The 57,671-nt window shown below is 64.1% G+C and carries 48 protein-coding genes and 1 riboswitch (2 of these 49 running past the window's edge); of the genes, 25 read left to right on the plus strand and 23 right to left on the minus strand.

The window, feature by feature from the left end; translation table 11 throughout:
• A protein-coding gene (gene tssH, locus AC1D0N_RS09785) for a type VI secretion system ATPase TssH (protein WP_477243254.1) crosses the window boundary here: on the plus strand, positions 1 to 1,316 show its 3' portion. It extends 1,489 nt beyond the left edge of the window; the window shows 1,316 of its 2,805 coding nt (coding positions 1,490–2,805); the start codon falls outside the window, past its left edge; the stop codon is at positions 1,314 to 1,316.
• A gap of 18 nt (positions 1,317 to 1,334) precedes the next feature.
• On the opposite strand, the gene AC1D0N_RS09790 is transcribed toward tssH, so the two are convergent.
• A complete protein-coding gene (locus AC1D0N_RS09790) occupies positions 1,335 to 1,874 on the minus strand; it encodes an Lrp/AsnC family transcriptional regulator (RefSeq protein WP_477243255.1) in 540 nt (179 codons plus the stop codon).
• A 48-nt stretch (positions 1,875 to 1,922) separates the two neighbouring features.
• Here AC1D0N_RS09790 and AC1D0N_RS09795 point away from each other — a divergent pair, with 48 nt between their 5' ends.
• Positions 1,923 to 3,128, plus strand: a complete 1,206-nt coding sequence (locus tag AC1D0N_RS09795; protein WP_477243256.1) for an MFS transporter — start codon at positions 1,923 to 1,925, stop codon at positions 3,126 to 3,128.
• On the opposite strand, the gene AC1D0N_RS09800 is transcribed toward AC1D0N_RS09795, so the two are convergent.
• Genes AC1D0N_RS09800 through AC1D0N_RS09820 form a run of 5 tightly spaced genes read right to left on the minus strand, consistent with a single transcriptional unit; the run spans position 3,125 to position 7,842 of the window.
• The gene (locus tag AC1D0N_RS09800) at positions 3,125 to 4,414 is read right to left on the minus strand and encodes an NAD(P)/FAD-dependent oxidoreductase (protein WP_477244001.1); all 1,290 of its coding nucleotides are present in this window, start codon (positions 4,412 to 4,414) and stop codon (positions 3,125 to 3,127) included. The genes AC1D0N_RS09795 and AC1D0N_RS09800 overlap by 4 nt on opposite strands.
• An 8-nt stretch (positions 4,415 to 4,422) precedes the next feature.
• Positions 4,423 to 5,397, minus strand: a complete 975-nt coding sequence (locus AC1D0N_RS09805) for a branched-chain amino acid ABC transporter permease (RefSeq protein WP_477244003.1) — start codon at positions 5,395 to 5,397, stop codon at positions 4,423 to 4,425.
• Positions 5,394 to 6,302, minus strand: coding sequence for a branched-chain amino acid ABC transporter permease (locus AC1D0N_RS09810; protein WP_477243257.1), 909 nt, complete (start codon positions 6,300 to 6,302; stop codon positions 5,394 to 5,396). The genes AC1D0N_RS09805 and AC1D0N_RS09810 overlap by 4 nt, the downstream gene beginning before the upstream one ends.
• Complete coding sequence (locus AC1D0N_RS09815; protein WP_477243258.1) at positions 6,299 to 7,048, minus strand: ABC transporter ATP-binding protein; 750 nt, start codon at positions 7,046 to 7,048, stop codon at positions 6,299 to 6,301. Before AC1D0N_RS09815 ends, AC1D0N_RS09810 begins: the two co-directional genes overlap by 4 nt.
• Positions 7,045 to 7,842: an ABC transporter ATP-binding protein gene (locus AC1D0N_RS09820; RefSeq protein ID WP_477243259.1), complete on the minus strand. Its 798-nt coding sequence runs from the start codon at positions 7,840 to 7,842 to the stop codon at positions 7,045 to 7,047. The genes AC1D0N_RS09815 and AC1D0N_RS09820 overlap by 4 nt, the downstream gene beginning before the upstream one ends.
• 128 nt (positions 7,843 to 7,970) lie before the next feature.
• On the opposite strand from AC1D0N_RS09820, the gene AC1D0N_RS09825 reads away from it, so the two are divergent.
• From AC1D0N_RS09825 to AC1D0N_RS09855, 7 genes are all read left to right on the plus strand, one after another.
• Positions 7,971 to 8,693: a GntR family transcriptional regulator gene (locus AC1D0N_RS09825; RefSeq protein WP_477243260.1), complete on the plus strand. Its 723-nt coding sequence runs from the start codon at positions 7,971 to 7,973 to the stop codon at positions 8,691 to 8,693.
• Between the two features lies 1 nt (position 8,694).
• On the plus strand, positions 8,695 to 9,183 hold the full coding sequence (locus AC1D0N_RS09830; protein ID WP_477243261.1) for a DUF3830 family protein: 489 nt from the start codon (positions 8,695 to 8,697) through the stop codon (positions 9,181 to 9,183).
• Entirely contained in the window at positions 9,184 to 9,528 is a 345-nt protein-coding gene (locus AC1D0N_RS09835) for a TIGR04076 family protein (protein ID WP_477243262.1), read from the plus strand.
• Positions 9,529 to 9,534: 6 nt separating this feature from the next.
• Complete coding sequence (locus AC1D0N_RS09840) at positions 9,535 to 10,590, plus strand: aldo/keto reductase (RefSeq protein WP_477243263.1); 1,056 nt, start codon at positions 9,535 to 9,537, stop codon at positions 10,588 to 10,590.
• A complete protein-coding gene (locus tag AC1D0N_RS09845) occupies positions 10,587 to 11,009 on the plus strand; it encodes a DUF4440 domain-containing protein (RefSeq protein ID WP_477243264.1) in 423 nt (140 codons plus the stop codon). Before AC1D0N_RS09840 ends, AC1D0N_RS09845 begins: the two co-directional genes overlap by 4 nt.
• Before the next feature lie 49 nt (positions 11,010 to 11,058).
• Positions 11,059 to 12,318: an ABC transporter substrate-binding protein gene (locus AC1D0N_RS09850; protein ID WP_477243265.1), complete on the plus strand. Its 1,260-nt coding sequence runs from the start codon at positions 11,059 to 11,061 to the stop codon at positions 12,316 to 12,318.
• Between the two features lie 141 nt (positions 12,319 to 12,459).
• A complete protein-coding gene (locus AC1D0N_RS09855) occupies positions 12,460 to 12,885 on the plus strand; it encodes a GNAT family N-acetyltransferase (RefSeq protein ID WP_477243266.1) in 426 nt (141 codons plus the stop codon).
• Here the strand turns inward: AC1D0N_RS09855 and AC1D0N_RS09860 are convergent.
• Positions 12,882 to 13,997, minus strand: a complete 1,116-nt coding sequence (locus AC1D0N_RS09860; RefSeq protein WP_477243267.1) for an anhydro-N-acetylmuramic acid kinase — start codon at positions 13,995 to 13,997, stop codon at positions 12,882 to 12,884. The genes AC1D0N_RS09855 and AC1D0N_RS09860 overlap by 4 nt on opposite strands.
• Between AC1D0N_RS09860 and AC1D0N_RS09865 the strand changes: the two genes are divergently transcribed.
• From AC1D0N_RS09865 to AC1D0N_RS09890, 6 genes are all read left to right on the plus strand, one after another.
• Positions 13,996 to 14,259: a hypothetical protein gene (locus AC1D0N_RS09865; RefSeq protein WP_477243268.1), complete on the plus strand. Its 264-nt coding sequence runs from the start codon at positions 13,996 to 13,998 to the stop codon at positions 14,257 to 14,259. The two genes, AC1D0N_RS09860 and AC1D0N_RS09865, sit on opposite strands and share 2 nt — an antisense overlap.
• Positions 14,238 to 14,921, plus strand: coding sequence for an SDR family NAD(P)-dependent oxidoreductase (locus AC1D0N_RS09870; RefSeq protein ID WP_477243269.1), 684 nt, complete (start codon positions 14,238 to 14,240; stop codon positions 14,919 to 14,921). Before AC1D0N_RS09865 ends, AC1D0N_RS09870 begins: the two co-directional genes overlap by 22 nt.
• A 171-nt stretch (positions 14,922 to 15,092) precedes the next feature.
• Positions 15,093 to 15,947, plus strand: coding sequence for a MetQ/NlpA family lipoprotein (locus AC1D0N_RS09875; RefSeq protein WP_477243270.1), 855 nt, complete (start codon positions 15,093 to 15,095; stop codon positions 15,945 to 15,947).
• A gap of 83 nt (positions 15,948 to 16,030) precedes the next feature.
• A complete protein-coding gene (locus AC1D0N_RS09880; protein WP_477243271.1) occupies positions 16,031 to 17,122 on the plus strand; it encodes a methionine ABC transporter ATP-binding protein in 1,092 nt (363 codons plus the stop codon).
• Positions 17,103 to 17,759 carry a methionine ABC transporter permease gene (locus tag AC1D0N_RS09885; protein WP_477243273.1) on the plus strand — a complete coding sequence of 219 codons (657 nt, stop codon included), beginning with the start codon at positions 17,103 to 17,105 and terminating at the stop codon, positions 17,757 to 17,759. Before AC1D0N_RS09880 ends, AC1D0N_RS09885 begins: the two co-directional genes overlap by 20 nt.
• Before the next feature lie 149 nt (positions 17,760 to 17,908).
• Positions 17,909 to 18,928, plus strand: coding sequence for an isopenicillin N synthase family dioxygenase (locus tag AC1D0N_RS09890; RefSeq protein ID WP_477243275.1), 1,020 nt, complete (start codon positions 17,909 to 17,911; stop codon positions 18,926 to 18,928).
• A 336-nt stretch (positions 18,929 to 19,264) separates the two neighbouring features.
• Here the strand turns inward: AC1D0N_RS09890 and fba are convergent, their stop codons facing one another.
• The 4 genes from fba to mtnK form a co-directional block, all read right to left on the minus strand.
• Positions 19,265 to 20,329, minus strand: a complete 1,065-nt coding sequence (fba, locus tag AC1D0N_RS09895) for a class II fructose-bisphosphate aldolase (protein ID WP_010914722.1) — start codon at positions 20,327 to 20,329, stop codon at positions 19,265 to 19,267.
• 164 nt (positions 20,330 to 20,493) lie between these two features.
• A complete protein-coding gene (locus AC1D0N_RS09900; protein ID WP_477243277.1) occupies positions 20,494 to 20,967 on the minus strand; it encodes a 6,7-dimethyl-8-ribityllumazine synthase in 474 nt (157 codons plus the stop codon).
• 77 nt (positions 20,968 to 21,044) lie between these two features.
• Positions 21,045 to 21,189: riboswitch (FMN riboswitch) on the minus strand.
• Positions 21,190 to 21,397: 208 nt separating this feature from the next.
• Complete coding sequence (gene mtnA / locus AC1D0N_RS09905) at positions 21,398 to 22,492, minus strand: S-methyl-5-thioribose-1-phosphate isomerase (protein WP_477243278.1); 1,095 nt, start codon at positions 22,490 to 22,492, stop codon at positions 21,398 to 21,400.
• A complete protein-coding gene (mtnK, locus tag AC1D0N_RS09910; protein WP_477243280.1) occupies positions 22,489 to 23,760 on the minus strand; it encodes an S-methyl-5-thioribose kinase in 1,272 nt (423 codons plus the stop codon). Before mtnK ends, mtnA begins: the two co-directional genes overlap by 4 nt.
• 137 nt (positions 23,761 to 23,897) lie before the next feature.
• Between mtnK and AC1D0N_RS09915 the strand changes: the two genes are divergently transcribed.
• The 3 genes from AC1D0N_RS09915 (at position 23,898) to AC1D0N_RS09925 (ending at position 27,577) form a co-directional block, all read left to right on the plus strand.
• Complete coding sequence (locus tag AC1D0N_RS09915; protein WP_477243282.1) at positions 23,898 to 25,409, plus strand: sugar ABC transporter ATP-binding protein; 1,512 nt, start codon at positions 23,898 to 23,900, stop codon at positions 25,407 to 25,409.
• A gap of 76 nt (positions 25,410 to 25,485) precedes the next feature.
• Positions 25,486 to 26,481 carry an ABC transporter permease gene (locus tag AC1D0N_RS09920; protein WP_477243284.1) on the plus strand — a complete coding sequence of 332 codons (996 nt, stop codon included), beginning with the start codon at positions 25,486 to 25,488 and terminating at the stop codon, positions 26,479 to 26,481.
• A gap of 43 nt (positions 26,482 to 26,524) precedes the next feature.
• Positions 26,525 to 27,577: a substrate-binding domain-containing protein gene (locus AC1D0N_RS09925; protein WP_477243286.1), complete on the plus strand. Its 1,053-nt coding sequence runs from the start codon at positions 26,525 to 26,527 to the stop codon at positions 27,575 to 27,577.
• A 72-nt stretch (positions 27,578 to 27,649) separates the two neighbouring features.
• Here AC1D0N_RS09925 and AC1D0N_RS09930 read toward each other — a convergent pair whose 3' ends face one another.
• From AC1D0N_RS09930 to AC1D0N_RS09940, 3 genes are all read right to left on the minus strand, one after another.
• The gene (locus tag AC1D0N_RS09930) at positions 27,650 to 28,720 is read right to left on the minus strand and encodes a D-alanine--D-alanine ligase family protein (protein WP_477243288.1); all 1,071 of its coding nucleotides are present in this window, start codon (positions 28,718 to 28,720) and stop codon (positions 27,650 to 27,652) included.
• A 162-nt stretch (positions 28,721 to 28,882) separates the two neighbouring features.
• Positions 28,883 to 30,937 carry a bifunctional aldolase/short-chain dehydrogenase gene (locus tag AC1D0N_RS09935; RefSeq protein WP_477243290.1) on the minus strand — a complete coding sequence of 685 codons (2,055 nt, stop codon included), beginning with the start codon at positions 30,935 to 30,937 and terminating at the stop codon, positions 28,883 to 28,885.
• A 93-nt stretch (positions 30,938 to 31,030) separates the two neighbouring features.
• The gene (locus AC1D0N_RS09940) at positions 31,031 to 31,984 is read right to left on the minus strand and encodes a sugar-binding transcriptional regulator (RefSeq protein WP_477243292.1); all 954 of its coding nucleotides are present in this window, start codon (positions 31,982 to 31,984) and stop codon (positions 31,031 to 31,033) included.
• Positions 31,985 to 32,173: 189 nt separating this feature from the next.
• On the opposite strand from AC1D0N_RS09940, the gene AC1D0N_RS09945 reads away from it, so the two are divergent.
• From AC1D0N_RS09945 to AC1D0N_RS09975, 7 genes are all read left to right on the plus strand, one after another.
• Positions 32,174 to 33,814, plus strand: coding sequence for an acyl-CoA synthetase (locus AC1D0N_RS09945; RefSeq protein ID WP_477243294.1), 1,641 nt, complete (start codon positions 32,174 to 32,176; stop codon positions 33,812 to 33,814).
• 421 nt (positions 33,815 to 34,235) lie between these two features.
• Positions 34,236 to 34,841 carry a TetR/AcrR family transcriptional regulator gene (locus tag AC1D0N_RS09950; protein WP_477243296.1) on the plus strand — a complete coding sequence of 202 codons (606 nt, stop codon included), beginning with the start codon at positions 34,236 to 34,238 and terminating at the stop codon, positions 34,839 to 34,841.
• 56 nt (positions 34,842 to 34,897) lie between these two features.
• Complete coding sequence (locus AC1D0N_RS09955) at positions 34,898 to 36,037, plus strand: efflux RND transporter periplasmic adaptor subunit (RefSeq protein WP_477243298.1); 1,140 nt, start codon at positions 34,898 to 34,900, stop codon at positions 36,035 to 36,037.
• A 243-nt stretch (positions 36,038 to 36,280) separates the two neighbouring features.
• Complete coding sequence (locus AC1D0N_RS09960) at positions 36,281 to 39,415, plus strand: efflux RND transporter permease subunit (protein ID WP_477243300.1); 3,135 nt, start codon at positions 36,281 to 36,283, stop codon at positions 39,413 to 39,415.
• A 122-nt stretch (positions 39,416 to 39,537) separates the two neighbouring features.
• Positions 39,538 to 41,031, plus strand: coding sequence for an aldehyde dehydrogenase family protein (locus AC1D0N_RS09965; RefSeq protein ID WP_477243302.1), 1,494 nt, complete (start codon positions 39,538 to 39,540; stop codon positions 41,029 to 41,031).
• Between the two features lie 130 nt (positions 41,032 to 41,161).
• On the plus strand, positions 41,162 to 42,517 hold the full coding sequence (locus AC1D0N_RS09970; protein WP_477243304.1) for an LLM class flavin-dependent oxidoreductase: 1,356 nt from the start codon (positions 41,162 to 41,164) through the stop codon (positions 42,515 to 42,517).
• An 81-nt stretch (positions 42,518 to 42,598) separates the two neighbouring features.
• Positions 42,599 to 43,273, plus strand: coding sequence for a TetR/AcrR family transcriptional regulator (locus AC1D0N_RS09975; protein ID WP_477243306.1), 675 nt, complete (start codon positions 42,599 to 42,601; stop codon positions 43,271 to 43,273).
• Here the strand turns inward: AC1D0N_RS09975 and AC1D0N_RS09980 are convergent.
• The 9 genes from AC1D0N_RS09980 to glnT form a co-directional block, all read right to left on the minus strand.
• Positions 43,270 to 44,808 carry a trimethylamine methyltransferase family protein gene (locus AC1D0N_RS09980; protein WP_477243308.1) on the minus strand — a complete coding sequence of 513 codons (1,539 nt, stop codon included), beginning with the start codon at positions 44,806 to 44,808 and terminating at the stop codon, positions 43,270 to 43,272. The genes AC1D0N_RS09975 and AC1D0N_RS09980 overlap by 4 nt on opposite strands.
• A 9-nt stretch (positions 44,809 to 44,817) precedes the next feature.
• The gene (locus AC1D0N_RS09985) at positions 44,818 to 46,920 is read right to left on the minus strand and encodes an oxidoreductase (protein ID WP_477243310.1); all 2,103 of its coding nucleotides are present in this window, start codon (positions 46,918 to 46,920) and stop codon (positions 44,818 to 44,820) included.
• Positions 46,921 to 47,099: 179 nt separating this feature from the next.
• Entirely contained in the window at positions 47,100 to 48,812 is a 1,713-nt protein-coding gene (locus tag AC1D0N_RS09990) for an APC family permease (protein ID WP_477243312.1), read from the minus strand.
• A 255-nt stretch (positions 48,813 to 49,067) separates the two neighbouring features.
• The gene (locus AC1D0N_RS09995) at positions 49,068 to 51,437 is read right to left on the minus strand and encodes a DUF1989 domain-containing protein (protein WP_477243314.1); all 2,370 of its coding nucleotides are present in this window, start codon (positions 51,435 to 51,437) and stop codon (positions 49,068 to 49,070) included.
• Between the two features lie 308 nt (positions 51,438 to 51,745).
• On the minus strand, positions 51,746 to 52,375 hold the full coding sequence (locus AC1D0N_RS10000) for a sarcosine oxidase subunit gamma (RefSeq protein WP_477243316.1): 630 nt from the start codon (positions 52,373 to 52,375) through the stop codon (positions 51,746 to 51,748).
• Positions 52,368 to 55,349, minus strand: coding sequence for a sarcosine oxidase subunit alpha (locus AC1D0N_RS10005; RefSeq protein WP_477243318.1), 2,982 nt, complete (start codon positions 55,347 to 55,349; stop codon positions 52,368 to 52,370). The genes AC1D0N_RS10000 and AC1D0N_RS10005 overlap by 8 nt, the downstream gene beginning before the upstream one ends.
• Positions 55,349 to 55,624 (minus strand): sarcosine oxidase subunit delta, encoded by a 276-nt coding sequence (locus AC1D0N_RS10010; protein WP_477243320.1) that lies wholly within the window; start codon positions 55,622 to 55,624, stop codon positions 55,349 to 55,351. The genes AC1D0N_RS10005 and AC1D0N_RS10010 overlap by 1 nt, the downstream gene beginning before the upstream one ends.
• Before the next feature lie 17 nt (positions 55,625 to 55,641).
• Entirely contained in the window at positions 55,642 to 56,895 is a 1,254-nt protein-coding gene (locus tag AC1D0N_RS10015) for a sarcosine oxidase subunit beta family protein (RefSeq protein WP_477243322.1), read from the minus strand.
• A gap of 36 nt (positions 56,896 to 56,931) precedes the next feature.
• Positions 56,932 to 57,671: the 3' portion of a type III glutamate--ammonia ligase gene (gene glnT / locus AC1D0N_RS10020; RefSeq protein WP_477243324.1), read on the minus strand. The gene runs 568 nt beyond the window's last position; 740 of the gene's 1,308 nt are visible here — the last part of the coding sequence; the start codon falls outside the window, past its right edge; it ends in the stop codon at positions 56,932 to 56,934.

The following is a 57,671-nucleotide window of genomic DNA, read 5'->3' on the forward strand; positions in this document are numbered from 1 at the left end:
CGCTGGTCGCCGAAATCCTCGAATTGCGCGCCAGGCTGCGCGGCGAGGGCGTGCCGCTCGATGCCGTGGCGACACCGGAGGCCGATGCCGAAACGGCAGCGGCGGACGAAGAAAAAACCAAGGTGCCCAAGACAGAGCCGCCCAAGGCTGAAACGGCCAAGACCAAGGCGGCCAAAGCCAAGGCCGACGCGGAGGCGCCGGCGGCCGCTGAACCTCCTCCAGCCGATCCGGCGGCCGATCTCGCGCGGCTGCGCGAACTCATGGCCGAGCTTGCCACGGCGCAAGGCGAAACGCCGCTGATCCTGCCCTCCGTCGACCGCAACGCAGTCGCGGCCGTGGTCCAGGACTGGACCGGCATCCCGACCGGACGGATGCTGTCCAGCCAGACCGAAAAGGCGCTCAAGCTCGCCGCCACCCTGTCCGAACGCGTCGTCGGTCAGGATCACGCCATGGAGATGATCGCCAAGCGCGTGCAGACCAGCCGCGCCGGGCTCGGCGCGCCGGAAAAACCGGTCGGCGTGTTCCTGCTCTGCGGCCCGTCCGGCGTAGGCAAGACCGAGACCGCACTGGCACTGGCCGAAACGCTCTATGGCGGTGAGCAGAACCTGATCTCGATCAACATGTCCGAATTCCAGGAAGCCCATACCGTCTCGACCCTGAAGGGTGCGCCGCCCGGCTATGTCGGCTACGGCAAGGGCGGCATCCTTACCGAAGCGGTGCGCCGCAAACCCTATTCCGTGATCCTGCTCGACGAGGTCGAGAAGGCACACCCGGACGTGCACGAGATCTTCTTCCAGGTCTTCGACAAGGGGATGATGGACGACAGCGAGGGCAGGCGGATCGACTTCAAGAACACGCTGATCCTGCTGACGTCGAATGTCGGCTCCGAAGTGATCATGGACCGGACCAAGAACGGGACCGTGCGCGCCGAGCTCGACGACCTCGACACGGCGCTGCGCGGTCCGCTGCTGAAAGTCTTTCCTGCGGCCTTCCTCGGCCGCGTGGTGACCATTCCCTACTACCCGCTTTCGGATTCGATGATCGAGGCCATTACCCGTCACCAGTTCGCCAAGATCGCGCGGCGCCTGCGCGCCAGCCACGACGCCGAACTGGTCATCGGCGACGGTGTCATGGACCTGGTCAAGGCGCGCTGCACCGAGATCGAGTCTGGCGGCCGCATGATCGACGCCATCCTGACCAACACGCTGCTGCCGGAACTGAGCCGCGGCGTGCTGAACCGCTCGCTCGACGGCGAAAAGATGACAAAAGTGACCGTCAGTGCTTCCGCCGACGGCTTTGCCTATTCGTTTGAGTAGCTTGCGTTCATCGCGCCGCTAGTACAGCGGCGTGGCCATGTGCCGGGGCATCGGCCATTGCGTCGTGATCCCCGGCTGCACCGGCCGCTCGAGATAGGTCGACAGCACGACATAGCTTCGCGTAGAGGTGACGCCGGGCGTTTCGTAGAGGCGCTGCAGCAGGCCTTCGAGCGCCCTTGTGTCCTCGGTGCGGACCTTGATCAGCATGCATGTATCGCCGGCCACCGAATGGATCTCTTCGACCTCCGGGTGCTCGGAAATCGCCATCAGTTCCGGGGTCTTGCCCCAGCCGCTGGTGTCGACGTGCACGAAGGCAAGCAGCGGCTTCTTCACCGCCTTGGGATCGATGATGGCGGCGGTGTTGCGGATGGCGCCGCTGCGCCGAAGCCGCTTGACCCGTTCATGGGCCGCCGGCGGCGAAAGGCCGACACGATCGCCGAGTTCGGCATAGCTGATGGTGGCGTCGTCGACCAGGACGCCTAATATTTTTCGGTCGATTGCGTCGAGATCCCGGGCGGCAGGCCTGTTCTGCGGAATGCCATCTGTTTCTTCATCCATATCGAAATTCCCTATTGTCGCGGAATTCAGTTCGGTCACTATGCTCCGATGACGAACGCGCATCAAGCCGCAACGACATCCCAGCCGATCCCGGCGCTGGCCTATCTGCTGACCGGCTGCATCGCCGTCATAGGCTCCAACTCACTGGTTCTGGGTCCGATTGCCCCGGCGGTGGCGGCATCCTTCGGCACCAGCGTGCCGGCGGTGATGGCCGCGTCGGCCGCCTTCGGTCTCGGCACCTCGGCAAGCGCCCTGTTCCTCGCCCGCTACATCGACGGCGTCGGCGCCCGCCGCATGCTGCAGGGCGCGCTGCTGTTGCTGGCGGTTGCACTTCTCGCCAGCGCGCTGGCGCCGACGGTATTCGCGCTGGTCGCGGCACAGGCGGTCGCCGGCCTTGCCGCCGGCGTCGCCATGCCGGCCATTTATGCCAGTGCGGCAGCGATCGCGCCGCCCGGCCGCGAAAGCGGCACGATCGGCGTCGTGCTGACCGGCTGGACGGTCTCCATGGTGGCCGGCGTGTCACTGTCGGCCGTGCTCGCCGACCTCGTGCACTGGCGCGCCGTCTTCGCGGCGGTAGCACTTCTTGCGGTTCTTGCCTTGGCCGGCCTCACCATGACCTCACTAAGCGACGTCAGGAAAAGCGGGCCGGCGCCGACGCCGCTGGCTGCATTGCGCATTCCCGGCATCGTGCCGCTTCTGATCGCCTGCGGCGCCTTCATGACCGCCTTCTACGGGGTCTATGGCTATCTCGGCGATCACCTTCACAGCGGCCTGGGGCAGCCGGTCAGCGCCAATGGCTGGGCAGCACTTGCCTATGGCGCCGGCTTCGGCACGGCAGCACTTCTTGACGGCACAATCGATCGCCTGGGCGCACGACGCGTCATGCCATTCGCCTACCTGCTCGTCGCCATCGTCTATGTCGGGCTTGCTGCGGCGAGCGGCAGCTTCGGCCTGATGCTGGCGATGGTGGCCATCTGGGGCCTCGCCAATCACTTCGGACTGAACGTGCTGGTGATGCGTCTCACCGCGCTCGATCCTTCGCGGCGCGGCACCATCATGGGGTTGAACAGCGCGGTAACCTACTTCGCGGTCTTTGTCGGCACCACCAGCTTTGGACCGCTCTATGCCGGGTTTGGATATGCCACGTGTGCGATGGTCGCGGCGCTGCTTATGCTGGTCGCTGCTGCTGCGGCGGTATGGCCTGCCGCTGCTCGCCGGCATGAGGGCCACGAATCGATCGAGCAGCAGGGCTAGGCTGCCGCGTCCAGCCGGTCGCGCAGCATGCTCCACGGCAGCAGCATGTTCGGCGCATGCCGCATCAGGCCATGCAACGGGATCGGCGACGGCGGCGCAAAAGGCAGCGGCAGGTCGCGCGCATCGGTTCCACGCGCCCAGTCGGCCAGCACCTTTCCCATCGCCGTGGTCATGGCGATGCCGCGCCCGTTGCAGGCAAAGCCGGCGATCAGGCCCGGCCCGAGATCGACAAGGCGGGGCAGGAAATCAGGCTCGACGGCGGCCATCCCCGACCAACTGTATTCAAGCGGCGGCAGGTCGGGAAGCTCGAGATGCTTCGCCAGCCGCCGCCAGATTTTCTGCGGCACCCGCGCATCGGCACCGGGTCCAAAAATATGCATGCCGCCGCTGATCAGCCGGTTTTCACTGTCGAAGCGGAAGGTGAACAGATTGCGCCTGGTGTCGCCGACGCCTTGCCCGCCCGGCAGCAGGCGGCTGCGTATCTCGCGCGGCAGCGGCGCCGTGGCGACCTGGAAAACCCTGAGGGGAAAGTAGGTTCGCTGCAGCGTCGGACTGAGCGCCCCGCCATACGCATTGGTGGCGATCAGCACCCTTCCGGCACGCACTGACCCGGCCGCCGTCTTGACAGTCCAGCCGTCCGCCATCCGATCGATGGATGTAACGCGCGTGTGCTCGAAGATGCGTGCGCCGGCCTTTTCCGCCGCATCGGCCAGCCCACGCGCATAGTCGACCGGATTGAGCACGCCGCCCGAACGGTCCATCCAGCCGCCGACATAGCCGCGAGCCCCGGTCAGGTCCTCGGTCGCCTGCCTGTCCAGCGTGACGACAGGCCTGCCGCGCCCTGTCCACTGGCTGGCACGCGATTTGACCTTTTCGAAAGCGGCCAGCGAATGTGCCGGCTGGATCCATCCGCTCTGCATGGCGTCGCAGTCGATACAGTGCCGCCGGATCAGGCGGAAAACCAGGTCGGCGCTGCCGGCGGCGAAATCGATCAGCCTTTTGCCGCGCTCTGGCCCGAGGTGAGCAAGGATGTCGACCGGGTCCATCTTGGCGAAGTTCGGCACGACGAAGCCGGCATTCCTGCCGGTCGCGCCCCAGGCGATGATTTCGGCTTCGAGAACGGCAACGGAGAGGCCTTTCCCGGCGGCGTGCAGCGCGGTGGAAAGACCGGTAAAGCCGCCGCCGACGATCGCCAGATCGACATCGAGTGCGCCATTGAGGGCCGGCCGCTCACGGCAATTGCGGCCGATGGCGTGCCACAGCGAAAGGCCACGCGAGCCGGTCATGTCTTTCGTCACTTGCTCTCGCCCGCCGTCGCTTTCGCAGTCTTGCCGAACCGCGCCCGCAACGGCCTGTCGCCGAACAGACCGTTCGGCCGGACCAGAAGGATGACGCACAGCATCACGCCGATGGCGACGATCTGCAGCGCTGCGGCGCGCGCCTGCTGTTCCGGCGGGAACAGCACACTGGTCAATGTGCCTGACCCCGCCCAAATCGCCCAGACCAGGATGCTGCCGATGACGGCACCGAGATTGCTGCCGGAACCGCCGACAATCAGCATCACCCAGACCTGGAAGGTGAGGATCGGCAGATAATTGTCCGGCGCGATGAAGCCGGTGAAATGCGCTTGCAGCGCGCCAGCCAGCGCCATGATGGCACCACCGACGGCAAAGGCCTGCACGCGGTAGAAACGCGCGCTCTTGCCCAGCGATATCGCCGCCCGCTCATCCTCGCGCAGCGCCTTCAGCACCCGTCCCCAGGGGCTGCGCGACAGATGCTCGAGCGCGAAATAGACGACCAGCGTCACTGCCGAGACGACAGCTAGGTTCGACAGATTGAACAGCAGCGGCGTTTCGGCGAGGCTGCCGAAAGGGCGGGGGATGAAGCCGATGCCGAAAGGGCCACCAGTCAAACACTGCGCATTGAGCGCCACCAGTTGCACGACGACGGCGACACCAAAAGTGGTGATCGCCAGATAATCCGATCTCAGGCGCAGCGTGGCCATGCCGGTGATGGCGGCGGCGACGCCACCAACCAGCATGGCGCCGAGCCAGCCGACGAGGATCGGCAGGCCGAAGCCGCCCAGCCGCGCGGCATCATCGGGCGTGGTCAGCAGCGCCGAAGTGTAGGCGCCGATGGCGACGAAGCCTGCAAGGCCGACGTTGAACAGCCCGGTCAGCCCCCACTGCAGGTTGAGCCCCAGAGTGACCAGCGAGAAGATCAGCGCCGTGGTCAGGAAGAAGGCGCCGTAGCCGAGCAGATCCATCAGCGTTCCCTCACTCCAAAGATGCCGACGGGCCGCACGAACAGCACCGCCATCAGGATGATGAAGGAGACCGCCGCTCGCCATTCGGCGCCGATCAACTGCACCGCGCCGGCTTCGGCGAGGCCGATGATCAGGCCGCCGAGAACGGCGCCCGGCACGCTGCCGATGCCGCCGAGGATGGCGGCGGCAAACATCGGCAGCAGCATGTCGAAACCCATGAACGGGCGGATCTGGATGAGAATGCCGATCATCACACCGGCGACGCAGGCAAGCGCGCCGCCGATGAGCCAGGTGACGCGCACGACCTTGGCGACGTCGATGCCGACAATGCGGGCCAGCGCCGCATTCTGGCTCAGGGCCTGCATCGAGCGGCCGGTTTGCGTGCGCGTCATCAACAGGTGCACGCCAAGCACCAGCACGGCGGTCAGCAGCAAAAGCGCGATCTGGTCCGGGGTGATGCGGATGCCGAAACCGACCGGCATGGCGATCTGGATGGCGCGGCTGAAATAGGTGGGCCGCGAGGTGAAGGTGAATTCGAGCAGGCTTCTGAGCGCCATCGAGGCGCCGAAGCTCGCCATCACCACGATGATCGCCTGGCCCTTGGCGCGCAGCCGCGCGAACAGCACAAGGTCGAGCAGCAGCGCCAGCAGGCCGGTCAGCGCCATGCCGATGATGAGTGCTGCGATCAGCGGCCAGCCGAAGGAGAGCGGCGCAATCGGCGCCACCTTGCCGACCACAGCACCTATGGCGCTGACGACGGCCAGCGTCGCATAGGTGCCCCAGGCCATGAAGTCGCCATGGGCGAAGTTGGAAAAGCGCAGGATCGAATAGGTCAGCGTCACGCCGATGGCGCCGAGGCCGATCATCGAACCCGTCAAAAGTCCGTCGACGACAAATTGCAGATTCATGCCGCGCTCCCTTTCTCGGAGGCCTTTCGGCGCTGGCCGAGATAGAGTTCGGCGACGACCGGATCGTTCCACAGTTCCGAGGCAACGCCCTCGTGCCGGTCCTTGCCTTCGACCAGCACATAGGCGCGGTCGCCGATGGCGAGTGCTGCCTTGGCGTTCTGTTCGACCAGCAGGATTGTGACGCCGGATTTGCGGATGCCGGCCAGCATCTCGAACACCATCGCCACGAATTTCGGCGACAGGCCAGCCGAAGGCTCGTCGAGCACCAGCACCTTGGGATGCACGATCAGCGCGCGGGCGACCGCCAGCATCTGCCGCTGTCCGCCCGACAAATTGCCGGCAACGGTCCTGCGCTGACGCACAAGGTCGGGAAACGCCGCGTACATTTCCTCGATGCGGGCAGGCGTCTCGCGCGGCCTCAGGATGCCACAGGCGACCTTCAGATTGTCCTCCACCGACATCAGTGGAAAAATGTTTTCGGTCTGCGGCACGAAGGCGAGGCCGAGGCGGACCATGGTGTGGGCGGGTGCGGACGTGATGTCCTTGCCGTCCAGCGTCACCGTGCCTGATGTGATCGGGACGAGACCGGCGATGGCCTTGATCAGGCTCGACTTGCCGGCGCCGTTGGGGCCGAGCACGACGACGATCTCGCCCTTGCTGACGGTGATCGAGGCGCCGCGCACGATCGGCACGCCGGGCTCGTAGCCGGCTTCGAGGTCGCGGACATCGAGGACGATCTGGCTCATGCCGCGCCTCCGAGATAGGCCTCGATGACGCGCGGATCGCGCGCCACCTCGTCCGCCGTGCCTTCGCACAGCAGCTGGCCGCTCGCCATGACCAGCACGCGGTGGCAGAGCCGGCTCACCATGTCGATATTGTGCTCGATCAAAAGAAAGGTGATGCCGCGCGCGTTGATGTCGCGAATGCGGTCGATGATGACTTCGAGCAGCGTTGCATTGACGCCGGCCGCCGGCTCGTCGAGCAGGATGATCGCGGGGTCAGCCATCATCACGCGGGCCAGTTCGAGCAGCTTGCGCTGGCCGCCGGACAGCACCCGCGCCGGCTCATGCGCCAGATGGGTCAGTGCGACCAGCTCAAGCAGCTCCAGGGCCTTTTTCTCGCCGGCCCTTTCCTCCGTGGCGACCTGCCGCGGTGTCAGGAAATTGGCGAGCAGACTTTCGCCAGCCTGGCCTTGCGCGGCCAGCATGACGTTTTCGATCAGCGTCAGGTTGGGCAGCGGCCGGGGGATCTGGAAGGTGCGGCCAAGGCCACGGCCGATGCGGCGGTGCGCCGCTTCCCCCGAGACCAGCGTGCCGTTGAGAAAGATCTCGCCGCTGGAAGGCAGGATGCTGCCGGCGAGGAGATCGAACATCGTCGTCTTGCCGGCGCCGTTCGGGCCGATGAGGCCGAGGATTTCGCCCGGCCGGACCTCGAACGAGACGTCATTGACCGCGAGGAGGCCGCCAAAGCGCCTGACGACGTGCTTCGCCGCCAGAACCGGCGCGCGGGTCTCCTCCTGCCGTGTGGTTGCCTCGCTCATACACCCTCTGGCCGAGCGGTCGGTGCCGCTTTGCGATTTTTTTGATTTGTGATCACACTTGCTTTGATCACGCTAATCGGCTTTAATTTTCTCCGCAAGCCGAAAACGGGGCAAGAACCGGGAGACCCATGCAAAAGGCTGCCATTGAGCGAAACAACGAGGTGATCGCGGCCCAGCTGACGCCGGTTGGTCGCGAGACCGTACAGGATCGCGTCTATTCGGAATTGCGCCGCGCCTTGATCGGCGGCCTGTTCGAGCCGAGCCAGGTGCTGACCATCCGCGGCCTGGCTGACGCCTTGGTCACCAGCACCATGCCGGTGCGCGAGGCGCTTGGACGGTTGATCACGGAACAGGCGCTGGAGGCGCTGCCCAATCGCTCCGTGCGCGTGCCGCCGATCACACTGGAGCGCATCGACGATCTCTTGCGTGCCCGCTCGCTTATCGAGGGCGAGGCGATTGCGCTTGCCGCCACGCGCATGGGGCCGCGCCAGATCGCCACCATCGAAACCATGCTCGGTGAGTGGGACGAGATGCGGGCGCTGAAGCACAAGAAGGATATCGACCGCGAAGCGACGCTCAACCAGAGTTTTCATTTCGAGATCTACCGCTGCTGCGGCTCGGCCGTCTTGATCCCGATGATCGAGAGCCTGTGGCTGCAATCCGGCCCCTGCATCCGTGTCGCCATATACGCCTTCTCCGAGGCCGGCGAGGTCGATACCGCCCACTATCATCGTCGCATCGTAGCGGCACTTGCGAAGCAGGATGCGCAGGCGGCGCGCGAGGCGCTGGTGGCCGACATCAGCCGACCCTTCGCCTTCCTGCGCGACAAGCTTCAATCGGCGAAAGACTGACATGAGCAAGCCCGCCATCCGGATCACAGAACCACGCTCGAAGCTTTCCGTGACGGCGCTGCTGTTGCCGGAGAAGGCGCCTGAAAACGTCGCTTTCCTGCTGGCGTATCTGGCGCAGCCACGCGTCGTCCCGGGCATCCATGCGATGTGGACCGGCCCCGAAATCTCCTGTCCGGTTCCATCGGCTCAGCTGGATGGCCACGCCTATGCCAGGCCCTTGCCGGCGGAGAATGCGACGCTGACGCCGCAGCCGGGCGATATCGTGCTCGCCTATGTGCCGCCGCGCATGTGGGGCGGCAATCCGAACGCCATCTTCGACATCGGCCTGTATTACGGGCAGGGCGCGCGCCTGCTGTTCCCCATCGGCTGGCTGGCCGGAAGCGTCGTGGCGCAGGTGCGACCCGAAGAGCGCGACCAGTTCGCTGCTGCTTGCGGCGTCATCCGCCGCAACGGCGCGTGCGACGTCACCTTCAGCCTGGTGGAGGTCTGAATGACTGATGACAGTTTCGAACTCTTCGACCTTCGCGTCGAGGCAGTCATCCCCGAGGGCAAGCCGATCTATTGCGGCGCCAAGGCTGGCGATTATTTCGAGCTCAAGGGCGAGATGCTGTCGATGCCGGCGGGGCAGGGCTTTTCGATCTATTCGATATCGGCGGTGCTGCCGCTGCTGGCGGCCAAGCAGCGCCCGACCCACAAGAACGACTGGATGACGTCGGACGCCGAGATCGCCTGTCCCGATCCCAATTGCGGCAGCCGCCTTCGGATCGTCAGGACCGGCAAACGCCAGTTCAGCCATGCCGAGACCACGGCGGTGCCGTTGCCGAAGGAAGAGTGACCAGACATGACCGCCAAGACCTTCGAACTCAGCCCCGGCTACACCATCTCGCGCGTCATTCGCGGCGGCTGGCAGCTGGCCGGCGGGCATGGCGCCATCGACCGCGAACAGGCGGTGACCGATCTGATCGCCACTTTTGACGCCGGCATCTGGACCTATGATTGCGCCGACATCTACACCGGCGTCGAGGAGTTGATCGGGGCGGCGCGCCTGCGGCTCGCCAGCGAGCGCGGTCTCGACGCCGCTGCCCGGATGAAGGTGCACACCAAGCTGGTGCCTGACCTCGAACGGCTCGCCGGCATCAGCCGCGACTACATCAGAGGCATCGTCGACCAGTCGCTGCGGCGGCTGAAAACCGAGCGCCTCGATCTCGTCCAGTTCCACTGGTGGGACTATGAGCAGCCTCGCTATGTCGATGCGATGGGCTGGCTGAATGAGCTTCGCCTCGAAGGCAAGCTGCGCAATGTCGGCACCACCAATTTCGACACCCCGCGCCTGGCCGAGATCCTCGCGGCCGGTGTGCCACTGGTCAGCCAGCAATTGCAATATTCCGTGCTCGACCAGCGGCCGGCCAACAGCCTTGCCGCGCTTGCCGGCCAGAACGGCATCAGCTTCCTCTGCTATGGCTCCGTGGCGGGTGGCTTCCTGAGCGACAGATGGCTTGATGTCGCCGAGCCGGCGACGCCGCTCGAAAACCGCTCGCTGGTCAAATACAAGCTGATCATCGACGACTTCGGCGGCTGGGATCTCTTCCAGCAGCTGCTTCTGGCGCTGAAGACCGTGGGCGACCGCCACGGCGTCGACATCGCCACCATCGCCAGCGCCTGGGTGCTCGAGCAGTCGCACGTCGCGGCCGTCATCGTCGGCGCCCGCAACCAGGCGCATGCGCTCGCCAATGCGAAAATCATGGACGTCGTGCTCGACGCCGACGACCGAGCGCGGATTGCTGCCGTCATCGCGCAAAGCGGTGGCCCCCTGGGCGACGTCTACACGCTGGAGCGCGACCGCCACGGCCGCCACGGTTCGATCATGCACTACAATCTGAATGCAGGCCGGATATGAGCGCCTCCCTGTTCTCACGTGCCAGTGCCGAGGTCGTCGATCTGCACCGCTTCTTCGTCGACTGGTTCGTCGCGGCGCGCGCCGACAAAGTGGACTTCAGCCGCTTCGAACGTGTCATGGGCGAAGGCTTCAGCATGATCGCGCCAAGCGGCCATATCCTCGATCGCGACGCGGTCGTCGATCATGTCAGGGAAAGCCGCGCTTCTTGCGACGATGGCTTTGTACTCTCGATCGAGGACATCCGGCCCGGCTGGCAGAGCGCGGACACCATCGTCGTCCATTACGTCGAGGCGCAGCTGCGTGGCGGCAAGCACAGCCGCCGCCAGTCGAGTGCCGTCTTCACCACCAGTTCATCGGCGCCCAACGGCGTCGAATGGCGACATCTGCATGAAACCTGGCTGCAGGTGCCGGAAAGCTGAACAGGCTCCAGAGATCAAATTAGAGTCGAGTAACGAAAGGGGAACAACAATGACAAAGACGATACTCCACATCACCACCGCGCTGGCCCTCCTGACCGCAGCCGGTGCGGCAAACGCCGCCGACTGCAAGATCACCGTCGGCCTGGTCATGGAACTGACCGGTCCGGCTGGCGAATACGGCCAGGCCGGCGCCAAGTCGGTCGAAATGGCGTTCCGCGACATCAATGCCGCCGGCGGCGTGCGCGGCTGCGATCTCGCGACCGACACCCGCGACAGCCAGAGCCAGGGCAACATCGCCGTCGACGCCGCGACCCAGCTGGTACAGGTCAAGAAGGTGCCGGTGATCATCGGCGGCATCATCTCCTCGGTGTCGATCCCGATCCTGACCTCGGTTACCGCGCCGGCCAAGATCGTCCAGGTCTCGCCGGCTTCATCCTCGCCGACGCTGACCGCGCTCGGCCGCGACGGCAAGACCAACGGCATCTTCTTCCGCACCATCACCTCCGATGCGCTGCAGGGCGTGGCCGCCGCCAAATATGCCATCGACAAGGGCTTCAAGAAGCTGTCGATCATCCATGTCAACAACGACTTCGGCGTCAACATGGTGGCCGAATTCTCGCGCGCCTACAAAGCACTCGGCGGCAACATCGTCTCCGACACGCCTTACAACGAAAAGCAGTCGAGCTACGCCTCCGAAGTCACGGCGGCGATGGCCGGCGAGCCGGACGGGCTCTATCTCGTCAGCACGCCGGTCGATGGGGCGACCATCGCCCGCGCCTGGATTTCGCAAGGCGGCGTGCAGAAATTCCTGCTCAATGACGGCATGAACAGCCCCGACTTCATCGAATCCGTCGGCGCCGATTATCTGAAGGATGCCTATGGCACCTCGTCGGGTACCAGCCCGACGGCTTCCACCGACTATTTCATGAAGAACTACAAGGAGTTCTCCGGCATCGAACCGTCGAACCCGGCGGCCGATCGCTCCTATGACGCCGGCGCCATTGTCGGCCTGGCTATCGCCATTGCCGGCTCCGAGGATCCGGCCAAGATCAAGGATGCCATGTACAAGGCGGTCGATCCGGCTGGCACGCCGATCTTTGCCGGCAAGGAAGAGTTCGCCAAGGCGCTCGGCCTGATCAAGGACGGCAAGCCGATCCGTTATGAAGGTGTCATCGGTCCGGTCGCCTTCGACAAATACGGCGACATCACGGGCCCATTCCGGCTCTGGAAGATCGTCGACGGCAAGGTGACGACCGACGGCGAAATGACGACGGATGACGTCAACGCGCTGCAGGCGAAGCTGCAGTAAGTAGGCGCTATCTGTCCGGCGTCGGTCTCAGTTCCATCGAGACCGACGCCGGAGATTCAAAAACCACCTGCGTGGTTCAGGGACAGAACTTGCTTCTTCGCAGCGTCCTTCGGTAAACCAAGCTCCGAGCCGGACGAAGCCATGAACACCACCCTTGAGACCACCGCCGATCCCTTGCCGGAAGACCTCGGTTTTCTCGGCGAGCGGCTCACGGCCTTCAACGACAGCGATGTTGGTCATTCCAGGCGCAAGGCGCTTGCCGTGTTCGTGCGCGACGAAGACGGCAAGGTCGTCGCCGGCATTTCCGGCTACACCGCCTGGGGCTGGCTTTATGTGCAATGGCTCTGGGTCGATGAACGGCTTCAAGGCCAGCAGATGGCTGGCCGGATGCTGCAGGCGGCCGAACAGGAAGCTCTGGCGCGCGGATGCCAAAACGCCTGGATCGACACTTTCAATCCGAAGGCAGTCAAGGCCTATGAACGCCAGGGCTATCGCCCCTTCGGCGCGCTTGGCGATTTCCCTGTTGGCCGCACTCGCATCTTCCTGCAGAAAAAGCTGGCCGGTTAGCCTGCCAGCCGTCCGCCGCGCATCGGCTGCGGCGCGCCGGTCGTGGAGGGGAAACTGATCGGCAGGCCGCGCAGCACGCGCACCGCCAGGAAAGCAAAACACTCGGCCTCGACCGCGTCGCCCTTCCAGCCGAGCGCCTCGGCTTGCACGACTTCGACACAGGCACGGCTGGAGAGCATGGCCATCATCGTCGGGTTGTGGCGGCCGCCGCCGCTGACCACCAGTCTCCTCGGCCGATGCGGCAACAGGTCGAGCGCCTTGCCGACGGCGGAGACCGTGAAGGCCGTCAGCGTTGCTGCGCCGTCTTCGGCGTTCAGACCATCCGCCATCGCGGCGCCGAAATCGAAACGGTCGAGCGATTTCGGGTAGGGCTTGGTCAGATAGGGGTGCTGCAGCAGCCGGGACAGCCGGGCTTCGTCCACGGTGCCTGCGCGTCCAAGCGCGCCGTCGCGATCCATGTCGCCAAGCCCCTTCGACTTGATGAAATCGTTGAGCGGCGCGTTGGCCGGGCCGGTGTCAAAAGCAACGATAGCGTCCTTGCCGTCCCACCAGGTGATGTTGCCGACACCGCCGAGATTGAGCACCGCCGTGTCGCCGCTGGCATCGGCCTCGCGCAACAGCGCGGTGTGGTAGGCGGCGGCGAGCGGCGCGCCTTGCCCGCCGGCCCGCACATCGGCTGAGCGGAAGTCATAGGCGACCTTGGTGCCCAAAATGGCATGCATCAGTTCGCCGTCGCCGAGCTGGCGGGTGTCGCCGCGCCGGCCGGGTTGCGGGGCACGATGCAGCACCGTCTGGCCGTGGAAGCCGACCACGCCGATATCGGCCATGGTCAGGCCATGACTCTCGACCAGGTCCTTCACCGCCGCCGACTGCGCCCGCGTCAGCGCTTCTTCCGCTTCGCCGAAGATCGCCGGCTCCGGCCCGTCGAAATTCCACACCCTGGCCTGGCGCAGCGTTTCTTCCAGCAAGGTGCGAATCGTTGCGGGATAAGGCGCCAGCGTGTCGGTGCCGAAATCGGCGATCCGCTCGCCGTCGGTCTTGATCAGCGCGACATCGATATTGCCGTCGAGAACAGTCCCGGTCATCAGCCCGACGGCCCAGATTGGTTCCATGATCGATCCCTTTGGACACCGCTGCCGCGGTGTTTGCGATTCCAGCTGGAATCACGTGTCGGACGGATTGGCTCGTCAGGCAAGACCTTCGTCGGCATCGATCGCGCCGAACAGCCGGCAGCGTTTTTCGTCGAACGCCAAAAATGGAGCAACGTCGTTCTTGCCTCTTGTCGCCGAAGGCGCGAGCCTGTGTGACGAGGACATCGGCATCGGCCGAAATCCGTACAAGGGAGAACCGACATGGCATCCGAAGTCGCAGTGATCGCTGGTGCAGGCGCCGGCCTGAGCGCCTCGCTGGCGCGCCTTCTCACCAGGGAAGGCTTTCGTGTGGTGCTCGCCGCCCGCAACACCGGCAAGCTCGCACCGCTGGTCGAGGAGACCGGCGCCCTGGCCGTCGAAACCGACGTCGCCGATCCGGCCTCCGTCGCAAGCCTGTTCGAGGCCGCCGACAGGCAAGGCCCACTGGCGCTTGCAGTGTTCAACGCCAGCGGCCGCACGCGCGGCCCGATCGCCGAGGTCGATCCCGATGCGGTCAAGCAGGCCTTGCTGGTCGGCGCCTATGGCGGTTTCCTGGTCGGCCAGCAGGCGGCGCGGCGGCTGCTGGCGCGCGGCTCCGGCTCGATCCTGTTCACCGGCGCCTCCGCCAGCATCAAGGGCTTTCCGGGCTCCGCCGGCTTTGCCATGCCGAAATTCGGCCTGCGCGGCCTGGCGCAATCCATGGCGCGCGAACTCTTCCCTAGGAATATCCATGTCGCGCATTTCATCATCGACGGCCAGATTGAGCCGGTTGGTAAAAAACCCGAGCGCCCGGACAGCCAGCTGTCGCCCGATGCCATCGCCGAGACCTATCTCGCGACCCATCGCCAGCATCGCAGCGCCTGGAGTTTCGAGGTCGAGCTTCGGCCCTGGGTCGAGACTTTCTGATCGATGCGGCGTGGCGTTCTCGCAAGTGCGCAATCTTTGAGAGAATATTCCCGGCCCGGTGTTTGAGAAGAAATCCGGTTCTTTGATCTGGAGCAGAGCATTGTTGATGATGTCATCAAGGCTTGGCATTCCGCCTCGCCGATATGACTTCAGCATTACGAGGGATCGACAATGTCCGAACGCGGAAACGCTTCCAAAGCCCTTCTTTTATCAGCAATCAGCCGGCGTGCTGCCCTTGCGGCACTTTTCGCGTCGGCGGTGACACTTGTTGGCCTGGCACAGCCGACGCCGTCCTTCGCCGAGGACAAGAAGGCGATCAAGGTCGGCATCATCAGCGGCGAGGATGAGGACGTCTGGCGCGTCGTCGTCGCTCAAGCCGCCGAAAAAGGCCTGACGATCGAGACCGTGGTGTTCAACGATTACACCCAGCCCAACGAGGCGCTCGAGCGTGGCGAGATCGACGCCAACGCCTTCCAGCACAAGCCCTATCTCGACAACCAGATCAAGACGCAAGGCTACCACATCGTCCCGGTCGGCTACACCGGCGTCTGGCCGATCGGCCTTTATTCCAAGAAGTACACCAAAGTCGCCGATCTGCCCGAGGGCGCCGTCATCGGCTTGCCGAACGATCCCTCCAACGAAGGCCGCGCGCTGCGCGTGCTGCAGAATGAGGGCGTCCTCAAGCTGAAGGATGGCACCGGCATTCTGGCGACGACCGCCGACATCGCCGAAAATTCGAAGAAGGTCGTCATCAAGGAGCTCGACGCCGGCATCGTCGGACGCTCGGTGGAGGATCTCGACGCCGCCGTGGTCAACACCGACTGGGCGCTGAAGAGCGGCCTTGGCCCGGAAAACCGCATCGCTCAGGAGCCGGTGGCCGACAATCCCTACCGCAACTTCATCGCGGTCAAGGCCGGCAATGAGAACGAGGCCTGGGTCAAGACGCTGGTCGCGTCCTACCAGAACGAAGCGGTGAAGGCTGAGTTCGACAAGGTCTACAAGGGCACGGGGATCAGCGCCTATTGATCGGCGCCTGGTTGGCAGGGACTGGCGGTCCGCTGTTGAGCGGACCGCCGTCGCATTTGCGGAAGGCCGCAACAGGAACCTCGATGAACCAGCATATCAAAGCCTCGCCTGAACTGGCGGCGAAGAACCATCCCCCGGCGCTGGAAGAGGTCGTGCGCCTCACCGAGCTGAAGCGTCGCTTCGGCGCCACGCCGGCGCTCGACGGCGTTTCGCTCACCGTGCGCAAGGGCGAGATTCTCGGCATCATCGGCCGCAGCGGCGCCGGCAAATCGACGCTGATCCGCTGCCTGAATGGCCTTGAACGGCCGGATTCCGGGCAGGTGTTCATCGAAGGCCGCGAGATCAGCCGGCTTGGCGAACGCGAACTGCAGCCGCTGCGGCGGCGTATCGGCATGATCTTCCAGCACTTCAACCTGCTGTCGGCCAAGACCGTCGAGGAGAACGTCGCGCTGCCGCTGAAAATCGAAGGCCGACCCCGGGCAGAGCGCCTGCAACGTGCGGCCGAACTGCTCGACCTCGTCGGTCTCTCGGAGAAAGCAAAGGCCTATCCGTCCTCGCTGTCGGGTGGCCAGAAGCAGCGTGTCGGCATTGCCCGGGCGCTGGCGGCGCGGCCGGCGCTGCTGTTGTCGGACGAAGCCACCTCGGCGCTCGACCCGGAGACGACGCGCTCCATCCTTGCCTTGCTCAAAGACATCAATCGGCAGCTCGGCCTGACCATTTTGCTGATCACCCACGAGATGGAGGTGATCCGCTCGATCGCCGACCGCGTCGCGGTCATCGACGCCGGGCGGATCGTCGAGGAGGGACCGGTCTGGTCGGTCTTTGCCGACCCCCGCTCCGACATCACGAGCAGCCTGCTCGGCGCCATCCGGCCGCAACTGCCGGCCGAACTGGTAGCCCGCCTGGAGCCGACGGCCGGCGCGGAGACTGTCCTGCGCATCGACGTCGCGGGCGAAGCGGCAAGACGCCCGCTGCTGTCCGACCTTGCCATTGCGGTTCCTGGCTCCTTCCGCCTCATCCATGGCGGCATCGACCATATCCAGCAGCAACCCGTGGGCACGCTGTTCCTTTCCGTTCCGGGCAGCGATGCAAATCATCTGGGTAATGTGATCGCGTTCTTGAAAGCCCGTGATGCGCGGGTGGAGGTGCTTGGCCATGTCACCAATTCTGTTTGAGCTTCTGCTGCGGTCGATCTGGGAAACGGTCCTGATGACGGCCGCCTCCGGCCTCATCTCGCTGGTGTTCGGTCTGCCGCTCGGATTGGCGCTGGTCGCCACGGACCGCGGCGGCATCGCCGAAAGCCTGTGGGTGAACCGCGCGCTGGGCGCGGTCATCAACGGCTTCCGCTCGGTGCCTTTCATCATCCTTTTGGTGGCGCTCATCCCGGTGACGCGGCTGATCGTCGGCACCTCGATCGGCACCTGGGCAGCGATCGTGCCGCTGTCGATCGCCGCCACGCCCTATTACGCGCGCATCGCCGAAGTGTCGCTGCGCGAGGTCGACCACGGGCTGATCGAGGCGGCGCGCGCCATGGGCGGCAACCGCTGGACGATCATCCGCGAGGTGCTGGTTCCCGAAGCGCTGCCGGGCATCGTCGCCGGCTTCACGGTGACGCTGGTGACGCTGATCGGCGCCTCGGCCATGGCCGGCGCCATCGGCGCCGGCGGGCTCGGCGACCTTGCCATCCGCTATGGCTACCAGCGGTTTGAGACCAGCGTCATGGTCGCCGTGGTCATCGTCCTGATCATTCTGGTCTGCGGCATCCAATGGGCCGGCGACCGGCTGGTCGCCAGGCTGGACCATCGGGCATGAACGATGACCGTTCGAACGCTATTTGCCTGCAGGCGGCAAAACGCGATGCCGACGTTCTGCCATTCGCCTGGAGATTGGATTGCGCGTTGCTTTGATCGCAATGGCCTGCGTGCCACCGTAGGGACCGAACGACAGGAAGGAGCTTGTCCATGCCCAGGATCGTCCCCGTGCTCGATCTCAGCCGTCTCGAACAGGGCGCGTCCGAGCGGCGAACCTTTCTGTTCGACCTGCGCACCGCGGCCCGCGATGTCGGTTTCTTCTATCTCAGCGGCCATGGGATATCGGCTGCGGAAATCGCCGAGGTGCTCGATGCCTCGCGCCGGTTCTTTGCCCTGCCGGAGGCCGACAAGCTGGCCATCGAAATGGTCAAATCCTCGCAATTCCGTGGTTATACGCGCGCCGGCGGCGAGCTGACCAAAGGCAAGGCCGACTGGCGCGAACAGCTCGACATCGGCGTCGAGCGCCAGGCCATCGTGCAAGGGCCTGACGTGCCCGCCTGGACGCGGCTGCAAGGGCCGAACCAATGGCCTGCGGCCCTGCCGGAGCTGAAACCGGCGCTGCTGGCCTGGCAGGCCAAAGCGACCGCGGTGGCGATCCGCCTGCTGAAGGCTTTCGCTCTGTCGCTCGACCAGGCCGAGGACGCCTTCGATCCGATCTATGAAGATGAGCCCAACCATCGCATGAAGATCGTGCGCTATCCCGGCCGCGATGCCACCGGCGACGACCAGGGCGTCGGCGCGCACAAGGATGGCGGCTTCCTGACGCTGTTGCTGCAGGACGAGAACAAGGGCCTGCAGGTCGAGTATGACGGCAGCTGGGTCAATGTCGACCCGCTTCCCGAGACGCTGGTGGTCAACATCGGCGAACTGCTCGAACTGGCATCGAACGGCTATCTCAAGGCGACCGTCCACCGTGTGGTGACGCCGCCGGCCGGTGTCGAGCGGATTTCCGTTCCGTTCTTCTTCAGCGCCCGGCTCGATGCGACGATCCCGTTACTCAGCCTGCCCGAGGAACTCGCGGCCGAGGCACGCGGGCCGGCGAGCGATCCCGACAATCCGCTGTTTCGCAATGTCGGAACCAATGTGCTGAAAAGCCGCCTTCGTTCCCATCCCGACGTGGCCCGCCAGCACTACGCCGATCTGCTCGAGACGGGAATTTCGGCCGCCTGAAGGCGTCAGTGGAAATAGAAAAGGAATTTTCGTTTTTCCAATGTCTTTTGGAATTCCATTCGTCGCCAAAGCCCGCAAATCAGCGCAAAAAGGTAAAATCGTTCGGCGGTTTCCTCCCATTCCGCTGAACGGTGTTCCCCTCTGAAGGTTGTAAACCTTCTTTTTGGCCGGGCCGTATTCGCGCCCGGCCTTTTTCTTGACCTGCGATGTGGCAAATCACCTTTGGGCGAGTAGTCCGTTCGGGGACAGGCTGTACCTGCGCGCCATCATGGAAAAGGGCAGGGGCCGATCGGCTCCTGCCCTCGTCTTTTGCTATCTCGCGACGTCGGCTGAAACTCAGCCGAATTTCGGATCGAGGCTGCCCGACTTGTAGCGCTTGGCCATTTCCGAGACCGGCAGCGGCTTGATCTTCGGCGCGTTGCCGGCGGTGCCGAACTGCTCGAACCGCTCCTTGCACAGCTTGCGCATCGCGGCCATCGCCGGTGTGAGGTACTTGCGCGGATCGAACTCCGAAGGGTTCTCGGTCAGCACCTTGCGGATGGCGCCGGTCAGCGCCATGCGGTTGTCGGTGTCGATGTTGATCTTGCGCACGCCATGCTTGATGCCGCGCTGGATCTCTTCCACCGGCACGCCCCAGGTCGGCTTCATCTGGCCGCCATATTTGTTGATGATCTCCTGCAGATCCTCCGGCACCGAGGACGAGCCGTGCATCACCAGATGCATGTTGGGCAGGCGACGGTGGATTTCCTCGATCACGTTCATCGCCAGCACCGCGCCGTCCGGCTTGCGCGAGAATTTGTAGGCGCCGTGGCTGGTGCCCATGGCGACTGCCAGCGCGTCGACATGCGTGTCCTTGACGAACTCCACCGCCTGCTCCGGATCGGTCAAAAGCTGGTCGTGGCTGATCGCGCCTTCGACGCCGTGGCCGTCTTCCTGCTCGCCGCCACCGCTCTCCAGCGATCCGAGCACGCCGATCTCGCCTTCCACCGACACGCCGCCCCAATGCGCCATGTCGACGACGCGCTTGGTGATGCCGGAATTGTAGGCGTAGTCGGCGGGCGACTTGCCGTCTTCCTTCAGCGATCCGTCCATCATCACCGAGGTGAAGCCGTACTGGATCGCGGTGACGCAGGTGGCTTCGTTGTTGCCATGGTCGAGATGCATGCAGACCGGAATATCGGGATGGATTTCGACCAGCGCGTCGATCAGCTTGGCCAGCACCACGTCATTGGCGTAGGCGCGGGCGCCGCGGCTCGCCTGCAGGATGACCGGCGACTTGGTCTCCTCGGCGGCCTCCATGATGGCGAGGCCCTGTTCCATATTGTTCATGTTGAAGGCAGGCACGCCATAGCCGTATTCGGCGGCATGGTCGAGCAATTGTCTCAATGTGATGCGAGCCACCCAATAGTCTCCCGTATTTGGTTTCAGGCCAATGGTTGCGGGCTGTCCGCTTGCCGTTCAGCCCGCCGATGCTTCTGGCCGGATTTCACCGCAATCGCAACCGTTAGACGCTTTTGCGGCTGCAATTCTTGTTGCAGCGCTGAAATCCGGCCTTTTTGACGGGTTTAGGCCGCGATCAGCTCGCGCGCGGCCAGGATCTGCACGCAGGCATTGGCCGCCTCTTTGCCCTTGACCGTGAAGTGCTCGAAGAAGAAGCGGTGGTGGTCGGCGCTGTCATGGTAGTTGAGCGGCGTCAGCACCGCCGAAAGCACCGGCACGCCGGTCGACAGCTGCACATTCATCATGCCGTCGATGACGGCACTGGCGACGAATTCGTGCCGGTAGATGCCGCCATTGACGACGAAAGCCACTCCCAGGATCGCGCCATAGCGGCCGGTCTGGGCCAAGGTCTTGGCGTGCAGCGGAATCTCGTATGCGCCCGGCACGTCGAAGACATCGACGGCAAAGCGGTTTTCCCCGAGCACGGCCAGTTCCGCCTCGAAGGATTCTACGCATTGGTCGACGATATCGGCGTGCCAGCGCGCGCGAATGACGGCAATGCGGACAGTTTCGTAGTCTTTCTGGGTATGCTGATTCATGGGTCCATCCTTCCGTTTCGAACCAGAATCAGGACGCACGATACGGATTAAGCCCGCGAAAAGCGGGCCGTCGTCCGTTTCGTTCTCTTCCATCCGGACTTTAACCGTCGGCTCCGGGATCACACCGGATCTGCTGACCCTCCTTTTGCCGGGAGGCGCTCGCGGGCTCGAGCCGAGGCCCTTACCGCCGGTGGGGACTTTCACCCCGCCCTGAGAACATTGACGGTGGTGATATGGAAGGGCGGGGCGGTGTTGTCAATTGTCGACGAGCGCTAATCTCCCCCCTTGAGGGGGAGATGTCGCCGAAGGCGACAGAGGGGGTCGCCGCGCGTGAAGCGCCGACGCCTTCGTGACGAAAGACAACGTCGGCGATCTACGTGAGAGGACCCCCTCTGGCCGCTTTGCGGCCATCTCCCCCTCGAGGGGGAGATTACCGGCGCTCGGGGAACATCGCCTTCAACCCCTCGCGCGAAGCCTTGGCGACGCCGCGTTCGGTGATCAGGCCGGTGACCAGCCGCGCTGGGGTCACGTCGAAGGCCGGGTTTGCCGCCGGCGTCGTTTCCGGCGACACGCGGACCTGGGCGATCTCGCCGGAGGCGGTCTTGCCCCAGACCAGCGAGACCTCGTCGGGCGAGCGCTGCTCGATCGGGATTTCGGCCAGTCCGTCATGAACGGTCCAGTCGATGGTCGGCGATGGCAGCGCGACATAGAACGGCACGTCATTGTCGGCGGCGGCGAGCGCCTTGAGATAGGTACCGATCTTGTTGCAGACATCGCCGTCGGCCGTAGTGCGGTCGGTGCCGACGATGACCATGTCAATCTCGCCGCGCTGCATCAGATGGCCGCCGGCATTGTCGACGATCAGCGTGTGCGGCACGCCGTGGCCGGCCATCTCCCATGCGGTCAGCTGGGCGCCCTGATTGCGCGGCCGCGTTTCATCGACATAGACATGCACGGGAATGCCGGCCTCGACAGCCAGATAGATCGGCGCGGTGGCGGTGCCATAGTCGACGGTGGCCAGCCAGCCGGCATTGCAATGGGTGAGGATGTTGACCGGTCCGCCCTTCTGCTTGCGGGCCGCGATCGCCTTGATGATTTCAAGCCCATTGGCGCCGATGGAGCGGTTCAGCCCGACATCCTCGTCGGCGATTTCCGCGGCGCGCTTGTAGGCGGCCTCGGTGCGCTCTGCGGCTGGCAGCGGCCGCAGGACGCGCCGCATCTCGTCGAGCGCCCAGCGCAGATTGATCGCCGTCGGGCGGGTCTCGTGCAAGGTCTCCCAGACCGCGTCGAGTGCTGCATCCGACGGGTCGTCTTGCATCTGCATGGCAACGCCGTAGGCGGCGGTGACGCCGATCAGCGGCGCGCCGCGCACCCACATGTCGCGGATGGCGGTGGCGATGCCGGCGACAGTGCCGATCGTCTCGATGCGAAAATCATGCGGCAGCCAGCGCTGGTCGATGATGTCAACCGAACGCCCGTCGTTGCTCAGCCAGATGGTGCGATAGTGGCGTTCGCCGACGTTCAAATGCGGCTCTCCCGTTCGATCAGCGCGGCCAACTGGTTGACTTCGTCGATGCTGTGTATCTGGCGCCGGTTGACGGCGATGTGACGGCCGAATTTCAGCGCCTTCGCCTCGCAACTGGCGCGCAGATCCTCGTCTTCAATGGTCTCGAAATCGGCGTTGTGGGCGAGGCCGAGGATGCGCCGGTGAACCTCGATGCCGGCAAAGCCGAGCAGATCGGTCCAGATTTGATGCAGCACGTAATCGAGCGCCTGCTCGGCGCCGAGCCTGTCGCCCTGATCCTCGAACAGGCTCTTCTGGTAGAGCATGCCGGTACGCTCGGTGCGCCACAGATGCGAGAACTCCGCGCGGAACACCGACCATGTCTGGGCGGTGACCTCGAGCAGATAGGCGCGCATGGCGTCGCGCTTGCCCTTCTGGTCGTGGCCGCGTTGCGAGAAGAACGACATCCAGAAATTGGCGAGCAGCATGCCGACGTCGAACGCCATCGGCCCATAGAAGGCGAACTCCGGATCGATCATCCGGGTTTCGGTGTCGGTGACCATGATCGAGCCGGAATGCAGGTCGCCATGCAGCAGCGTTTCGGCATTGGCGGCGAACAGATGCTTCAGCCGCTGCGCCTCGACCTTGAGGTCACGGTCGGCGCGCAGTTCGGCGACCAAACCGTCGAGTTGCGGCGAGGTATGCCGGTTCATCTTGGCGTCGAAATAGGGGTCCGAAAAAACCAGGTTCTCGGTGATGTCGCAAAGTTCGACATTGTCGGCGAACAGCGCCAGATCGGCCTTGCGGTCCTTGGCCGCCATCGAGAGGTCGGAGCCGCGAAACAGGGTGCGAGCCATGAACAGGCCGATATCCCTGGCGATGTTAGGCAGCTGGCGGCCTTCGATCAGCGCGCGGCGCAGGATGATGTGCGGCGCCAGATACTCCATGATGATCAAGGCCTGGCCTTCGTCGAAATGATAGATGGCCGGTACCGAACCCGGCGCGCGTGCCTCTTGCCGGGTCAGCGCATGGTATTCGAAGAAGGAGCGCTTCAGCGGCAACGGCCAGCTGTCGCCGACCAGGCGCACATAGGGCAGCGCCTGCTTGACCACGGCTGCACCACTAGCCCCTTCGACAATGAAGACCAGGTTGAGATTGCCGTCGCCGACCTCGCGGACCTTCCAGCTTCTCGTGTCCTTGCCGATCCGTGCGCACAGCGCTTCGTTGGCGCCAAGGCGCGTCGAAAGCGTCTCCACCGACAATGCTTCGAACGGCAATTTCCCAGTCATTCCTCACCCTCGCGCTGATGTGCTCCAATCATAGCGGAGCCATGGCGGCCGGGCCAAGCTAGGAAGCCACCTGGCAATTGTCAATCGTGTTGACAATTGCCGATTGAGCCCATAGCGTCGAGGTCAGGGAGGAACGAATGGGCAATGATGCCGTGTTCCGCGTGAACGGCCTGAGGAAATCCTTTGGCCATATCGAGGTGCTTGGCGGCGTCTCGCTCGAATTGCATGCCGGCGAAGTCACCGTGCTGATGGGCGCCAACGGCGCCGGCAAATCCACCCTCGTCAAGATCATCAGCGGCGTCTATGAGCGCGGCGGCGGCACGATGGCGCTCGCCGGCACCGACTTTGCGCCGAAGACCCCGGCGGAAGCGATCCGCGCCGGTGTCGTCACCGTGCACCAGAACATCAATGACGGCGTCGTCGCCGATCTCGACGTCGCCACCAATCTGACGCTCGATAGGCTGACCGGCAGCGGCGTGCCGACGCTGTTCAATCCAGGCCGGGTGCGCCGCGAGGCCAAGGCCGTCGCCGACCGCATGGGGTTGGTCATCGACCTTAGGGCACGTATCAGCGATCTGTCGTTGGCTGACCGCCAGATGGTGGCGATCGCCCGCGCCATGGCGCACCAGCCGAAAGTGCTGATCCTCGACGAGCCGACCTCCTCGCTCTCCAGCGCCGAGGCCGACCGGTTGTTCGCACTGCTCGATCGGCTGCGCGAGCAAGGCGTGGCGATCCTCTACATTTCGCACCGCATGTCGGACATCAGGCGGCTTGCCGACCGCATCGTCTCTATGCGCGACGGGTTGATCAGCGGCACCTTCGACAGGAAGCCGCTCGACTATGAAGGCGCCATCAACGCCATGCTCGGCCGCAAGATCCATCTCGACCAGATCGTTGCCAGGCACTCGGCCAACGCGGTCCTGACCATCGACGGGTTGTGCCTTGTCCAGGGCGCCCGGCCATTCTCGCTGACGCTCGGCGATGGCGAGGTGGTCGCCATCACCGGCCTCGTCGGCGTCGGCAAGACGGCACTGGCCGAGACGTTGTTTGGCGTGCGCAAGCCGCTGTCCGGCACCATGACGTTGAACGGCAGGCCCTATGCGCCTGGCACGGCGGGCGAGGCGATCAATGCCGGTGTGTTTCTCGTTGCCAAGGACCGCGGCGAGAACGGCATTGTCGGTGGCTTCAACATCCAGGAAAACATCAGCCTGCCATTCTACAAGCGGTTGTCGCATTTCGGTGTGCTCAGGCGCCGCCTCGAACGCGCCATTGCCCGCCGGCAGATCCAGGAACTCGGCATCGTCTGCCGCTCGGAGAAGGACGAAATGGCGTCACTCTCGGGCGGCAACCAGCAAAAGGTGATGGTCGCCCGCTGGATGGCGCAGAATGCCAGACTGTTCATTCTCGATGAGCCGTTCCAGGGCGTCGACATCTCCGCCAGGCGCGATATCGCCGCCAAGCTCAGGGCCAGCGCCAATGGCCGCGCGACGCTGCTGTTCGTCACCGAACTCGATGAAGCGCTGGAGACGGCCGACCGCATCCTGGTGATGTCGGAGCAGACGATCGTCGGCGAACACCGCAACGCCGACATCGATCTCGATCGCCTGCTGGCCGAGGTCGCCGGCGGGCCGCTGCACAGCGCGGCATGAGCAAAGAACCGACGATGAGAACTGGAATGGAGCGTATGGGTTTGAGTTCTGTGAAGACGGTGCGCGGGAGCGCTGAATGACGCTGCGCGACCACGCTATTCGCTATGGCTTCATCGTGCTTTTGTTCGGGCTGGTCGCCTATTTCGCGATCGCCGCCGACGGTTTCGTCTCGCCGCAAAGTGCCGTCTTCATCTTCCAGTCGGTGGCCATCACCGGCGTGCTGGCGCTCGGCGTCACCGCCACGCTGGTTGTCGGCGGCTTCGACCTGTCGATCGGCTCGGTCGCCACCAGCGCCATGATGGCTGCCGCCTATGTCATGGTGGTGCTTGAACAGAACGCCGTCGTTGCGGTCATCGTCTGCCTGCTGATCGGCGTCGTCGTCGGTCTCATCAACGGCTGGCTGATCGTCTACATGCGCGTGCCCGACCTTTTGGCGACGCTCGGCATGATGTTCCTGCTTGTCGGCCTGCAGCGCATCCCGACCGAGGGACGCTCGATCGCCACCGGCATGACCATGCCCGACGGCTCGGTCGCCAACGGCAAATTCTCCGACGCCTTCCTGGCGCTTGGCCGCCACCGCTTCGATTTCTTCATCCCCAACCTCATTCCGGTGTCGGTCGTGGTCCTGATCGTGCTGGCCGTGCTGATCTGGTTCTTTCTCGAATACACCCGCTTCGGCCGCATGATGTATGCGGTCGGCTCCAATGAGCGCGCCGCCGAACTCGCCGGCGCGCCTGTCAAGGCATACAAAATCTGGGCCTACGTCATTTCAGGAGTTTTTGCCTCGATCGGCGGCATTTTGCTCGCTGCCCGGCTTGGACGCGGCGACATCGCCTCGGGTAATAATCTGCTGCTCGATGCTGTTGCCGCGGCGCTCATCGGCTACGCGGTCCTTGGGGCCGCCAAGCCGAACGCCTTCGGCACCGCCGTCGGCGCGCTGTTCGTCGGTATCTTGCTGCAAGGCCTGACCATGATGAACGCGCCCTATTACACGCAGGATTTCGTCAAGGGCGTGGTTCTCGTGGTCGCCCTTGTCTTCACCTTCGCCCTTTCCGGCAGGGGCAGGCGATAGGATTCGACCGGGACTTTTGAGTTCAACAAGTGGAGGAAACAAAATGAAGATCACAAGAAGACTTCTAGGAATGGCAGCGCTCGGGCTTGCCGGCGCAACCATGCTGATGCAGGTCCCTGCGCTGGCCGCCGACAAGCCGGCGCCGTTCGACAAGCCGGGCGTCAAGATCGCGCTGGTCCGCTATCTCTCGACCGGCGATTTCTTCCAAGCCTATCTCTCGGGCGTCGAGGCGCAGTCCAAGGCGCTCGGCGTCGACCTGCGCGTGCTCGACAGCCGCCAGGATGCGGCGCTCCAGGCCGACATGGTCGACCAGGCCATCGCGCTCGGCGTTCAGGGCATCATCATCCAGCACGGCCTGACCGAATCGATGAAGGACGCCGCCCAGCGCGCGGTCGACGCCGGCATCAAGGTCGTTGCCTTCGACGTCAATGTCGAAAACCCGAAGATCCCGCAGGTCGAACAGTCCGACCGCGACCTTGCGCGCCTCGCCCTCGAACAGGCGGTCAAGGACAATGGCGACAGCTGGAAAGCCGGCTATGTCTATGTCGCCGGCATCGCCCCGCTCGATCGCCGCAACGAGACCTGGGTCGACGTCAAGAAGAAGTATGCCGGCATCAACGAAGTCGCGATGTTCGGCACGCTCGACAACCCGATCGCCAATTCGGTCGCCAACCAGGCGCGCTCGGTGCTGTCGGCCCACCCCGATATCAAGGTGATGTTCGCCCCCTATGATGAATTCGCCAAGGGCGTGAAGATCGCCGTCGACGAGGCCGGGTTGAACAAGGACATCAAGATCTATTCGGCCGACATCTCGACTTCGGATATATCAGCGATGCGCGAGACCGACAGCGCCTGGGCGGCAACCGCCGCCACCAATCCGGCCGTCGTCGGCCAGGTTTCGGTGCGCGCGCTGGCGCAGCTGCTCGCCGGTGAAGACCCCGGCCACAATGTCATCGTGCCGCCGACGCTGATCACCCAGAAGGACCTGATCGACAAGGACATCAAGAACATGGAAGACCTGTCGGCCAAGCTGCCGCAGTTCGCCCATGCCGATGTCGCCATGCCGGCCTGGATGCCGAACCCGAACGCCAAATAGTTCCTGGCTCACCAGCAAAAGAAAGAGCGGCTCTCGGGCCGCTCTTTTGTTTGTGCGTTGCGGATTTCGCTCTCAGCCCGATCGCCCGGCGCGCGCCAACCCGTGCTCCACCAGGCGGTCGATGATCGCGGCATAGCTGACACCGCTTGCCGCCATCGCCTTGGAATACATGCTGATGTCGGTGAAGCCCGGGATGGTGTTGATCTCGTTGACCAGGAATTGCATGTCCGGCATCAGGAAGAAATCGACGCGCGCCATGCCGTCGCAACCGACGGCTCTGAAAGCCTTGGCGGCCATGTCGCGCATGCCTGCCTCGACTTCAGGCGGCAGTTCTGCCGGCACGATCAGTGCGGCGCCATTCTCGTCGATGTATTTGGCATTGTAGTTATAGAAGCCGTGGCTTTGAGCCGGCACGATCTCGCCCGGCCGCGAGACGAATAGATTGCCTGCGACGTCTTCCAGCACGCTGTATTCAATCTCGCGGCCACGAACGAATTCCTCTGCCAGCAACTTGCGATCGTGCCGGAAAGCCTCAGCCAGCGCTCGATCGAATTCCTGGCTGGCATTGACCTTTCCGACGCCGACGGACGATCCCTGCCGCGCCGGTTTGATGAACAGCGGCAGGCCGAGTTCGTCCTCGAGTTCGGTGAGGGAAGGGGTGTCGCCGTCGTGGATCGTCACCGAGCGTGCGACCGGCACCCCAGCTGCCTTCAGCAGCCGCTTGGCGATGTCCTTGTCCAACGCGACCGCCGAACCGAGGATGCCGCATCCGACAAGCGGCACGCGGGCGACTTCGGCAAGCCCCTGCACCGAGCCGTCCTCGCCATACAGTCCATGCAGGACTGGAAACAGGATATCGATCTTCGGCAGGTCATAGGCTGAGCCGCCGGCAGGAAGTGCGATTATCCGCCCATGTCCACCTGGCACGAGGCAAACTTCCGTCCCGCTTTCCGGCTTCGACAGTGTGCCGTCGTCGAATGAACTCAGCAGCCAAATTCCGTCGCGAGTGATGAAGATCGGCACCGCGTCATACCGGGCAGGGTCGAGCGCGCGCATCGCATTCGTCGCCGAAAGCACCGACACGTCATGCTCGGCCGAGCGCCCGCCAAACAACACGGCGATACGCAGTCTTTTCGCAACCATCAATGTCTCCAAAAAGGTCTAGAGTTAAAGACCAAACAAATCGGTCCGAAGCGGGGTTTTTGATGGCTCCACAGCGACCATTCCAAGACAGCCCTGGTTCGAGCGCAAAAGAAAAGAGCGGCCCCTGGGGGCGCTCTTCGTCGTTGCGGTATTTTCTTGCTTTTAGCGCATCGCCGCCGCGATGTTGCCGCCGTCCACCGTCGTCACATCGGCGGTGGTCCGGTCGGCCAGCGCCTGATGCAGGAACGCCTGGGCGACGTCCTCGGCCGTCACTTCCTGCCCGAGCAGATTGCCGGACATGTATTCCTTCTCGGAAACGCCGCGTGCGCCCGAGCGGCTGGCGATCATGGCATCGGTCAACAGCCCCGAGCGGATGCGATCGGCGTTGACGGCATTCGAACGGATACCGTGGGCGCCGTAGTCGAGTGCGTACTGCCTCGACAGGAACAGCGTCGCCGCCTTCGGGATGCCATAGGCGCCGAACTTCGGACCGGGATTGACCGCTTGTTTGGAGGTGTTGAACAAAAGCACGCCGCCTGTGCCCTGTTCGAGCATGACGCGCACCGCGTTCTGCGCCGCCGACTGATGGGCGAAGAAATTGAGCTCGAAACTCTTGCGTAAGGTGACGTCGTCGATCTCGCCGATCCGGCCTTCCCAGGCAGCTCCCGCATTCGAAACCAGGATGTCGACGCCGCCATAGATGGCGACGGCCTTGTCGAAGGCGGCGCGCATCTGCTTGGGGTCGGTAATGTCGGCGCCAACGCCGATCGAATTGTTGCCGGCCTGCTTGGCTGCTTCCGCCGCCTTTGCCGCGTCGAGATCGACGACGACCGCATGGGCGCCGTTGGCGGCGAACAGCTTGGCCGTTGCGGCGCCGATGGCGCCGGCGCCGCCAGTGATGAGCACCACCTGGCCGGTCAGCGGCTTCGGCTTGTTGGAGGCGAGCTTGGCCTGTTCCAGCGACCAGTATTCGAGCGGGAACAGATCGGCTTTCGACAGTGGATGGAAATTGCCGACGGCTTCGGCGCCGCGCACCGCTTCGATCCACATCTCGCCGACGTCGGAGGCGATCTTCGCATCCTTCAGCGTGCGCCCATGGCCGAACATGCCGAGGCCCGGCACCAGCGTCAGCCGCGGCATCTGGTCGAGCATGGTGCGTTTGACATCGTCGAGCGCGTCATTGGTTTCGAAATAGGCGCGATAGTCCCTGGCGAAGGTCTCGACGTGACTGCGGATGATCGCTTTGTAGTCGCCGATCTTGTCGGCGTCGGGCGCAGGCAGCGCCATCGGCCCGGTCTTGATGCGGATCGACAGGTCGGGGGTCGACACACCGCGTTCGGCATAGTCGGCGATCTTGGCCGAGTTGATGAAATCGACGATGGCATCCGAGGTGCGGAAATCGCTGATCATACGGTCGAAGCGGCCTTCGCCGCGCGCAACCGCCACCGCGCCGCGCAGCGTCGACGCAATATCGGCTGCTGTCGCCAGCCTAGCCGGCAGCGCCACTTTCTCGGTGCGCGGCTTGCCGTGTTTGGCGGTGTAGTCTTCGGCGACATTCACATAGTGGATCATGCGGTCGTAGGCCTGCTTGGCATCGTCGCCGAAGGTGAAGATGCCATGCTTGTCGAGGATCAGTCCTTCGACTGTCGGGTCGGCGTCGAAGATGTCAGCGGCCACCTTGGCCAGGTCGAAGCCCGGCATGATGTAGGGGACATAACCCATCCTGGCGCCGAACACTTTCTTCACCAGCGGTTCGCTGTCCTCCTGGTCGACGATGGCCAGAATGGCGGTCGAGTGGGTGTGGTCGACGAATTTGTGCGGCAGGAAGGCGTGCAGCAGCGTCTCGACCGAAGGGTTGGGCGAGGATGGGTCGATCAGGTTCACCCGCTGCAGCGCGACCATATCCTCATCGGCAAGCTTGCTCAGCGACCGCGCCCGGAGCAGCGCGTTGAGCTTCACCGCCGGCAGGCCCTGCGGCTCGATGACGCCCATGTCCCAGCCGCTGCCCTTGACGCACAGCACGTCCCATTCGTCGCCGACGAGATCGGTGGCCTTGGTCTTGCAGGAGGTGTTGCCGCCGCCATGCAGCACCAGCCGCGGCTCGCCGCCCAAGAGCCGCGTCGTGTAGACGCGCAGTGCCAGATCGCGGCTGACGCCCTTCTTCGCATAGTCGGCAACCAGCTTCTCCGCGTCACCGTCATTCCACAAATTCTTCATAGTCGCTTTCGTCCGCTTTCATCTCTTTGTTGCTGTGAACAGGAATGCCGCGACGCTTTGATGACAATGCGCCGGCTGCAATGATTTCGTTTGCTAGGAGGCCTTTTGTGCATGGTCGAGCAGCCGCCGCGCCATGCGCGCGCCGACCACAAGATGCGTGCAGAGCCCGCCAGTCATCGCCGCGATGAGCGGGTCGAACTTGCTGTCTTCCTGGACGACCATCAGGCGCTTTTCGATGGCGCGCAGCGATGACAGCTCCGCCGAAATGACGCGACGGTTGTAGCTGCAGTCGAGCGCCTTGCCCTTGGCGTCGATGATCTGCCCGGCGATGACGCCGGCAGCACCCGCCTTACGCAACGCGCCCATCTCGTCGACGGTCAGCGCACCGCATTTGACGACATGACTGTCGGCGTCGACGGTGCCGACCGAGAACAGCGCCAGGTCGCATTCATGAATGCTCGCCAACTGCTCGCGGATCACCGGCTCGGCGCGCAGGCCGCGCGCCAGCTCCTCCGTCGTCAGCACCAGGGGCGCGTAGAAATTGATGCCTTTGGCGTTGAGCCGGCGAGCGATTTCCATCGTGCATTGGTCCGGCCGGTAGGAGTAGGGAGCGCCGAGATTGCCGCACAGCTGCACCACGGTGACGTCCTGCAGATCGGCATAGGACATGATGTCGGCGATCGTATAGACGGTCCGTCCCCATGCGACGCCGATGCGGTCGCCCTTCTTGACCAGCTCAAGAAAGACGCTCGCCGCCAGCACCGCGATGTCGGTCGACGGATCGATAACATAGTCGTTTTCCGGCGCAATCCAGACGGCGTCGAGCTTCAGCGCGTCTTCGAGCTTGCGCGCCAGCACATCATCGGTGAAAAGTTGGGTCGAGGTCGAGATGTTGACAATGCCGGTCTCGCGCGCCTTGCGCAGATACATGGCGACCGAGGCACGGGAAATCTTGAGCTGGCTGGCCACCTGGTCCTGACGCAGGCCGTGGGCATAGTAGAGCCAGGCGGCCTTGTGGATAAGCTGTTCTGCCGGTCGGATCGCCATGCCATCTCCTCGCTGACATTATTCACGGCTCTCGACAAAAGTCAAACCGAGCCGAGGCATACGATGCCCCTTCATCAGCTGAATCCAGAACATCATTGTGCCAAATGCGCACTCTCGTGGCATCGTTGGTGGTGACGCGGCCCGAGCCTGTGATTAGAACGTCACAAGGAAGACATTGGGGAGGACGGGATGGGCAATCCCTATGAGCAAGATCTCGACAAGAACGCGGCCAATCACCAGCCGCTGACGCCGCTCACCTATCTGGAGCGGGCGGCACGAACCTTTCCTGACCATGTCGCCATCATCCATGGCCGCCAGCGCACGACCTATCGCGATTTCTGGCGCCGCTCGTTGAAGCTTGCCTCGGCGCTCTCAGAGCGCGGCATCGGCAAGGGCGATACCGTTACTGTCATGCTGTCCAACACGCCGCCAATGCTTGAGGCGCATTTCGGCGTGCCGATGACCAAGGCGGTGCTGCATTCGCTCAACACACGCCTCGATGCCGCGGTCATCGCCTTCCAACTCGACCATGCCGAAACCAAGGTGCTCATCGTCGACCGCGAATTCTCTGCTGTCGTCAGGGAGGCGCTGGCGTTGGCCAGAGCAAGGCCGCTGGTCATCGACTATGACGATCCCGAATACGCCACCGATGCGCCCTATCCCAAGGGCGAACGGCTCGGCACGCTCGACTATGAGGAGTTTGTCGCCGGCGGCGACGAGGATTTCGCCTGGTCGATGCCCGACGACGAATGGGACGCCATATCGCTCAACTACACCTCCGGCACCACGGGCAATCCGAAGGGCGTCGTCTATCACCATCGCGGCGCGGCCCTGATGGCCTACACCAACACCATCCATGCCGGCATGGCCAAGCACGCGGTCTATCTGTGGACGCTGCCGATGTTCCACTGCAATGGCTGGTGCTTTCCCTGGACCTTGGCCGTGCAGGCCGGCACCCATGTCTGCCTGCGCTGGGTGCGGCCGAAGCCGATCTACGACGCCATCGCCGACCATGGCGTCACGCATCTGTGCGGCGCGCCGGTTGTGATGTCGGTGCTGATCAACGCCAAGGACGAAGACAAGCGCGAGTTCGCGCAGACCGTCACCTTCAACACCGCCGCGGCGCCGCCGCCGGAGGCGGTGCTGTCGGGCATGGCCGACGCCGGTTTTGCCGTCACCCATCTCTATGGCTTGACCGAGACCTATGGTCCTGCGGTGGTCAACGAGTGGCACGGCGCCTGGGACGGTCTCGACAAGGGAGCGAAGGCCACCAAGAAGGCAAGGCAAGGCGTGCGCTACGCGGCGCTCGAGGATCTGACGGTGATGGACCCGGAGACGATGCAGAAAACGCCGGCCGACGGCGAGACCATCGGCGAGGTCATGTTCCGCGGCAACATCGTCATGAAGGGCTATCTGAAGAACCGCAAGGCGAGTGACGAGGCCTTCGCCGGCGGCTGGTTCCACTCCGGCGATCTCGGCGTCATGCATGCCGATGGCTACATCCAGCTCAAGGACCGCTCCAAGGACATCATCATATCCGGCGGCGAGAACATCTCCTCGATCGAGGTCGAGGATGCGCTCTACAAGCACCCCGCCGTTGCCTCCTGTGGCGTCGTTGCGCGGGCCGACGAGAAATGGGGCGAGGTGCCGGTCGCCTATGTCGAACTGAAGCCGGGCAAGACCGCGACCGAAGCCGAGATCATCGACCACTGCCGCGCGCTCCTAGCCCGCTTCAAGGTGCCGAAGGCGGTGATATTCGCGGAAATCCCGAAGACCTCGACCGGCAAGATCCAGAAGTTCCGGCTGCGGGAAATGGCGAAGCAGGCTTAACTACACTGCAACTCTTGCGATGGCCTCGACAATTTGCCGCGGCCCTGCGTGACTTCGTCATCCTAGGGTGGAGCAGTCGCGAAGCAACGTAGCGGAAACCCTGGGATCCATGCCGTGACCTTGCGGCAGCACTCCGGCGATCGAGAATCACTGGCGGCGGACGTTAGGCGTATATCGGCGCAACTAATTGGTATCGCTGCATTATTCGACATGCGTCACGGCATGGATCCTAGGGTCTGCGCCGCGTCGCTACGCTCCTTGCTTCGCCCTAGGATGACGAAGCGCGTGGAGCCCGGCCGCCAACATTGTCACCATCTGTCACCAATTATACGTGTACGTCGAATCCGCGTTGACATCCCACCTTTTTCGATTTACGACTGACGAAAATTGAAATTCGTCACTCGTTAATCGACAGAGAGCCATGTCAGAAGCTGCCAACATAGTGGCCGACCCCACCCGACAGGAGAATGTGACACGCATTCTCGACTGCGCCGAGCGCCTGTTCCGTCACTACGGTTACGGCAAGACCAACGTTGCCGACATTGCGCGCGAACTCGGCATGTCGCCGGCCAACATCTACCGTTTCTTTGCCTCCAAGGTTGAAATCCACCAGGCCGTCTGCGGCCGGATGCTCGGCGCCAGCTACAAGATGGCCTACGAGATCTCTAGGCTGCCGATCAGTGCCGAGGAGCGGCTGCGGCGCTACGTGCATGCGCAATACAAGATGACGATGGAAGTCATGCTCGACGATCAGAAGGTCCACGAGATGGTCATCGTTGCGCTCGAACGCGACTGGGGCGTCATCGACAAGCATGTCGACAGCATCCACGACTTGTTCGCGGAGGTGATCCGCGACGGCATCGAGGCCGGTGAGTTCCGGGAACAGGATCCGGTCATCGCATCGCGCTGCTTCGGCGCCGCCACCGTCATTCTGTGCCACCCGCAGATGGTGGCGCAGTGCCTTGCCAAGACCAACCGGGCGATGCCCGACGACCTTATCGACTATGCGATCAAGGCTTTGAAATAGCCGCCACCCCACCGGGTGCCGGTGTCGAAAGTTCATCTCCAGTCAGGAGTGCTAAAGTGTCTTTGTCCAGTTCCATCATCAGCAGGCTGCCAGTCGCTGGCCTGATCGTCGCCACGCTCGGGCTCGCGGCCTGCTCGCAGGAGAAGACCGAAGTCCAGGACATCATCCGCCCGGTCAAGGTGGTCGAGATCGGCCAGGCTGAGAACAGCCGCGAACTCAACTATTCCGGCTCGGTGCGCGCCCGCACCGAAATGAATCTCGGCTTTCGCATCTCGGGCAAGGTCACCCAGCGCCTTGTCGATATCGGCCAGCATGTGACATCAGGCGATGTCTTGGCCCGCATCGATCCCACCGACTACGAGCTTTCGGTCAAGAGCGCCAAGGCCAGCCTCGATGCCGCCGAGCGGCAGGTCGAGACGGTCGATCTGTCGCGGGAGCGCGCCGAGCAGCTTTTTGCCAAGAACTTCACCTCCAAGTCGCAACTCGAACAGGCGACGCTGAGCTACAACCAGGCGGTGGCGACGCGCGATGCCGCCCGCTCGACGCTTTCCCAAGCGCAGAACCAGGTCGTCTATACCGATCTCAAGGCGAGCGAGAACGGCATCGTCACATCCGTCAGCGCCGATGTCGGCCAGGTGGTCGGTGCCGGCACGCCGGTAATGACCGTTGCCGTCGACGGCGAAAAGGAAGTGCTGATCGCGGTTCCCGAAATGGATATTGCCGCCTTCAAGCCGGGCAAGGCGGTCAAGGCGAGCTTCTGGTCCGACGACGCGCTGAGCCTCGACGGCAAGGTCCGCGAAGTGGCCGGCAGCGCCGATCAGCAGTCGCGTACCTTTGCCGTTCGCGTCTCGCTCCCCGATGATCCCCGCGTGCTGCTGGGCATGACCGCCAACATTGAAGCCTCGGTGGCGAGCCGGCAGCAGATGGTGTCCATCCCGCTCAGCGCGCTTGCTGAAAAGGACGGCCAGAAGATCGTTTGGACAGTCGACCGCGGCAGCGACACGGTCCATCCGCGCCCCATCAAGGTTGCCGAATTCACCGCCGACGGCGTCAGTGTCGCCGACGGGCTGAAGCCAGGCGACGTCGTCGTAGCCGCAGGCACCCAGTTCATGACCGAAAATCTGCAGGTCAAGCTGACCGGCGGTGCAGCGCAACAGTCGGCATCCGCGGAAGACGCGGCCAAGGCCCTGCGCTGACACGAAGCAAACGAAAACCGGCTTTCATCGCATCGGCGCAAGCCGCGAGGTCAATCGGTTCATGGTTTCCGGGCGGCGAGCGCCCGATGGTCGAGACGCAAGGTTGATGTAACCCCCACATCTGACCCGCGTCCCACCGCGATGAGTCTCTCCGCTCGGAAAGCCTCGCCGCCCGGAAGCCGACATCGGAAACTCTGAGAACGTGCGCAAACGCGCTGACGATCAATTGGATGGGCTGACGCCATGACCACCGACGCCAATGAAAAGCAGCCTTTCAATCTTTCGCGCTGGGCCATCGGCCATCCCTCCATCGCGCGCTTTCTGTTTGGCCTGATCATCATTGCCGGTGCACTCGGCCTGATGCGCATGGGCCAGAAGGAAGACCCGGATTTCACCTTCCGCGTCATGGTTGTCCAGGCGATCTGGCCTGGCTCCTCGATCCAGGAGATGGAGGACCAGGTCGTCAACAAGATCGAGCGCAAGCTGCAGGAAACGCCGCATCTCGATTTCGTTCGCTCCTACACCCGCGCCGGCAGCGCCATCATCACCTTGCAGGTCAAGGGCGACACCAATCCGGCGCAGGTCGCCGACGCGTTCTATCAGGTGCGCAAGAAGGTCGGCGACATCGCCAATGAATTGCCGCAGGGGCTGCTCGGGCCATACTTCAACGATGAGTTCGGCGACACGTTCATCACCCTGCACTCGATCAGCGGCGATGGCTACAGCTATCCGGAACTGAAGAAATTCGCCATCCAGGCGCGCGACATGCTGCTGACGACGCCAGGCGTCGAGAAGGCCGTCATCATCGGCGACCAGCCGGAGAAGATTTATGTCGACGTGTCGTCGAAAGCGCTTGCCGAGCGCGGCCTGACGCTGACCGACTTGCAGAATGCCATCAAGGGCCAGAACAATGTCGATCCGGCGGGCTCCGTCGACACCGGTCTGCGTTCGGTGCGCATTTCGGTCGAAGGCGACGTGACCAAGGCAGCCGACATCAGGGAGTTGCGCTTGCGCGCCGGCGGCCAGGTGACGCGTCTCGGCGACATCGCCACCGTGTCCGCCGGCCTCGAGGATCCCTATCAGCGCAAATATCGCTTCAACGGCCACGAAAGCGTCCAGCTCGGCGTCGTCATGGCCAGGGGCTTCAACGTCACCGATGTCGGCACCGACGTCGAGGCGACCTACAAGCGTTTCGAAGAGGCACTGCCCTACGGCGTTTCGGTCGACCAGATTTCCGACCAGCCGGAAGTCGTCCGCGATGCCGTGAAGGAGTTCATGGAGGCGCTGGGCGAAGCGCTGCTGATCGTGCTTGCCGTCTCGCTGCTGTCGATCGGCTGGCGCTCGGGCCTGGTCATCGCCATCGCCATTCCGCTGGTTCTGGCCGCCACCTTCGCCATCATGTACGAGCTCGGCATCGACCTGCAGCGCATTTCGCTTGGCGCGCTGATCATTGCGCTCGGCCTGCTCGTCGACGATGCGATGATCGTCGTCGAGATGATGGAGCGCAAGCTTGAAGAGGGGCTGGTCAAGATCGACGCGGCGAGCTTCGCATACTCCTCGACCGCCTTCCCGATGCTGACCGGAACACTGATTACTACTGCTGGGTTCATCCCGGTCGGTTTCGCCGCCTCGACGGCCGGCGAATATGTCCGCACCCTGTTCTACGTCGTCGGCATCGCGCTGGTCGTCTCCTGGTTCGTGGCGGTCTATTTCACGCCGTGGCTCGGCTACATGATCCTCAAGCAGCGCAAGCATGCCGGCAATCACCACGATGCCTTCGACACCAGCTTCTACCGCCGACTTCGCGGCACCGTCGGCTGGGCCGTGCGCCACCGCATCATCGTGCTGGTGATGACGCTGATGACCTTTGCCACCAGCCTGTGGGCGTTCCAGTTCATCCCGCAGAATTTCTTCCCGCAATCGTCGCGTCCGGAAATCCTTGTCGACCTCTGGCTGCCGGAGGGAACCTCGATCAAGGAGGTGGAGACGCAGGCCAAGGCGCTGGAAGCCAAGATGATGGGCGACACCGACAAGCGCTTCATCGCCACCTATATCGGCGAGGGCGCACCGCGCTTCTTCCTGCCGCTCGACCAGCAGCTGCGCAATCCGAACTTCGCACAGCTTCTGGTGATGGCCAACGACGAACCGGCCCGCGAGCGGCTGATCGTCAAGCTGCGCACCATTCTGGCGGAAGACTTCCCGTCGATCCGCGGCAAGGTCGACCGCCTCTTCCTCGGCCCGCCCACAGGCTGGCCGGTGCAGATGCGCGTCATGGGCCCGGATCGCCAGGAGGTGCGCCGCATCGCCGACGAGGTGAAGGCGAAATTCGCCGAAAATCCGCTGCTCGGCGCCATCCATGACGACTGGCTGGAGCCGGTGCCGGCGATGAAACTGGTCATCGACCAGGATCGCGCCCGTGCGCTCGGCGTCACCTCGCAGCGCATCCGCCAGATGCTGCAGGCAACCATGTCGGGCGCGCCGCTCGATGATTTCCGCGACGGCGAGGAGACGGTTTCCATCGTCGCCCGCGAACCGGACGCAAGCCGCAACCTGTTGTCCTCGGTCGACTCGATCTCCATCCCGACCGATTTCGGCGGCTTCGTGCCGCTGTCGCAGGTGGCCAAGGTCGTCCCGGTGCTGGAGCAAGGCGTCGAATGGCGGCGCGACCGTCTGCCGACCATCAGCGTGCGCGCCACGCTGCCGGATGGCGTGCAGTCGAACGATGTCGTCACCAAATTGTACAACGACATAAAGGGCCTGCGTGACGGGCTCGCCCCCGGCTACAAGGTCGAGATCCAGGGCGGTGCCGAGGATTCAGCGGAAAGCCAGGCTTCGATCGCCGCCAAGGCGCCGGTCATGCTGGCCGTCATCGTCGTGCTGTTGATGATCCAGCTGCAGCATTTCGGCAAGGCGATGCTGGTGCTGGCCACCGGCCCGCTCGGTATCATCGGTGCGGCGGCCGCACTTCTGATCAGCGGGGCGCCGTTCGGCTTCGTCGCCATCCTCGGCGTCATCGCGCTGCTCGGCATCATCATGCGCAACTCGATCATCCTGGTCGACCAGATCGACCAGGACATCGCCAGAGGCATGGAACGATCGGAGGCCATCATCGGCTCGGCCGTGCGCCGTTTCCGGCCGATCGTGCTGACGGCGATGACGGCGGTGCTGGCGCTGATCCCGATCTCGCGCGCCGTGTTCTGGGGCCCGCTCGCCTACGCCATGATGGGCGGCATCCTGGTTGCCACCGTGCTCACCATCCTCGTCTTGCCGGCTGGCTATGCGTTGTTCTTTGGCCGTGAGCCGAAGAAGGCCGCGGAGCCTGCAGGTGAGGCGGTGCAGGACAATGAACAGCCGCAACTGGCCCTGGCAGCCGAGTAGGCCCTGCTGGCGCATAGGATGCGGTCTTGGAAAAATGCTAGAACGCCGTACGTTTGACGTGCGGCGTTCTGGCTTTCTCCTGGCGGGTAGGCCACGTGCGGCCTGTCGCGAGGAGGACAATCATGACCCTGGCCCAGACTTCGATCGCCCTGCGTCAACCGCTCGACGGACGCCACCGCCAGATGTTCATCGATGGCGCCTGGGTCGATGCGCGCTCGGGCCGCACAATGGAAACCCGCAATCCGGCCACAGGCGCGGTTCTAGCCACAGTGCCACGCGGCGATCGGCAGGACATCGAACTCGCCGTCGCTGCCGCCCGCAAGGCCTTCGACGGGCCGTGGAGCCGCTTCAAGCCCTATGAGCGGCAGGTGCTGCTGCTGAAAATCGCCGACCTCTTCGAAAAGCACTGGGAAGAGATCAGCCGCTCCGACACCACCGATATGGGCATGCCGATTGTGCGCACCCGCGCCAACCGCAACCGCGTCATCGGCATGCTGCGCTACTACGCCGGCATGGCGACCGCGCTGCATGGCGAGACCATCGAGAACTCGCTGCCGGGCGAGGTCGTCTCCTTCACCCGAAAGGAGCCGGTCGGCGTCGTTGGCGCCATCATTCCGTGGAATGCGCCAACGGCGGCCTCGATCTGGAAGATCGGCCCGGCACTGGCGACCGGCTGCACCATCGTGCTGAAGCCTTCGGAAGAAGCGCCGCTGACGCCGCTGCTGATCGCCGACATCATGAACGAAGCCGGCGTTCCCCCAGGCGTCGTCAACATCGTCACCGGCACCGGCGCCGAGGCAGGTGCTGCCCTGGCCGAACATATGGGCGTCGACAAGATCGTCTTCACCGGCTCGACTGCGACCGGCCAGTCGATCATCCGGGCGTCAGCCGGCAATTTGAAGCGCGTTTCGCTGGAACTCGGCGGCAAATCGCCGGTCATCGTCTGCGCCGACGCCGATCTCGACAAAGCGGTGCCGGTGGCGGCGATGTCTGTGTTCGCCAATTCCGGCCAGATCTGCATCGCCGGCTCGCGCCTGTTTGTCGAGCGTCCGATCCATGACGAGTTTGTTGCGCGGCTGGCTGCCTACGCCCAAGGCCTCAGGATTGGTGACGGCATCGACCCGGCAACCGAGATCGGTCCGCTCGTGTCGGAGAAACAGCTGCAAAGGGTCACAGGTTACCTCGAAGCCGGCACGGCCGAAGGCGCGACGCTGGTCACCGGTGGCGCCCGCCTTACCGAAGGCACGCTTGCCGCCGGCAATTTCATCGCGCCGACGGTCTTTGCCGGCGTTTCGGACGGCATGAGGATCGCGCGTGAGGAAATCTTCGGCCCCGTCATCTCGGCGCTGCCCTTCGACACGCTGGACGAGTCGATCGAGCGCGCCAACAACACGCTTTATGGTCTCGCCGCCGGGGTGTTCACGCAGAACGTCGCCACCGCGCATCAACTGTCACGAAAGATCCGCGCCGGCTCGGTCTGGGTCAACACCTATCACGCCATCGATCCGGCGGTGCCCTTCGGCGGCTACAAGATGAGCGGCTACGGCCGCGAGGGCGGTGGCGAGCATCTCGACGAATATCTCAACACCAAGGGCGTGTTCATCAAAATAGATTGAACGGCCATCCATACGAAAATGCTCCCGAGAACGGGTTTTGCAAAACAGAATTCCTTTCCAGGGCGACAAAGCCGTCCGATCCTGCTGGCATATCGGAGCGATAGCGCTCGTCCACGTCAGGTGATCATCCATGGCAGACAAAAAACAATTGCGGCTCGGCGCCTTCATGCGCCCGGTCAGTCTTCACACCGGCGCCTGGCGCTACCCGGGCGCCTATCCCGACGCCAATTTCAACTTCGCGCACCTCAAACGCTTCGCGCAGACATTGGAGGTGGCCAAGTTCGACGCCTTCTTCATGGCCGATCATCTGGCCGTGCTCAACATGCCGATCGAGGCGCTGCGGCGCAGCCATACGGTCACGTCCTTCGAGCCGTTCACGCTGCTGTCGGCGCTCGCCGCCGTCACCGATCACATCGGGCTGGTGGCAACCGCGTCGACGACCTTCGACGCGCCCTATCACATTGCCCGCCGGTTCGCCTCGCTCGACCATATCAGCGGCGGCCGCGCGGGCTGGAACATCGTCACCACGTCCAACCCCGACGCGGCGCTGAATTTCGGCCTCGACGAGCATGTCGAGCATGACGAGCGCTACCAGCGGGCGCGCGAATTCTACGACGTCGTCACCGGCCTGTGGGACAGCTTTGCCGACGACGCCTTCATCCGCGACGCCGAAAGCGGGCTCTATTTCGACCCGGAGAGGCTGCATGTGCTCGACCACAAGGGCGAGCACCTTTCGGTGCGCGGGCCGCTCAACATCGCGCGGCCGGTGCAGGGCTGGCCGGTCATCGTCCAGGCCGGCGCGTCGGAGGCCGGACGGCAGCTGGCGGCCGAAACGGCGGAAGTCATTTTCGCGGCGCACGCCGATCTCGCGGCCGGTCAACGCTTCTTTGCCGACGTCAAGGGCCGCGCGCAAAAGCTCGGCCGCTCGCGCGACGATATCAAGATCCTGCCCGGCGCCTTCGTCATCGTCGGCGACAGCGTCGAGGAGGCGCAGGCCAAACGGGCGAAGCTCGACGGACTGGTCTACACCGAGAGCGGCATTGCCTCGCTGTCGATCGCGCTCGGCCATGACGCGTCGGGTTTCGATCCGGACGCTCCCTTGCCGGAAATCCCCGAGACCAATGCCTCGAAGAGCAGTCGCGAGCGCGTCATCGAACTGGCGCGCAAGGAAAACCTCACCGTCCGGCAGCTTGCGCAGCGGCTGGGCGGCTATTCCGGCCTCGCTTTCGTCGGCACGCCGAAGACCATCGCCGACGAAATGGAGGAATGGCTGGTCACCGAGGGCTCCGACGGGTTCAACATCATGTTTCCCTATCTGCCCGCCGGCCTCGACGACTTTGCCGAGAAGGTGGTGCCGGAACTGCAGCGGCGAGGGATCTTCAGGCGGCAGTACGAGGGAACCACACTGCGCGAGAATCTCGGCCTGAAACGGCCGCCGAACCGGTTCTTCGAAGACGAGAAAGCGGCCGTCCGCAGGGCCGGCTGATATAGGCAAACTGTTGCGCGCAATTCGCATGCCCCCGGGCAAGACGTGGACAGTTTGACGGCAATCGATTAGCTGGGGTCGATGACGGAACCAGCAACCACCAAGCGCAAGCGCGGCGCCAAGAAATCGCCGCCGCGCTTCAGCCGCGAGCACCCGGATGTGCGCCGTGCCATGCTGATCGAGGCGGCGACGCGGTGCCTGTCGGTTGGCGGCATCGGCGCCTTCACCATCGATCGCATCTGCAAGGAGGCCGGCGTTTCGCGTGGCCTGATCAACCACCATTTCGAAGGTCGCGACGGGCTGCTGGTCGAGGTCTACAAATCTTCGCTCTATGCCAGCGTCAACAACCAGATCGCCGAGGCCAAGCGCCGCCGCGCCGAGAAACCCGATTGGCCGCCCGAGGCCTCGCTGGCCGCTCTGGTGCAGTCAAACTTCTCGCCCGATTATTTCAGCCGTGACAATTTGCTGATCTGGCTCTCGCTGTGGGGTGAGATCGCCGTCAACCCGCGCCTCAAGGCAGCGCATCGTGAACTATACGACGCCTACCGGGCCGAACTCGCCGAGGACATCGCCGCGGTCGCCACGCCGCGCGGCCGGGACGTCGATGCGCCGGGGCTGGCGCGCAATTTCATCGCCTTGGTCGACGGGCTCTGGCTCGAATGGTGTCTTGATGAAAGCGTCGTGACACCGCAGGCGGCGGAGGCTGCCGGCTTCGAGATGCTCGAAGCGCAGGTCGGGCCGTTGCGCGGCGCCTAGTTCAGCGGCGAACCGCCCTCGCGCTTGCGGCGCTCCATATAGTCGCGCAGCGCTTCGTCGATGCCCGGATCGATTGGCGGCTGCTCGTATTCGGCGACCATGCGCTTCCACACGACATTGGCGCGCTCGCGCGCCGTCACCTGGCCGCGTTCGACCCAGGTGTCGTAATTGTCCCAGTTGGAGACCAGCGGCGAGTAGAACGCCCGCTCGTAGCGTTGCATCGTGTGTGCGGCGCCGAAGAAATGCCCGGCCGGGCCGACCTCGCGCACGGCCTCCAGCGCCAGCGTGTCGATGTCGACCACCGGCGGGTCGAAATAGGCGCACATCATCTGCAGCATCTCGGCATCGATGACCAGTTTCTCGAACGATGCGGTCAGCCCGCCGCCGAGCCAGCCCGCCGCATGCAGCACCAGATTGGCGCCGCCCATCAGGCATCCCCACAGCGACATGGCGCTTTCATAGGCCGCCTGCGCGTCGACCGAATTGGCGGCGGTGACATTGCTGGAGCGGAACGGCACGCCGATCAGCCGGCAGAGCTGGCCGGTGATCTGCGCGGCCTGCGTGTATTCGGGCGTGCCGAAGGCCGGCGCGCCGGTCTTCATGTCGACATTCGAGGTGAAGCCGCCATACATCACCGGCACGCCGGGGCGCACGATCTGGGTCAGCACGACGCCGGCCAGCGCCTCGGCATGCTGCTGCGACAATGCACCAGCCAGCGTCACCGGGCTCATCGCGCCTGCGAGCGTGAACGGCGTGATGACATTGACCTGGCCATGCTCGGCCAGTGCGATCAGGCCCTCCGCCATCGGTTCGTCGAGCTGCAGCGGCGAATTGGTGTTGATGATGCCGGTGAAGACAGGCATCTCTTGCGCGAGATTTTCACGCGTCGTGCCGAGCGAAATCGCCACCATCTCCAACGCGTCGATGGCGCGACCCCGGCCAAGGGTTTGCGGCTGCCAGTTCTTGTCGAGCAAGGTGATCTCGGCATAGTAGAGGTCGAGGTGGCGCGTGTTCTGGTGCAGGTCGAGCGGCTCGAACGGCCCGCCGCCCTCCTGGTGCAGCACGTTGAACGACTGGATGAGTTTGAGATAGTCGCACATCTCGGCATAGGTGCCGGGACGGCGGCCGCGATCATTGTCCATGACATAGGCCGGCCCACCGACCGACGCCAGGATGCAGTGTTTTCCACCGACCTTGACGTTCTTCTCCGGATTGCGGGCGCGCAGCTCGAATGAGGACGGCGCCATGGCGACGCGCTCCATCACCATGGTGCGGTCGAAGTGCACCCGCATCTCGCCTTCGTCGACTTCACAGCCGGCCGCGCGATAGAACTGGCGCGCCTGCGGCTGCAGCACGCGCATGCCGATCTCTTCGAGGATGGTCAGGCCCATCTCGTGGATTGTCTGCACCTGATCGGCCGACAGGATCTCGATCGGCGCGTAAGGCCGCGTCAGTTGCTTCCACGGCCGCTGTTCGATGCCGCCGATTTCGCGCTGTGGGCGGCCGGGTCTGCGACGTGCCGTGATGCGCTCCATAGCCTTCTCCTATTCGGCTGCCGTCCGCAGGTCGAAATCCGTCACTGCATCGACGATCGGCGTGTCACGGCGGTAGGGTTGCACGCGGATTTTTGCGCCGATCTCCTGAGCCAGCTTGTGGCCGCTATGCACTGCGTGCGCGATGGCGCCGGGCGCCAATGCGTCGCCGATCCGATCGACGCTTTTGATGCCGGCTCCCGCAAGCGCATCCGCCTTTTCTGTCAGGGACTCGAACAGTTCATTGCGCTGCAATCTCAATCCGACGATCACCACCGAGCGGCAGGCCATTCGGGTTTCCTCGCCGGTGAACAGATGCGCCAGCGTCGCCGTCTCGCCGTCGAAAGACTTGAGCAGGTGCAGCGTCGTTACCGGCACCTTGCGCCGCGCCAGCGCGCGATGCACCAACGGTAGCTCGTTGGTCATGATCGTCCATGCGGACGCCTGGCCTGCCGGTGTCACATAGCTGACCGGGATGCCCTGCGCGGCGAGGTGTTCGGTGAGAACGCCGCCCATATAGTAGTTGTCGAAATCGAAGACCAAAGTCGGCCCCTGGGGAAGCCGGCCGCCGGCGATGTCGTCCGGGGTCAGCACATCGGGATGGTCGAGCCGTCCGACCGGAATCTCCAGCGAGGAATAGAGAATGTTCGTCCAGCGCGCGCCGGTCGCCAGCACCACGCGCTCCGGCGAAAGCTCAATGATCTCGTCCACGCCCAGCGCGCTCTCGGGGTAGAGCGAGACGTTGCTCATCTCGTTGAGACGGCCGAGGCGATAGTCGACGACGCGGTTCCAGGCGGACAGGCCGGGCAGCGTCTTCTCGAAAGTCAGCCGCCCGCCGAAGCTGCGGCTGCTGTCGGCGAGCGTGACCTCATGGCCGCGACGGCCGAGCGTCAGCGCGCATTCGAGCCCGGCCGGTCCGCCGCCGACAATGAGAATGCGTTCAGGTTTGTCGGTGCGCTCTACACGCTCCGGGTGCCAGCCGCGCCGCCATTCCTCGCCGGCTGTCGGGTTCTGCGTGCAGCGCACCGGCACGCCGTCATGCCAGCTCGAAATGCAGATGTTGCAGCCGATGCATTCGCGAATCTCGGCCTCGCGTCCTTCGCGGATCTTGTTCGGCAGGAACGGGTCGGCAATCGAAGGCCGCGCGCCGCCGATGAAGTCGAGCACGCCGCGCCGGATCTGCGAGACCATGGTGTCGGGCGAGGTGAAACGGCCGACGCCGACCACTGGCTTTTTCGTCAGCGATTTGACGAAGTCGATCACCGGCTCGTGGCTGCCTTCGCCGCTGAAGCGCGACGCCGAACAGTCGGTCGGACTGGAATCCATCTTGACGTCGAACAGGTCGGGCAGGTCGGCAAGCAGTTCGACCAGTTCGTGTGCCTCGGAGGGCTGGTTGCGGCCGGGTCGGCCACGCAGCTCCTCAAGGCTGACGCGCAGCGCGACGCCGCAGTCTTTGCCGACGGCCTCCCTGGTGACGTCGATCATCTCGCGCACGAAGCGCACGCGGTTCTCGATCGATCCGCCGTATTCGTCGCTGCGATGGTTGTATTCCGGCAGCAGGAACTCGTAGCCGAGATAGCCCATGCCGGCATAGACATAGACGATGTCGAAGCCGGCCGTACGCGCCTTGCGAGCCGCTTCGGCCTGGCATCGCAGCACCTCGCGAATATCGGCCTTGTCCATCGTCTTCGGCCGCAAATTGCCCATGAAGCCGACATGGGTGGCCATCCATGGAATGCCGGATGGCGACAGCGGCGGCAGCCGACTTGTCCTGTTCATCACCGAGGCGCCGCCGTGCCACAGCTCCACGCCGGCCAGCGCGCCATGGCGGTGCACCGCCTCCGTCATCAGCGCATGGGCGCGGATGTCGTTGTCGTCCCACATCGTGGCGAAAGGCAGCGGTGCGTCGTCCGAGCTCGGGTCGATCGAACAGGCCCCGGTGCAGATCACCCCCCATCCGCCCTCGGCTTTGGCTTCGCGGAAGGCCGCGCGAACCCGCGGCAAGGCATTGGTCATACCACTGGCGTGCGGCACTTGGTAGAAGCGGTTCGGCGCGGTGACCGGCCCGATCCGCATCGGCTCGAACAGGATTTCGTAGCGAGGGTTACAGGTCATCGGTGTCAGCGAATACGCTTGTTGAACGATCGTATAACAAGCATATTCGCACCGACGACGGAACGCAATGGATCTGTCACCAGCCGAAGACGAAAAAGCCCACCCCGACACTGTCGGGGTGGGCTTCAGCCGGGAGGCTAGGATCGAGCGCGACTACGCTCGATCCCTTCCGATTGCTGTCAGATGACGAAGAACCAGTTGGCGAGCAGCATCACCACGACGCCGGCGACCAGCGTCAGATAGGGCAGCATTCCCGCCTTTTTCACCGCCAGATCAGACGACTTCATGCCGAGGTCGGCCAGCATATGGTCAGGGAATTTCCCGCCGTCCTGGATGTAGTGGCGGAAGCAGAACACCGGGATGATCAGGGCAGCGGTGATCAGTCCGGCCCACAGTGCCATCGGGTTCCAGACCTTGGCGCCCGCGCCCATGAAGATCGCGTTGACATAGGCGAAGATGGCGCCGACGCCGAGCAGCCAGCCCGGTGCTTTCCACGGCCGGGCGATGTGGCCGTTGTCGATGCGGTGGATCCAGCCGGCGTTGAGGTTGAGGAAGTTGAAGATGATGTAGCCGCAGTTCGACACGGCGAGGATGAAGAAGAAGCTCGTCGCGTCGGCCGAGGCGATGGCCAGCACGATCAGGTTGAAGATCAGGTCGGTCCACATGGCGCGCGTCGGCGCACCATGTTCGTTGACGTGGCTGAGATAGCGCGGCAGCCAGCCGTCGACCGAGCCCTGGTAGAGCGTGCGCGAAGAACCGGCCATGGCCGTCATGATGCACAGCACCAGCGCCAGGATCATCAGCATCACCAGCAGGCTGTGGATGAGATTTCCGCCGCCGACCATGCCGGCCAGCGCGTCGGCAACGCCGGAGCCGTCGACGATCGGGGTGGCCAGCATGCCGTTCAGGCCGAGCACGCCCTGGAAGGTGAAGGGCACCAGGATGAACAGCAGCAGGCACAACAGGCCGGAATAGAAGATGGCCTTGAACGTGTCGGTGCCGGGGTTCTTGAATTCGGAGGTGTAGCAGACGGCGGTCTCGAACCCATAGGTCGACCACGCCGCGATGAACATGCCGCCAAGCACCAGCGTCCAGCCGGCAATGTTCCACGAGCCGGGTTCAGGTGCATAGGCGGCAGCCAGCGGCACCAGCGGCGAAAAGTTCGCCCAGTCGATCTGGCCGGTGAAGATCGGCACCACGCCGACGATCAGCATCGGGATGATGACCAGCAGGCCGATATATTTCTGCACATTGGCCGTGCCGAGAATGCCGCGATGCTGGATGGCGAAGATGATCAGCATCAGCACGGCGCCGATGAAGAAGGTCGCGTTGAGCGTGAACGAGACCGGACCCAGCGTATGGCTGAACAAGGTCCAGTTGCGGATCGCGGGCGTTGCCGCAGCCGCCACGGCGGCAATCGCGTCAGCTGGCGCCGTGCCGACATGGGCGGCGATGTAGGTGACCACTTCCGGCGAGGTTTCGGTGAACAGCGGCGCCGGCGCCAGCGCGTTGAGGATGTAGGCGGCGGCAATCGAACAGCCGAGCGACAGCACCGGCGACCAGGCGAACCAGTTGCACCACACCGACAGCGGCGCGATGAACTTGGAATAGCGCAGCCATGCGGTGGCGCCGTAGACCGAGGCGCCGCCGGACTTGTTCGGGAACAGGCCGGCGATTTCCGCATAGGTAAAGGACTGCAGGAAGCCCATGACCATGGACACGGTCCAGATCAGGAAGGCCAGCGTTCCGGTCGTGCCGGCAATGCCGCCGATCGAAAACAGGACGAGGGCCGGAACGCCGCTGGCCACCCAGAAGGCGCCGCGCCAGTCGATATTCCGGTGCAGTTCGCCTTCGGCGGCGGGCTGCGCCAGCGCAGTCGTTGTCGTGCTCATGTGTGTGAAATCCCCTTTTTGATGTTCCCCGTCCGTGACGGCCGCGACTGTGCGTGGCTTCATCGCAGATGCATGCTTTGGTCGACTGCCGGTGTTTCCGGTCAGTCGCATTTTTTTCTTAACAGTGAACATTGATCCGGCGCGCTTTCACGTCAAGCGTTTTGTGAGGCCATGCACATCACGCTTGTGAAAACACGAAAACCCGACCGGCAGACAGCGTCGCAGGCTAGTCGGCAGGACGTCTCGAGGCGGGCATCAGGAGCGCGGTTTGGTCTTCTGCGGATCGTAATGGGCGAAGGCGACGACGCGTGCCGGCAGTCGCTTGGCATGGCCGTCGAGCTTGCCGATCTCGACCTCGGTGCCGATGGCGGCATGAGTGACATCGAGCCTCGCCAGCGCGATGTTCTTGTTCAGCACTGGCGAACGCATGCTGGAGGTGACGACGCCGATCTGGGCGCGGCCGACATGGACGCAATCGCCATGGCCGACGGCGACATTGGCATCGATGTCGAGGCCGACCAGTTTCGTCTGCGGATATTCCTTGCGCCGGATCAGCGCCTCGCGGCCGATGAAGTCGTCGGTCTTGCTCTTCAGTGGCACGGTGAAGCCGATGCCGGCCTCGAAGGGATCGGTCTGGTCGGAAAACTCGTAACCGGCGAAGATCAGCCCGGCCTCGATGCGCACCATGTCGAGCGCCTGCAGACCCATCGGCTTCAGCCCGTGCGGCTGGCCAGCCTCCCAGATGGCATCGAACACTTTTGCGGCGTCGCGCGGATGACACCAGATCTCGTAGCCGAGTTCGCCGGTGTAGCCGGTGCGCGAGACGACGACCGGAATGCCGTTGCCGCCGCCGATGCGCGCCACCGCGAAACGGAACCATTCGAGCTCGTCGATCGACGGCTGCAGCGGTGAGGTCCAGATAACCTCTCGCAGGATGTCGCGGCTCTTCGGCCCTTGCACGGCGACATTGTGCATCTGGTCGGTCGACGAGCGCACCAGCACGTTGAGGCCGAGCTTTGTCGCTGTCTCGCGCAGCCATTCGCCGGACAGATCGTCGCCGCCGACCCAGCGGAAATTGTCCTTGCCGAGGCGGAGCAGCGTGCCGTCGTCGATCATGCCGCCATGCTCGTAGCACATTGCGGAGTAGACGACCTGGCCGATGCCCAGCTTCTTCACATCGCGGGTCAGCGTGTATTGCAGCAGCGCTTCCGAATCCGGTCCGGTGACCTCGAACTTGCGCAGCGGCGACAGGTCCATGATCACTGCATCCTGCCGGCAAGCCCAGTATTCGTCGATGGGGCCTTCCTTGGCGAAGGCATTGGCCAGCCAATACCCCCTGTATTCCACGAAGTTGCGGGTGTGCTTGGCAAAGCTCGAATGAAAGGCTGTCTCGCGGGTCATTTTGGGTTCCGAATCGGGCGTCATGCGTCTGGCGATCGCTCGCGAGAATTTGTGCTGGCCGGAATAGGTTCGCACATGGATGTCGGTCAGGTTCCAGCCATTGGCCGGCGTCGTGTCGTCGGGGCAGGCGGAGGACACGCAGACGATGTCGGTCAGCGCCCGCAGCAGCACATAGTCGCCCGCTCGCGACCATGGCTCGTCGGACACCATGACGCCATGCGCGTCGATCGCCGTGTTGAAGAAGAAGTTGATCGCCATCCAGCCCGCACGCGGTGTGACGCCCCTGTCTGCCAGCGCCCGATTAAAGTTCTCCGAGCAGTTGGTATGGCCGGGATAGCCGATGTCGTCGTAATATTTGGCCGCGCAAGCCAGCGCGAAAGCGTCATGCCGGCCGCAGGTGTCCTGCACTACTTCGACCAGCGGCTCCATGTCTTGGTCATAATATTTCGAATGCAGGCCGGGCATCGGATAGCTCGATCCCATCAGCGTGCGCGTCGTCGTCACGTCGAGCGGATGGTCGCGGCCCTTGTCCAGCTTGCGCGCCGAAAAGCACTGGAAGTCGGTGCACTGCCGGCCGTCGACATCGATGATCTGCAGATAGTCGCCGGCCTTGACGAAGTAGGATTCCGCCGTCGCCGAATGGACGCGCAGGTCGAGCACCGGATCGGCCAGCGGATCGCCGAGCTGCGACTTCGCCGCCGGGCGGATGGTAGCGCGACGGACGATCAGGCTGAGTGGCGTCGCCGTGTCATGGCCATCGACCAGCATCGGCCCGCCCGGAGCGGCGATGACCATCGCGCCGTCGCGCGCGACGGTAAAACCCTGTTCGGTGCCGGCCGGCGTTGTGCTGCCGAACACGCGCACCGCCTTGGCCTGATCGAGCTGCACCTGACGGCGCTCGAGCCCGCGGCGCAGGGAAGCAAGACTGTCGTCGCCATCCGCCAGCAGCGCCTTGATGCCGGCGGCATTGCTGTTGAATGTCTCACCGAGAATGCCGGGGTCGCTTACGCCGGTCTTGTCCCACGCCAGCAGCTCGCAGGCCTGCCCGCCCTCGACATTGCGCACGGTGACGGTATCGCCGGCCTCGATGTCGAGGAGCACCGCGCCATTGCCTTGGATCGTGTAGCGCTCCATACCGGCCGGCAGAGCGATCTGGCCGGGCCTGAGGATCAGGCTCGGCCGGGGCGGTCCGGCGGTAATTGCGGGGTAGGGCGACTGGCTCATCTCAGCCTTGCGGTTCGAGAAACAAGTTTGCCTGTGTGTGAAATTATTTTAGCAGCAAGAATAGCAGCCCTTGTAGGTTTGGCAAGGTGGAGCGACTGGGTGCGGCTCTGCCTTCTCCCCTTGTGGGAGAAGGTGGCCGAGCGCAGCTCGGTCGGATGAGGGGTGCTGGACGGATCGCAACGGGGAAGACATAAGTACCTAGAATAACTTGATTTTTTGACGCCGAGTTTCTTCCAGCACCCCTCATCCGTCTTGGCGCTGCGCGCCAATCCACCTTCTCCCACAAGGGGAGAAGGGAAGGGCGCGCGCTACGCCAAATCCTCCGAATGCGCGATCGCCACGCCATACTCTGCGGCTGAATCAAGCACCGTATGCCAAAGGCTCTCCGCAAACGTCGCAAACACCAGAACGTTAAACACCGCCAGTCCATCCGCCCGACCATTCCCGCGCCAGAACGTGACGCTGGTATGGTCCATCGAGGTCGCGGCAGCGGCGCCAACCGGGAATGCCGCCGGGTGCAGATCGATCGACGACAGCTTGGCGAACATCGCGCGCGCCTTTGTGCCGGAAATGCTGATCAGCACCCGGGCATGAGATTGATCCGACAGCGAGGCGGACGATGCAAAGGCCGGGCCGAGTTCTCCGGTCCCATGCTTGCCGCCCTTGGTCAGGACAAAAAACTGATCCGGTCCGGACCAGATCAGCGTCGCGTCCGCAGCCTGAACCGCTTTGGGCGTATCCGGAGCCGCCACGCCGAAGCGTGCCTTCGCGACCATGGCCATGTCAGCCGCCTTGCCGCGCCGCGCCATCACCTGGATCAGGTCGAAATTGCGGATCTCGGTCAGCGAGACGCCGGCCTCGATGCCGCCCGCGCCATGCGCGCCGGCGGCAAGCGCGCGTTCGAGCGGGCTGCGAATGTCCCAGGAAAACTCAGCCACGCTGGCGCCCTCCATCCGGATCGTAGAAGACGGGATTGCAGAGCTCGACATCATAGTCCTCGCCGCGCAGCGGGTCATGCGCACGGACGACCTCGCCGATGCGTTCGCGCCCATGTTCGACCAGACCGAGCCCGATCCATTGGTCGAGCGTCGGCGAGAAGCAGACCGAGGTGACGTAGCCCTGGTCATTGCCTGGGCCGGGTGTCTGGCCCTTCGGAATGATGTGCGCGCCGGAGCGCAGGCGGCGTGCCTTGTCGACCGGTTTGATGCCGACGACGACCTGCCGGTCGGGCGCGATGAGCGCCTCGCGGCCGGCCATGACGCGGCCAATAAAGTCCTTCTTGCTCGACATCATCTTGCCGAGGCCGAGGTCGCCGGCGGTCGTCGTGCCGTTCAGTTCCGGCCCGGCGACATGGCCCTTTTCGACACGCATGACGCCGAGCGCCTCGGTGCCGTAGGGCGTCACGCCGAATGGTGCGCCGGCCAGCATCAAATTGCGCACCAGCGCCTCGCCATAGCGGGCCGGAACGGAAATCTCGAACGCCATTTCGCCGGAGAACGAGATGCGGAACAGCCGCGCCTTGATGCCGCCGCGCAGCGCCACTTCGCGCGCGCCCATGAACGGAAAGCCTTCGTTGGAAAGATCCTCGGCCGGATCGACGATTTCTTTCAGCAGGTCGCGAGTCTTGGGTCCGGCGATGGAGAACTGCGCCCACTGGTCGGAGACAGATGTGAGCTGCACGTCGAGCTCGGGGAACAGCACCTGCCGGCAGAATTCGAGATGCTGCATCACCAGCCCGGCCTTGGCCGTGGTGGTGGTCAGGAAATAATGATCCTCGGCCAGCCGCGACGTGGTGCCGTCGTCATAGACGATGCCGTCCTCGCGCAGCATCAGCCCGTAGCGGGCTTTGCCCACGGCAAGGCTGGAGAAGGTGTTGATGTAGACGCGGTCGAGGAACGCGCCGGCATCCGGGCCATGCACGTCGATTTTGCCCAGCGTCGAGACATCGCAGAAGCCGACGCCGCCGCGCACCGCCTTGACCTCGCGGGTCACCGATTCCAGCCAGTCCTTCTCGCCGGCGCGCGGATACCACTGCGCCCGCTTCCACAGGCCGGTGTCGACAAAGATGGCGCCCTGTTCGGCCGCCCAATGATGCGAGGGTGTCAGCCGCGTCGCATGGAAAGTCTCGTCGCGATGATGACCGGCGAAGGCGCCGATGGCGACGGGCACGTAAGGAGGCCGGTAGATCGTCGTGCCAGTTTCCGGAATGGACCTGCCGCTGACCGCAGCCATGATGGCGAGGCCGGCGACATTGGATGTCTTGCCCTGGTCGGTGGCCATGCCGAGCGTCGTGTAGCGCTTCAAATGCTCGACCGATTCAAACCCTTCACGCTGCGCCAGTTCGATGTCTGACGCGGTGACGTCGTGCTGGTAGTCGACAAAGGCTTTTCCTTTACCGGCGACATGCCAGAGCGGGGTCAGGGAGAAGGCCTCGTCATCGGCGACCGGGGTCGCGCCTGCCGTGCCGCTGCGACCGGCACCAGCTGCCGCCGCAGCACCGGCGGCAAAACCTTGGCTCAGGCAGGCGCCGAGTCCGAAAGCGCCGTTGGCGGCACCGACGGCGACCATGCCGGGAGGCGCTCCGTCTGGCACGAAAGCCGATATTTCGTCCTGCCATTTCGGCCGGCCGCGATGAAAAGAGGTCAGCCCGACCGCCGGGTTCCAGCCGCCCGAGACGGCAAGCCCGTCGGCTTCGACTTCGGCGCGCGCGCCGCCGGTCAGCGACACCGCGATTTTCCGGACGCCATCCTTGCCGCCGTCGATGCCGCTGACGGAGCCGTGCAGTACGGTAAAGCCGTTCTTCGAGGCCAGCGAGCGCTGGGCCGGCGATACATCCGGCCGTGCGTCGATGACCGCCGCGATCTGCAACCCTGCGGCAAGCGCGGTCTCGACCGTGCGCCAGCCATCCTCATTGTTGGTGAACAGCGCGACGCGCTTTGCCGGCGTCGCCGCATAGCGCGCGACATAGGTTCGCATCGCCGAAGCCATCATCACGCCGGGCGTGTCGTTGCCGGCAAAGACGATCGGCCGTTCGATGGCGCCGGCGGCGACGACGCAGCGTTTGGCCACGATCCGCCACAGCCGCTGGCGCACCTGATGCTCTGGCGGCGAGGGCAGGTGGTCGTTGACCCGCTCGATCGCGCCATAGGTGCCGCCATCGTAGACGCCGAACAAAGTCGTGCGGGTCATGATGCGGACGCCTGGCAGCGCGGCAAGTTCGGCCAGCGTGCGTGAAATCCATTCGGCGGCCGGCAGGCCATCGATGACGCCGCCATCCGACAGCAGGCGGCCGCCGAGCGTGAAATCCTCTTCGCACAGGATGACGCGGGCACCTGCGCGGCCGGCGGCAAGTGCTGCCGCAAGCCCGGCCGGGCCGGAGCCGGCGATCAGCACGTCGCAATGCGCCCAGGCCTTGTCGTAGTGGTCGGGATCGGCAACGCCTGCGGCGCGGCCGAGACCGGCGGCACGGCGGATCGCCGGCTCGTAGATGGCTTCCCAGAATTTGGCCGGCCACATGAAGGTCTTGTAGTAGAAGCCGGCGACGAAGATCGGTGCGAACAGCTGGTTCACCGACATGATATCGTGGCGCAGCGACGGCCAGCGGTTCTGGCTGGCGGCCTCGAGGCCATCATAAAGCTCCGCGGTGGTGGCCTTGGTGTTGGCCTCGCGCCGGGCGCCTGTGCGCAGTTCGACCAGGGCATTGGGCTCTTCCGAGCCGGCGGTGAGGATGCCGCGCGGGCGGTGGTATTTGAACGAGCGGCCGACCAGCTTAACGCCATTGGCGATCAGCGCCGAGGCCAGCGTGTCGCCCTGGAAGCCGCCGAAGCTCTTGCCGTCGAAACGGAAATTCAGCGGCGCCGAGCGGTCGATGAGACCGCCGCTGTCCAGCCGGTTTGTCTGCGCGCCGGCCATCAGGCGCCGACCTTGGCGGCGCCGACGCCAGCCGCCGGTTCCACCGCAGAAATCTCATGCGTCAGCGTGTTGCGCGTGACCTTCAGCCATGCCCGGCAGCCGCCGCCATGATACCAGTTCTCGCTCATCACGCCGGCCACGTTGTCGCGCAGATAGACATAGTCGAACACCGCGTCTTCCGGGGCGTCGGCCTCTGGTCGCACCGGCTTGGCGTCGCCGAGATAGGTGAACTCGCCGAGTTCGCGTTCGCCGCAGAAGGGACAGACAATACGCATGCTCTTTCAGACCGCCTTCAATGCAGGTTCGGTTGGGCGCCCTGGCCCTTTTCGTCGATCATTGCACCGCGCCGGAAACGGTCGAGGCGGAACTTTGCGGCTTCAACATGCGACTCGTCTCGCGCCAGAAGATGGGCAAAGACGAAGCCGGAGCCGGGCGTCGCCTTGAAGCCGCCATAGCACCAGCCGGCATTGAGATAGAGCCCGTCGACCGGGCTCTTGTCGATGATCGGCGAGCCATCCATCGACATGTCCATGATGCCGCCCCACTGGCGCAGCAGGCGCACCCGACCGATCATCGGCATCAGCGCCATGCCGCCCTCGCAGACGTCTTCCATCACAGGCAAATTGCCGCGCTGGGCGTAGGAATTGTAGCCGTCTATGTCGCCGCCAAAAACCAGCCCGCCCTTATCGGACTGGCTGACGTAGAAATGCCCGGCACCGAAGGTCATGACACCGGGGATCAGCGGCTTGATCGCCTCGGAGACGAAGGCCTGCAGCACATGGCTTTCGATCGGCAGCCGCAGACCCGCCATCGATGCAACGCGCGAGGTACTGCCGGCCACCGCCATGCCGACCTTGCCGGCGCCGATTTTGCCGCGCGAGGTCTCGACGCCGGTCACCTTGCCGTTGGCGTCTCTGACAAAGCCGGTGACTTCGCAGTTCTGAATGATGTCGACGCCAAGCCCGCTCGCTGCATGGGCATAGCCCCAGACCACCGCGTCGTGACGCGCCGTGCCGCCGCGCCGTTGCAGCAGCCCGCCCTGCACCGGGAAGCGTGCATGGTCGAAATTCAGGAACGGGATCATCTTCTTCAGCGCAGCCTGATCGAGCAATTCGGCATCGATGCCGTTGATGCGCATCGTGTTGCCGCGCCGCGCATAGGCGTCACGTTGTGCGTCGGAGTGATAGAGATTGAGGACGCCGCGCTGGCTGACCATCGTGTTGTAGTTGAGGTCCTGCTCCAGGCGCTCCCACAGCTTCATCGACAATTCGTAGAAGCCGGTATTGCCGGGAAGCCCGTAATTGGAGCGGATGATGGTGGTGTTGCGGCCGGCATTGCCGGAGCCGATCCAGCCTTTTTCGAGCACGGCGACATTCTTGATGCCGTACTCGCTGGCCAGGAACCAGGCGGTGGCCAGGCCATGGCCGCCGCCGCCGATGATCACCACATCGTAACGATCTTTCGGCGTGGCGTCGCGCCAGGTGCGTTGCCAGTTCTTGTGGCCGGAAAGGGCGGCGCGGGCGAGCGAGAAGATCGAGTATTTCATAAATTCATTCCGAGATCGCTCGCGTCATGCTGGTGGTCAGATATCCAGCGTGTGGTCGCGCTCCCATTGCGTGAAGTGCGAAGCATAGGAATTCCATTCCTGGTGCTTCAGCTTTAGGTAGGCCGACGAGAATTCCTCACCCAGCGCCGCCTTGAGCGATTTGTCCTTGTCGAACTCGCGCAAGGCATCGAGCAGGTTGAGCGGCAGTTTTGGCGCGCCCTTCACCGTGTGCCCGAACTGGTACATGTCGATGTCGTAGCGCTTGCCGGGATCGGCCTTGGAGCGAATGCCGTCGAGACCGGCGGCGATGATGACGGCTTGCAGCAGATAGGGATTTGCCGCGCCGTCGGGCAGGCGCAGTTCGAAGCGGCCGGGGCCGGGCACACGCACCATGTGCGTGCGATTGTTGCCGGTCCAGGTCACCGTGTTCGGCGCCCAGGTCGCGCCCGAAATGGTGCGCGGCGCGTTGATGCGTTTGTAGGAATTGACCGTCGGGTTGGTGATCGCGGCAAGCGCGGAGGCATGCTTCATGATGCCGCCGAGGAAATTCTTGCCCTTGGCGGAAAGGCCGAGCTCCATCGCATTGTCGGCAAAGACATTGGTTTTGCCCGCCTTGTCCCACACCGAGATGTGGGCGTGGCAGCCATTGCCGGTCAGGCCCTGGAAGGGTTTCGGCATGAAGGTGGCGCGCAGGCCGTGCTTCTCGGCGACCGACTTGACCATGAACTTGAAGAAGGAGTGCTTGTCGGCAGTGGCGAGCGCATCGTCGAAGGCCC

This window comes from Mesorhizobium sp. P2_E10 (genome assembly GCF_056404235.1).

Excerpts from the sequence above, each read along its gene's own strand:
- AC1D0N_RS09830 (WP_477243261.1), top strand. The coding sequence starts at position 8,695 with ATGAGCAAGCCCGCCATCCGGATCACAGAACCACGCTCGAAGCTTTCC.
- AC1D0N_RS09920 (WP_477243284.1), top strand. The coding sequence starts at position 25,486 with ATGACGCTGCGCGACCACGCTATTCGCTATGGCTTCATCGTGCTTTTG.
- AC1D0N_RS09790 (WP_477243255.1), bottom strand. The coding sequence starts at position 1,874 with ATGGATGAAGAAACAGATGGCATTCCGCAGAACAGGCCTGCCGCCCGG.
- AC1D0N_RS09795 (WP_477243256.1), top strand. The coding sequence starts at position 1,923 with ATGACGAACGCGCATCAAGCCGCAACGACATCCCAGCCGATCCCGGCG.
- AC1D0N_RS09960 (WP_477243300.1), top strand. The coding sequence starts at position 36,281 with ATGACCACCGACGCCAATGAAAAGCAGCCTTTCAATCTTTCGCGCTGG.
- AC1D0N_RS09995 (WP_477243314.1), bottom strand. The coding sequence starts at position 51,437 with ATGAGCCAGTCGCCCTACCCCGCAATTACCGCCGGACCGCCCCGGCCG.
- AC1D0N_RS09820 (WP_477243259.1), bottom strand. The coding sequence starts at position 7,842 with ATGAGCGAGGCAACCACACGGCAGGAGGAGACCCGCGCGCCGGTTCTG.
- AC1D0N_RS09990 (WP_477243312.1), bottom strand. The coding sequence starts at position 48,812 with ATGAGCACGACAACGACTGCGCTGGCGCAGCCCGCCGCCGAAGGCGAA.
- AC1D0N_RS09835 (WP_477243262.1), top strand. The coding sequence starts at position 9,184 with ATGACTGATGACAGTTTCGAACTCTTCGACCTTCGCGTCGAGGCAGTC.
- AC1D0N_RS09885 (WP_477243273.1), top strand. The coding sequence starts at position 17,103 with ATGTCACCAATTCTGTTTGAGCTTCTGCTGCGGTCGATCTGGGAAACG.
- AC1D0N_RS09815 (WP_477243258.1), bottom strand. The coding sequence starts at position 7,048 with ATGAGCCAGATCGTCCTCGATGTCCGCGACCTCGAAGCCGGCTACGAG.
- AC1D0N_RS09985 (WP_477243310.1), bottom strand. The coding sequence starts at position 46,920 with ATGACCTGTAACCCTCGCTACGAAATCCTGTTCGAGCCGATGCGGATC.
- AC1D0N_RS09890 (WP_477243275.1), top strand. The coding sequence starts at position 17,909 with ATGCCCAGGATCGTCCCCGTGCTCGATCTCAGCCGTCTCGAACAGGGC.
- AC1D0N_RS09870 (WP_477243269.1), top strand. The coding sequence starts at position 14,238 with ATGGCATCCGAAGTCGCAGTGATCGCTGGTGCAGGCGCCGGCCTGAGC.
- AC1D0N_RS10015 (WP_477243322.1), bottom strand. The coding sequence starts at position 56,895 with ATGAAATACTCGATCTTCTCGCTCGCCCGCGCCGCCCTTTCCGGCCAC.
- AC1D0N_RS09865 (WP_477243268.1), top strand. The coding sequence starts at position 13,996 with ATGATCGATCCCTTTGGACACCGCTGCCGCGGTGTTTGCGATTCCAGC.
- AC1D0N_RS09915 (WP_477243282.1), top strand. The coding sequence starts at position 23,898 with ATGGGCAATGATGCCGTGTTCCGCGTGAACGGCCTGAGGAAATCCTTT.
- AC1D0N_RS09860 (WP_477243267.1), bottom strand. The coding sequence starts at position 13,997 with ATGGAACCAATCTGGGCCGTCGGGCTGATGACCGGGACTGTTCTCGAC.
- AC1D0N_RS09930 (WP_477243288.1), bottom strand. The coding sequence starts at position 28,720 with ATGGTTGCGAAAAGACTGCGTATCGCCGTGTTGTTTGGCGGGCGCTCG.
- AC1D0N_RS09975 (WP_477243306.1), top strand. The coding sequence starts at position 42,599 with ATGACGGAACCAGCAACCACCAAGCGCAAGCGCGGCGCCAAGAAATCG.
- AC1D0N_RS09925 (WP_477243286.1), top strand. The coding sequence starts at position 26,525 with ATGAAGATCACAAGAAGACTTCTAGGAATGGCAGCGCTCGGGCTTGCC.
- AC1D0N_RS09940 (WP_477243292.1), bottom strand. The coding sequence starts at position 31,984 with ATGGCGATCCGACCGGCAGAACAGCTTATCCACAAGGCCGCCTGGCTC.
- AC1D0N_RS10005 (WP_477243318.1), bottom strand. The coding sequence starts at position 55,349 with ATGGCCGGCGCGCAGACAAACCGGCTGGACAGCGGCGGTCTCATCGAC.
- AC1D0N_RS09950 (WP_477243296.1), top strand. The coding sequence starts at position 34,236 with ATGTCAGAAGCTGCCAACATAGTGGCCGACCCCACCCGACAGGAGAAT.
- AC1D0N_RS09980 (WP_477243308.1), bottom strand. The coding sequence starts at position 44,808 with ATGGAGCGCATCACGGCACGTCGCAGACCCGGCCGCCCACAGCGCGAA.
- AC1D0N_RS09840 (WP_477243263.1), top strand. The coding sequence starts at position 9,535 with ATGACCGCCAAGACCTTCGAACTCAGCCCCGGCTACACCATCTCGCGC.
- AC1D0N_RS09965 (WP_477243302.1), top strand. The coding sequence starts at position 39,538 with ATGACCCTGGCCCAGACTTCGATCGCCCTGCGTCAACCGCTCGACGGA.
- AC1D0N_RS09845 (WP_477243264.1), top strand. The coding sequence starts at position 10,587 with ATGAGCGCCTCCCTGTTCTCACGTGCCAGTGCCGAGGTCGTCGATCTG.
- AC1D0N_RS09935 (WP_477243290.1), bottom strand. The coding sequence starts at position 30,937 with ATGAAGAATTTGTGGAATGACGGTGACGCGGAGAAGCTGGTTGCCGAC.
- AC1D0N_RS09850 (WP_477243265.1), top strand. The coding sequence starts at position 11,059 with ATGACAAAGACGATACTCCACATCACCACCGCGCTGGCCCTCCTGACC.
- AC1D0N_RS10010 (WP_477243320.1), bottom strand. The coding sequence starts at position 55,624 with ATGCGTATTGTCTGTCCCTTCTGCGGCGAACGCGAACTCGGCGAGTTC.
- AC1D0N_RS09800 (WP_477244001.1), bottom strand. The coding sequence starts at position 4,414 with ATGACCGGCTCGCGTGGCCTTTCGCTGTGGCACGCCATCGGCCGCAAT.
- AC1D0N_RS09825 (WP_477243260.1), top strand. The coding sequence starts at position 7,971 with ATGCAAAAGGCTGCCATTGAGCGAAACAACGAGGTGATCGCGGCCCAG.
- AC1D0N_RS09880 (WP_477243271.1), top strand. The coding sequence starts at position 16,031 with ATGAACCAGCATATCAAAGCCTCGCCTGAACTGGCGGCGAAGAACCAT.
- AC1D0N_RS09945 (WP_477243294.1), top strand. The coding sequence starts at position 32,174 with ATGGGCAATCCCTATGAGCAAGATCTCGACAAGAACGCGGCCAATCAC.
- AC1D0N_RS09810 (WP_477243257.1), bottom strand. The coding sequence starts at position 6,302 with ATGAATCTGCAATTTGTCGTCGACGGACTTTTGACGGGTTCGATGATC.
- AC1D0N_RS09855 (WP_477243266.1), top strand. The coding sequence starts at position 12,460 with ATGAACACCACCCTTGAGACCACCGCCGATCCCTTGCCGGAAGACCTC.
- AC1D0N_RS09875 (WP_477243270.1), top strand. The coding sequence starts at position 15,093 with ATGTCCGAACGCGGAAACGCTTCCAAAGCCCTTCTTTTATCAGCAATC.
- mtnK (WP_477243280.1), bottom strand. The coding sequence starts at position 23,760 with ATGACTGGGAAATTGCCGTTCGAAGCATTGTCGGTGGAGACGCTTTCG.
- AC1D0N_RS09900 (WP_477243277.1), bottom strand. The coding sequence starts at position 20,967 with ATGAATCAGCATACCCAGAAAGACTACGAAACTGTCCGCATTGCCGTC.
- AC1D0N_RS09970 (WP_477243304.1), top strand. The coding sequence starts at position 41,162 with ATGGCAGACAAAAAACAATTGCGGCTCGGCGCCTTCATGCGCCCGGTC.